Origin of the sequence: Dyadobacter alkalitolerans DSM 23607 (genome assembly GCF_000428845.1) — a bacterium.
Classification (GTDB): domain Bacteria; phylum Bacteroidota; class Bacteroidia; order Cytophagales; family Spirosomataceae; genus Dyadobacter; species Dyadobacter alkalitolerans.
Genome location: NZ_AUAS01000015.1, coordinates 1 through 57671 on the forward strand (window position 1 = coordinate 1; position 57671 = coordinate 57671).

The following is a 57671-nucleotide window of genomic DNA, read 5'->3' on the forward strand; positions in this document are numbered from 1 at the left end:
AAGTACCGCCCGGCGGCCCGGCAGCGGTTCAGACAGCGGAGCTGCGTCTGTGAGATATGCAGATGTTTATGGATCTTTTATTTCTTTGTAAGTCGTTAACATTCATGATGTTACTATTTAAGTGTACACTAAAAACAGTAACATATGTTTTGTTGTATAATTTATATTATGTTAAATAGACTTACGTAAATGAAACAAGCGCCTATTCAGCGCTTGTTTCATTTACTATATCGTTAAACTTCTTACTCTTCAACGCAAGCAACTTGTTTTGCAGCGAACTGCTCAAGAACTCCGTTTACAGTGGTTAAGTTATCTTTTGCCTCAGCTTCGTCTTTTGCTTGAATGGCTTTTTCGAAATATGGCTTCGCCTTTTTGAATTTACCGCAAACACGACCTTCGATTTCTTTGCCGCGTTGCTGATATTCCGTCATGTTCATATTATCAACTTCGCCTTTCAATTGTACAGCTTCATTGAAATAGAAAACACCAAGGTTATACAAAGCGTCATAATTTGCGCCGTCGATCTCCAGTGCTTTTTTGTAGTTCGCAATAGCTTTCTCACTCGCGTCTTTCTGTTTCGCTTTCAGGTCTGCCAATTGTTTTTCAGATCCTGACGATGCACTGCTTTGTGCAGCTTCCGTCGCAGATTTCACTTCACCTTCCATTGTTGCAATGGTTGCGATCGTTTCTTTTTTCTTAGCATTCACATCCGCAAGCTGACGTTTCAGATCCGCATTTTTTGGTTGCTTCTTAATCAACGCGCTGATACGTTTCACCTCACCGTCATAAACTTCAATCTTGCCTTTTTCTGCTTCCAGGTTTTTAGTCAGACTTGACGCTGATTTACTTCCTGAACCCATTTTAGCACTCAACTGCTTTACGCTGTCAGCAGCAGTACGCTGCATGTTATCGTAAAGAATTGCAAGGTTAACGACGTTCTGAATGTTCTTAGGATCAGCCTGTGCCAATGCTTCCAGCTCGCTGATCGCTTTGGACTCATTACCTGATGCCAAAAGAATGTTAACAACTTCCGCTTTCAAGTCTTTGTTATTAGGCGACTGAGCCAATCCTTTGTTCAAAGCTTCAATTGCTTTGTCGAAGTTTTTCTCTTCACGATATAACTGAGCCAATCCGTAGAATACGCTTGGATCTTTACCGCCATTTGCAGCATATTTCTCGAACTGCTCTCTCGCAACGTCTTTCTTATCAAGTTGTTGCGCAGCAATTCCGCCGTAAAGCGAAGCCAGCGTATCTTTTTTATTGATTTCCTGAGCAGCCGTGAACATTTCAAGAGCGCCACTCAGGTTTTTCGCCTGGTATTTTTCAGCACCCTGCTTTACGAAAGCATTGAAAAGCTGAGACCCCTCTCCGCCTGCAAGCACATTTTCAGCTTCCTTCGCAGATTTACCAGGTTCGCCTTTTTTCGTTTTGTCAAGCTCCACAACCTTTTTGTAAGCTTCCAAAGACGTTTTGGCCGCACTTGAATCTACTTCTGATCCTTGCAAAGCAATGTTTTCATACAATTTTGCTCTTTCCATCCAGAATGAAGCCTTTGCACTAGCCTTTGCATCAGTCAGGTCTTTATCGCTTTTCTCTTTATCCTTACGAAACTGGTCTACAACAGCCTTGTTTACAGCATCGTCCTGCGCAAACGCTGACATACTGAAAAGGCTAAGTGCAGACACAAAAAACAATTTTTTCATAAATATTAAACTTTGGTTGTGATTGATTGTTCGAATTCTAAATATAGATCAATTAAAATAATTTTTACAAAAATCATGCCTCTGGCTCGTCAGAAGGATCATTTTCATCTTCTTCGTCGTCTTCATCTTCAATCACATCTTCTTCATCATCCAGCTCTTCTGCCTGCTCATCCGCCGAAACGATGATCATATCCGAAGTTCCTTCTATCGCTGCCGACGGGATTACGTTTCCGTTTTCATCCAGTTCTTCCGCTTTTTCGTCCGGATCCTTCAGGATTCGTGTAACCGAAGTAATTTCATCCGAATTGTTCAAACGGATCAACTTAACCCCCTGCGTGTTACGGCCGGCCAGACGAATGTCCAGTACGCTCATTCTGATCGCGATTCCATTTCGGGTAATGATCATCAGGTCATCCTGCTCAGTAACTTCACGGATTGCTACCAATTTACCCACTTTGTCGGTGGCATTCATGGTCGAAACCCCTTTTCCACCACGCTTGGTAATCCGGTAACTGTCTATTGCAGAACGTTTTCCAAAACCATTTTCTGAAACCACGAGCAATTGGGCATCTTCGCGGTTGATACAAACCATTCCGATTACTTTATTATCCGCATCATTCAGATTGATACCACGGACACCTGCGGCAGTTCTGCCCATCGGTCGAACTCCTTTTTCATTGAAACGAACAGCACGTCCTGCACTCGATGCGATAACGATGTCATTGTCGCCATTGGTAAGCGCAACATTCAACAGTCTGTCGCCTTCGTTAATTGAGATTGCAATAATTCCGTTTGTTCTCGGACGAGAGTATGCTTCCAGCAAAGTTTTCTTGATTGTGCCCTGCTGCGTACACATAATGAGGTAATTATTGTTGATATAATCCGCATCCGACAATGTGCGAACGTTGATCACTGAACGAATGGAATCTCCATTTTCCAGGCTGATCAAATTCTGGATCGGACGGCCCTTGGATTGCTTGCTTCCCTCGGGAACTTCGTAAACCTTCATCCAGAACAATTTACCATATTCGGTAAAGATCAGCAGGTAATTCAGCATGGTTGCTGAGAACAAATGCTCGGTAAAGTCCGTATCCTTGGTTTTCACACCGCGGGACCCTACTCCACCCCTTGTCTGCGTACGATATTCTGCTAATGGTGTTCTCTTGATATAACCTTCATTCGAGATCGTGATCAGCATTTCATCATCCGGGATCATATCCTCGTCGCTGAATTCTTCCGCTGAAAACTCGATCTTAGTACGGCGTTCGTCGCCGTAACGGTCTTTAATCTCTCCTAATTCCGTTCTGATAATGTCATACTTGCGTGATTCGTTTGCAAGAATGTCTTTCAAATCCGTAATCAAAACCATGATCTCCTCGTATTCCTTCACGATTTTGTCTCTTTCAAGACCTGTTAACCGTTGCAGACGAAGTTCAAGAATCGCTTTGGCCTGAATCTCGCTCAGTTCAAACGACTCCATCAAACCTGTTTTCGCTATTTCCGGATCACGTGCGTTACGGATCAATGTGATAACGGCATCCAGGTTATCCAGCGCGATCAGCAAACCTTGCAAAATATGCGCTCTCTTTTCTGCCTCGCGAAGTTCGTACTCGGTACGACGTGTGATAACCACAATCCGGTGATCAACATAATGTTTGATCAGATCTTTAAGATTGAGCGTTACCGGACGTCCTTTTACCAACGCCACATTATTCACCCCGAAACTCGATTGCAGCGGCGTGTATTTGAACAAGTGGTTCAATACAATGTTAGGAACTGCATCTTTTTTCAAATCAAAAACGATGCGCATTCCGTCCCGGTCAGATTCATCGCGGATGTCCGAAATGCCGTCCAGTTTTTTATCATTAATAAGGCCTGCAATCCGTTCGATCATCGCGGCTTTATTGGTCATGTAAGGAATCTCCGTAATGATGATTTGCTCCCTACCCGTCTTTGAAACCTCAAACTGCGCTTTGGAACGCATGATAATGCTTCCTCGGCCGGTTTCAAAAGCAGACCTTACGCCCTGGTAACCGTATATAATCCCTCCCGTTGGAAAATCAGGCGCCTTCACGTGCTCCATCAGTTCCGGGATCGTGATATCGCTGTTATCAATGTAAGCCAGGACTCCGTCGATAACTTCCGATAAGTTATGAGGCGCCATGTTGGTGGCCATACCCACGGCGATACCGGAGGAACCATTGACCAATAAATTTGGAAACTTAGCGGGAAGAACCGACGGCTCGGATAAGGAATCGTCAAAGTTGGGCTGAAAATCAACCGTGTCTTTTCCCAGGTCATTCAGAAGCTCGTCAGCAAGTCGTTTCAATCTTGCTTCGGTGTAACGCATTGCCGCCGGATTATCTCCATCCACCGAACCGAAGTTACCCTGGCCGTCAACCAGCGGGTAACGCAGCGACCACGGCTGGGCCATACGCACCATTGTATTATAAACAGACGAGTCACCATGCGGGTGATACTTACCCAAAACCTCCCCTACTATACGAGCCGACTTTTTATGCGAGCGATTGTAATTCACACCCAAATCCGACATCCCGTATAACACACGCCTGTGAACCGGTTTCAAACCATCGCGAACGTCGGGCAAAGCGCGGGAAATAATAACTGACATCGAGTAATCGATGTATGCTCCACGCATTTCATCCTCAATATTAATGGGGATAATGTTTTCACCAGAAGATTCTGCCATAAAGAATTAGAAAAGAATCGAAAATTTAAACGAGCAGCTGAAAAGTCCAACTACCCAATGAATTAATACTATAATGTAAGTTCTAAAAAGTCAAATTTCGCTATTTTAAAGCATTCTAACAAACTATCTTTTGTGCTATTTCAGCATTCCTTTCGTATATCGGTGATCCTTCGGAATTTAAGGAAAGAACGTGCTTTCAAAACTTAATTGGCTTCTATCATTAAATTTTAGTTTCTTCCAGCTTATTATCTAAAAGCTTACTTTTCTCCCAATTCCATTATGCCTTTATTACTGACATTTATTGCCATACTCGCCCTCATTGCCCTCATTGCCTGGCTCAAAATCGACACTTTCATCTCCTTCCTGCTCGTTTCCATCGGACTTGGCCTGGCTAGCGGGCTGGATGTGGAGACGGTTAGCAAAGCCATCCAAAAAGGCGTTGGCGGAACGCTGGGCGACCTCGTTCTGATTGTCGGTTTCGGTGCAATGTTAGGGAAAATGGTTGCTGACAGCGGAGCAGCGCAAAGGATCACAGACGCATTAATAGGACTTTTTGGAAAGAAATACATTCAATGGGGAATGGCTTTGGCCGGTTTTGTGATCGGTATTCCCTTGTTCTACAATGCTGGTTTTGTGATCGTCATTCCTTTGATATTCATGATCAGCGCCACTGCGCGACTTCCTTTATTATATGTCGGTGTTCCGATGCTTTCCGCCCTATCGGTTGCGCACGGCTATCTTCCGCCCCACCCCTCGCCTGCCGCCATTGCCAGCCAGCTTAATGCGGATCTTGGACAAACATTATTATACGGGATCATGGTCTCCATTCCTGCAATCGCCGTAGCCGGGCCGCTCTTCGGCAGCACGCTGAAACGCTTCCAGCCAAAACCAGACGAAGATCTTTTCAATGTAAAACCGCGGCCAACGGCCGAACTGCCTGGTTTGGGAATCAGCGTGGTAACCGCTCTGTTACCTGTATTTTTACTGACGAGTATGTCGGGCGTAAAACGCATTTATCCTGACAATAAGATCATTGGCCTGCTTGCCGAACCCTATTTCGGAATGTTGATTTCCGTATTGTTCGCTGCCTATGTGCTCGGAATCCGTCGCGGAATGAATATGAAGAACGTGAGTAAATCCATGGAAGAAGCATTCAAGGGCGTATCCGTGATTCTGCTGATCATTGCGGGAGCCGGAGTTTTTAAAGAAATCATGACAGCGAGCGGCGTAAGCACTTATATAGCCGAAAGTTTGAAAGGTGTCGACATTTCGCCCTTGATATTAAGCTGGGGAATTGCTGCGATCATCCGCATTTGCGTAGGATCGGCAACCGTTGCCGGACTCACCACGGTGGGCATACTTTCACCGTTGCTGGTAACCTCAGATGTTTCCCCCGAACTGCTCGTATTGTCCATTGGTTCAGGCAGTTTAATGTTCTCACATTTAAATGACGGTGGTTTCTGGCTCTTCAAGGAATACTTCAATCTAAGCATCAAAGACACGTTGCTCACTTGGTCGGTTATGGAAACAATTGTGTCTGTAATGGGATTGCTGGGGGTTTTAGTGCTAAATTTGTTTGTCTAGGAGTTAATTTTGAATGACTGAATGAGTGAATGTTTTTAATGTTGAGTGAATGATCATACGCATAAAAACATTGTCACAATCATTTCCTAAGCTTACCAAACATTCAATCATATCACCAATTACGCATTCAATCATTCAAAATTCACCCATTCACCCATTCACCCATTCACTCATTCACTCATAAAAAAATGAACAACACCCCTGAATCCAACTTCGCTGCCCTTGGCCTTAACCTTCCTCCAGCTCCAAAGCCACTTGGCGTTTATAAGCCGCTCCTGATCGTGGATAAACGCTGGGTGTATGTCTCAGGACACGGAACGGTGCAGGATGACGGAACATTAATCAAAGGTCGGATCGGTAAGGACATGGACGCGGACGCAGGAAAGCTGGCAGCGCGCCAGGTTGGATTGACGATCCTGTCGACATTGAAAGCTAACCTGGGGAGCCTGAACCGGATCAAGCGGGTAATCAAAGTTTTAGGCATGGTCAATTGCACACCTGATTTTGAAAAGCACCCCTTCATCATCAACGGATGCAGTGAGCTTTTTGCTAAAATCTGGGGCGAAGAAAACGGAATCGGCGTAAGAAGCGCAGTAGGAATGGGAAGCCTTCCTGATAACATTCCGGTGGAGATTGAGGTGATGTTTGAGCTTGAAGAAAAGTAATATGTGGTTCAAACTTAACAACCCCGACGAAGTCATTTCCCCTTCCCTGCTATTTTATAAGGATCGGATCGAAAACAATATCCGTGGCATGGTAAGCATTGCCGGCGATGCCGACAGGCTTATTCCCCACGTAAAGACGCATAAATCCGGCGAAATCGTAAAAATGCAGCTGGAACAGGGCATCAATAAGTTCAAATGCGCCACGATTGCAGAAGCCGAAATGCTTGCCAATGCCGGTGCAAAATGGATTTTGCTTGCTTACCAGATGGTTGGCCCGAACATTACCCGACTGTCGGCTCTGCGCGAGAAATTCCAGGATGTGAGTTTCGCTTCTCTTGTCGATAACGAGAAGTCGGCGGACGACCTCAATGACGTGGGCATTGCCAATGATGTTTTCAATGTCTTTATTGATGTAAATAATGGCATGAACCGCTCGGGACACGTTACCGACGTTACATTGCTTTCCTTATATCGTTACATTTCCGGACTGTCCAACGTTTCCTTCGGCGGCGTTCATGTGTATGATGGTCATCTGCGTGATCCGGAGTTTTCCGATCGTAAACTGGCTGTGGATGAAGCATTCGAAACAGTTCTCCCACTCTTTGACCTGATCAAAAACCATACGGGCAATGCGCCCATGATCATCGCCGGCGGCTCTCCTTCATTTACTGTACACGCCATGCGCCCGGATGTGTATCTGAGCCCGGGCACAAATGTGCTTTGGGACTGGGGTTATGGCGACCGGTTTGATGGTCAGCCATTCCAGCACGCAGCACTGGTCCTGACCCGCGTTGTGTCCAAACCTACGGCTGGCATTGTCACCATTGATCTGGGTCATAAAGCCATTGCGCCAGAAAGCCCGATTGAAAACAGGTTTAGACTGCTCAATCTGCCGAGCTATACATTGATCGGACAGAGCGAGGAACATGGCGTGTTGCAGGTTACGCAAGACGTTTGGGATGCTACGGAGATCGGCGATGTGCTCTATGCCCTGCCCTACCACGTCTGCCCGACGGTTGCATTGCATGACTTTGCCTCCATCATTGAAAACGGAGCAGTAACCGACGAGTGGAAAATCGTGGCCCGGAACCGTCGCCTTACCATTTAATTCAATTCCTAAACAAAATAAAATGTTTCTTTTCGATGCCCATCTCGACCTTTCCATGAATGCTGTGGAATGGAACCGGGACCTTACCCAGGATTTAAATGCGATCCGACAACGTGAAGCAAACCTGAACGATAAACCAGACCGCGGCAAAGGCGTTGTCAGTTTTCCGGAAATGCGTAAAGGCAACATTGGCATGTGCGTAGCAACACAGATCGCCCGTTTTGTGAAACCCGACAGCAAAATCCCGGGCTGGCATTCGCAGCCACAGGCATGGGCGCAAACGCAGGCGCAAATCGCCTGGTACAAAGCAATGGAAGACGCCGGTGAAATGGTTCAGATTGTCGATCTTGCTGGTTTGCATCAACATTTAGATCTCTGGAAAAATGCAGCATCTACCGAAAACCTGCCGATTGGCTATATCCTGAGTCTCGAAGGGGCCGATTCCTTTATCAGCCTCAAAAATTTGGAAATCGCCTATCAATACGGTTTGCGCGCGATCGGACCGGCACATTATGGCCCGGGCGTGTATGCTTACGGGACAGATTCCGACCAGCCATTATCCCAGAAAGGGAAAGATCTGCTGCGCGAAATGGAAAAGCTGAATATAATTTTGGACGCGACACACTTGTGCGATACGGCGTTTTGGGAGGCGCTGGATATTTTCAAGGGTCCTGTGTGGGCAAGTCATAACCTGGTCCGAAAGATTACGCCGCATAACAGGCAGTTTTCCGACGAAATGATCAAGGAGCTGCTCGAAAGGAAAGCAGTTATCGGCATGGCGTTTGATGCGTGGATGATGATCCCGGGCTGGGTCCGCGGGAAATCAACCCCGGAAAATATGGGCTTGAAGATCGAGCATGTCGCGGAACATATCGACCATATCTGCCAGCTTGCCGGAAATGCATTGCACGTCGGGATCGGCTCCGATCTGGACGGCGCCTATGGAAAAGAACAGTCGCCTATGGACCTGGATTCCATTGCCGACCTGCAATCGATAACCGGGATTTTGTCTGCAAGAGGTTACTCGGCCGCGGATATTGAACAAATCATGTGGCGCAACTGGGTTGATTTCCTGGATCGTAGCTGGAAATGATCTACTTCGGAAAAATCTAATAAAATCTTAATATTCCAATAATATTATTTAGGGAAAAGCTTTGCAACTTGCATAAGAGTTGTGAAGCTTTTTTTTGTGATGCATTTTAAGATAAATTAACATTTACTTATTTGTAATTATTATAAATAAGCGCCATCTTTGATAAACGTTAGTAGGCCAATATTCCAATGCTTGACCAGGTTTCATTCCGGACTATCCCTTCATAAATTTCGAGTACCATGCGTAATACATATAAAATATCATTTCGAACCAAAATAAAGAACAACAAATCCTTCCAGCGATTGCACGACTGCCTTAAACAACTGAATGTGAAGCACTGGGCTTACGATTTTCAGGATTTGTTATTAACCCTAACCTCGGAATTGTCTGATTTTTCAAAGATCCAGGCTGTTTTACGTTCAGCGGGATACGTTTGTCATTTTGTAAAGCTGGAAAACCTGAGCGAACCGAAAGGCCTGTCGCTTACCTAGCCATTTTTAGTCGCTTTTGCGCCCATCAAATTCCGTTTTGCCTGTTGCATATGCCGCTCATTGTGAGCAATCAGGAACTGAAACACATCTCCAAGCCGAAGTTTGATCAGCTTGGAGATGGATATGGGGATTTTAATTTTACCAAGATCCTTGTTACGGGCTTTCCGGATAAAATCCATTAATGCTTCCTGCTGCCGCAGAAACTCTCCAACCACTTTCGCGCCGTCCAGATTTGAGGCCGGAATATGACCTTTCATCGCCTTATATTTCTTTTTGCCTGTTTCCGGGTCCATCATTCTGGTAAAATACGCGCCAAACCAGGAGCTTTTAAACTCGGGAGTAAGTGCATCTGGTGCCTGCAGTAAACTTTTTTCAATGTGTGGTAAATAAAAGTCTCCGTAACTATTAAGATGGTCCAGACATTGTGCAATGCTCCAGCCACCCGTGGGGGACGGCTTGTTCAGATCGGCGTTGCTGAGGTTCTGAAAGAGGGCAATGGCTTCGGAAATGTGCTCCTCTATCCTATCTTCCAGTTTTCGGAGCAGTTCGGCTTTGTTTACAGGTTTCATTTTGCTATTGTTTTATAATGCAAAATTGAAAACTGCGAAGCGATAAATTTTTGGTAAAAACCAACATTTCAAATCTTGACCTTATTTATCAACTTACTAAAATTTGTTGCGTCTATGCCCAGGTAATTGGCCAGATACTTGTGTGGCACGAGCTGTAATATGTGCGGGCTGCGGCGAAGCAAGTTCCGGAATTTATCTTCCGAAGAAAAGCACTGCACTTCCACAAGCCTTTCCAGGATGCCGGAAAGCGTCTGGGTTATGCCAAGCCTAACCATATCGGCAATTGCCGGATGCTTAGCCATCATTGCTTGCAAGTCGTTGAAGGGAGCTCGCAGAAATTCGGATGGGGTAAGTGTTTCATAATAATACCGCGAAGGCTGGCCCAGGAGCAGGGAATCCACAACGCCACCGAACGAAGGCGGATACATAAAAGCCAGCGTCGCCTCGCGGTTCTGATCGTCCAGATAATAAACCCGCTGAATGCCTTTGACAACGAAATACAAATAAGTTTCGGTTTGGCCAGCCGTCGTCACCACTTCCTTACGACCGGCTGTATACGGTTTCCATATTCCCGAAAATGCATCCCAGTCTTCGTCATTCAGCGGCCTGACTGATTCTATAAGTTTTCGCAGCAGCCGAAGCTCTTCTTGCATGTCTTTTTATTCCGCGATGGATGAAACCATAAAGTTAAGGAAATGAAAAACTTCTTCCTGGCTTTTAATGTGGTTTCTGGCTGCGGACAAATCGTCGCCGATCTTGATCGTGAAAGCAGTTTCCGGAAGTGCTTCGAACATATCTTCGTCCGTAGTGTCATCACCGATGGCCAGTACAAAGTCATAGTTGCCATTTTCAACAAAAGCCCGGGATGCGGTTCCTTTGTTAAACGCGGTCTTTTTAACTTCGACAACTTTACTACCATCGATAACCTGCAAATTCAGTTCCGGTTGAATGTAGTTTTTGAGTTGCCAAAGCAGCTCCTGTGCACGTCGCTGGGCATATTCTTTATCATCGGCTGTCCTATAATGCCATGCTAGCGAAGTTTCTTTTTCCTCAACAAATGCACCCGGGCACCGTTTGGCATAAATATCCATGATCGGACGGATGCTCTCTTTCCAGTTTTCTTCATAGCTCTCGTTCAAATCCCACTGGTCGCTCCCCTTGGTGCGTATTAGCGCCCCATGTTCGGCAATGATATGAACAGGAAGGTCTTTAAAGAGATTATCCAGAAAATGACGGTCACGTCCGCTGATGATAATGACCGTATCCCTTTTCGCAATTTCCAGGATCAATTTCTTAACATCCTCCGATACAATGGCTTTGGAAGGATCCGGCACGATGGGCGCCAAGGTGCCGTCGTAGTCAAAGAAAAGGATACGATTGGTAGCAGATGTATAAGCATGACGAATGGCGTCGATGCCTTTATTGGTAAGAAAAACCTGTCTCAGGCGCTCGTGTTCTTGTTCTAACATGGTCATTTGGGTAAAAAAGTCTTCTGTCCAGGCAAATACGTCGTACGCTTTGATACGCCCACGCATGGCATCCATCCGCTTTGTCTGCTCCTCTTCGGGCATTTCAAAAGCTATTTTAATGGCGTCCGCAATGTCCTGCACATCAAGTGGATTAATAATTAACGCCTCTCCGAGTTCCGCAGCCGCGCCGGCCATTTCACTCAGGATAAGCACACCTTTCCGGTCCTTGCGGCTTGCCACATATTCCTTGCAAACAAGGTTCATTCCGTCGCGGACAGGTGTGATTAACGCGACATCGCTTGCCGTGTACATGCCTACCAGTTCATGGTAAGGCATTGAGCGATACTGATAAATTATCGGCTGCCAGTAAATGTTTCCATAATCCGCATTAATGCGGCCCACCGTCTGGTCGATCTCCGATTTCATCTGCTGATACTGCTCAATGGTGTCCCTCGAAGGAACCACGACCATAACGAACGAAACTTTTTCATGCCACTGCGGATATCTTTCCAAAAAACGCTGAAAACCGCGCAGCCGGTGAATTATGCCTTTGGAATAATCCAGCCTGTCCACCGAAAATATGATCTTCTGATTCAGAGATTGCCTTGCTTCGTTGCGCGCCTCTGCAACCATAGGTTCGTCGTACGCATCATTGAATTTATCAAAATCTACGCTGATAGGGAACGAATCCACTTTCACGATCCGGTTGCTCATGTTAATGTAATGCAGCTTATTGCCATAGCCCGACACAAGCCGCGCTGCTTTCAGGAAATATTCAACATAGTCATTTGTATGAAAACCAACCACGTCTGCTCCTAAAATTCCATTCACAATGGCCTTACGCCAGGCGACGGGCAGCAAGCGGAACAGTTCGAATGATGGGAAAGGAATATGAAAGAAGAATCCGATTTTATTATCAGGGAATTTACTGCGGATCATTTCGGGCAGCAACATCAGCTGATAATCCTGCACCCAAACTACATCACCCGGCTGGATGATTTCCTGAATTTTATCAAAAAACAGCTTATTGGCGATTTGATACGCTTCAAAGTATTCGTCATTGAACCGCGCAAGGGAAGGAAAATAATGGCATAGCGGCCAGATCAGATTGTTGCAGAATCCTTCGTAGTAATTTTCATTCACATCATCCGGAATAAAAACCGGGTGCGCCTGAAAGTCATCATTAGTAAGCGATTGGCCTTCCAGTTCTTCCCTGGTGTTCTCCGAGAAACCAACCCACTGTATCTTTTCACCCTCGTTGAATACAGGCCCATTTTTGTCTTTGACCAAGGAGAGTACAGCCGAAACAAGGCCTCCTGAATTTTGGAATAATTGCACCTGATCGTTTTCCTTAACGATTTTAAATGGCAATCGATAGGCTACAATGATTAATCTTCCTTCGTTTTTCTGTTGTTTTAAATTTTCCATAGAACTCTAATAAAATTATAAAACTTATGCCAAGTCTCATTTTAGCACCTGAAATGAAAAATTTGATGTGGTCGGGATTTGTATTAGCTTAGCACCTGCAACCTCTTTCATCATTTTATCGGAACCGATTTATCGTGGCACCAGCTGTTTACGGTTGAGTTGCAAGCAATTAATTTTGCTGTTTTCCATAAATTAAAGTGATGGCTGAACACAAATACAGGTTTCAAAACCTAAGATTAGTCAAGGACTACAATTGTGTAACCGCAGATTAATACTGTGCCACTCTTTTGTTGTGGGTTGCGGGCGGTCAGAAATGGCCGCCATTTTTTAACACATTTGCCTTCGGTGGCAATCAGGCTCAACAACCCAAACCTAACCCTCCCGAACATTAATGAGATGCATTTTTAGTAAATGTTTCATTTTAATATGCCTTCTATTTTCAGCATTTGTTGCTGATGCTCAATTCGATAACATTGTAAATAAGCCCCCCATCGAGCGCTACACGGCCCTCCGGCGATTTATTGACCTTCATATCAATAGCGGTGACAGAGCAGCCGGTTACAAATCACTGGAAACGCTCAAACAAGTCGCTACGAAGAACAACGATGAAGATTTAGTCCTAGAAGCAGAATTTATGAAGATCATGCTGAATCGGGAAGTCGATAAAAAAGCTTCCAAGCGGCATATCCTAGATCTTAAAGCCTTAATAGCAAAATCTTACGATGTGGGGAACATGCAGATCCATCTCCGGGCGAGAAGGTTCCTGGCGCATTTGTATTGGTATGATACAAAAAATTATGAACGCGCATTTGAGGAATATTTGACCATACACCCGCTGTTAACAAAGATCTCAGACAAGAATTTTCCAGAAAAAGCATACTTCCTTACCCAGATCGGCGAAGCTTACTATTATTTCGGCGATTACAAAAATGCCATCAGTTTCTCACGGGAAGCATTGACTGCCAACGTGATCCAGGAACATCGCGGCGTGCACAACACCGCATTGAACACCATCGGCCTGAGCTACATTAAAACCGGATTTCTGGAATCTGCTGATTATTATTTCAAACGGATCCTGCAAAATGTGGGCATTGACGACTACAATGTCTGGAAAGGCATCGCGCTGGGAGACCTTGGCCATACAGCTTATCTGCGTGGAAAATACGATGAAGCGATCCCGCTTCTGGAAGCAAATGTCGATCAGGCTGTGCTTATTTCGGATTATAGTCAGGTTGCCAGATCACGCACAATGCTTGCCGACATTCACTTTCGGCAGAACAATATCGCGAAAGCTGAAAAAGAGATGCGCCTGGCGCGGGAAGCTGTGGCACGTTGCGGGAATGACAAGCCGCTCGAACAGCTTTACCAGGTTTTCGGCAAAGTCCACGCCGCAAGAGGCCATTTCGGCTTAACGAATGTTTATCTCGACTCGGCGACGCGAATCAGGAACATTTTTGAACAGGATTTCAATTCGATTCAAATGCTTCGGGCGGGTGAAAAGGCGCAAATACAGGCACACCGGTCCGCTATGGAGCGAATCGCCACCGAAAAGCAGATCAAAACATTGGAGCGGAATATCCTGCTCATTCTGGTGCTGCTGCTGGTTGTAGTCGCATTGTATTTTTATAAAACCCATAATTACAAAAACCGTGAAAAACAGCGTGCTATCAACGATCAGCTCGCCAAAGCGGAACAGGAACTAAACTTTGCTTCTATCCAGCTCGAAGAGTTTACGCGGAGCATTTCGGAAAAAACCCAGCTCGTGGAAGAGCTCAGCGCGCGGTACGGCATGAACGAGAGCGAGGAAACGGTTCAGGAATTGCAGAACATTACAATCCTGACCGACGAACAATGGGAGTATTTCAGAAGTCTGTTTGAAAAAATACACGTGGGTTACCTTTCGCGGCTAAGGGAAAAACTTCCCGGTCTTACGCCTGCCGAAACCCGGTTTATGGCGCTTGCCAAACTGAATCTTACCTATAAAGAAATGGCCAGCACGCTCGGAATTTCCGTGCAAAGTGTGCGCGTGATCCGCCACAGGATCCGCAAAAAACTGAACCTCCCGGAAGAATCGGATTTGAGGGATGTGGTTACTACAATCTGAGGGAGTAACTGAAAACTGAATCGAAAAGATAACCCGCAAGCTATCAGTGCATTTCAAATTGGAATGTTTTTGGAATGCCCCAATTTCGGGTCCGCTAGGTGGTTATTCCTACATTTGAGGTGTTAGACATCTTCTCAGTGAAATCCATGCGACTGGTCAAGTACAAGTATTTCTTTCTGCAATCCTTCCTGCTTATTCTCTTATTAATTCTCTCGGTCTGCCGATGGCACAGCGGACAAGTGGGGAACGCACAAAAGAAGACTCGGATGCACCAGGAAATGTCTGACCAACTTAGTGCACGTTAATCCTCCTCGTGATATGTTTTTATCGGCACCAGCAATAGAACCGCGTTACTCTTGCTGGTGCCGTTTTTTTGTTTCTTACCAATGACCTGGGCCGACAGTTTTAAAACTGAGGTTCCAAGATCGCTTCTTCCTTATCCACATGCTCGATCGACGGCGGCAGAAGTTTGTACATCACCGGCGTAACGAGCCTCGAAAGCAATGTAGAACTGATCAATCCGCCGATTAGCACCAGCGCCAGCGGCGAATAAAGCGCGCTGTATTCGAACACGAGCGGCAGCAAACCGCCAATCGCGGTCATCGAAGTTAGCAGGATCGGCACAAACCGGATTTCCCCAGCTTCAATAATGGCTTCTTCAATCCCTATTCCTTGTGCACGTAGCTGATTGGTAAAGTCCACGACCAGCAGTGAATTTTTCACCTCAATTCCTACTAATGCTATAAAACCGATCGTTGCCGTGAAAGAAAGCGTCTCACCGGTCAGGAAAAGCATTGCCAGGCCGCCTACTATGCCCAAAGGAATCACGGAAAGCACGATCAGAATGCTCTTGAATGTCTTGAATTCCAAAATTAGAACGCCCAGGAACCCGAATATAGTAACGAGAATGATCAACCCTAAACCGCCGAAGCTTTCTTGCTGGCTTTCTTTTTCACCTGCCACTGTAAAGGTCTGGCCATCGGCAAACTTGAACTGCCCGAGCTTGGCTGTAATGTCCTCGTTGATGCGCTGCACATTGTAACCAGGCTTCACAAAGGACGAAACCGTCACATAGCGGTCCTTATCATAATGCCGGATCTGGTTCGGTGAGCTTTCGAATCCAATGTTGGCCACATTCTTTAAGGGAATGTTCGCGCCGGATGCGGAAGTGACATATAATTTGTCAAAAACACTATAATCCTGGATGGTTGCATTCCGGGAAACAGACACATTCACATTATAATTATCTGCTTTGCCGACATCCTCGCGATACGTGGCTACATTCAGTCCCGCCGTGCCGAGCCGCACGGTACGGTCAATGTCGGCCGATGAAATGCCCAGCGTTCCTGCTTTCTGTTTATTAATGTTCACTTTCAAATCTGTCGGCTGCACTTGCAGGGGATTGTTTACATAGATCGTCCCTTCCACCTTGCTCAGCATATCAGCTACGCGGAATGCGGTTTTACGCAGGTCGTCAAGGTTCTCGCCATAAATGCGGTAAGCAAGCGGCGCCTCGATCAGCGGGCCTTGTTCAAAATCCTTCACTTTGATTTCCGCCCCGGGGTAACGTTCCAGCTTTTTCCTTAACCGCTCGATAATTTCTACTTTTTCCTCCGTTTCGAGCCCTTCCACCTGCACAAAAATCTCGGCAAAGTTCTCACTTTCGTTCCGCTGGATAACATTGTAATAGACCCTTGGATTTCCTTTTCCCACATTGGTCGCAAACGAAGTGATCTGGGGCTCCTGTTTTAAAATCCCTTCGACATAGCGTGTCACCTGATTCGTCTTTTTCAAATTGATGCCCTGCGGCGTTTCAATGTCGATGAGGAACATCGGTTTTTCCGATTTTGGAAACAAACTATTCCCGATTAGCGGGACCAGCGCGAGTGAACCTGCGAAGATCAACCCGGCCAGCACCAATGTAACAGCAGGCCATTTCAATGCTTTGTCCAAAAGACTTCCGTATGTTTTATGAATGCCTTTCTTCATGCCACGCAGCAAAAAGTTACCTTCCGCGCTCGCATGCTTTTTTAATATAATGCTGGACAAAAACGGAACGATCGTAAGCGACACCAGCATGGATGCGAAAACCGTGGTAATTACAGAAAGCGGCAGACTTCTGATAAAATCGCCCGCGCCTTCCGGCAGGAAAACAAGCGGTAAGAAGGCAAAAATCAATAAAATCGTACAACCCACAACCGCCATACCGATCTGCGAGGATGCTTTCACGGCGGCCTCGACGCGGCCATAACCCATCCGCAAATAACGCTCAATGTTCTCGACCACCACAATGCTGTCGTCCACGAGGATCCCTAAAGCCACAATCATCCCTACAATGCTCAGCTGGTTGATATTGTAACCCAGCAAGTTCATCATTGTAAGCCCGATGCTGAGTGAAAGCGGAATGGAGATCATCACCACCACCGAAGCCCGAGAGCCCAGCGGCAGCAAAGTCAGCAACACAAGCAGGATGGCAATGCCAAAATCCCTTGCGAAATGAGATAAACGAATGTCAACGCTTTTGGCCTGATCAAAAACCTTAACCAGCTCAATGTTCGACGGGAGCTCCTTTTCAAAGCTCACAACAATAGGTGCAACCTGGTCCTGAACCGCTATGATGTTCTCGCCTTCTTTCTGGCTTACATTCACGAAGCTGCACCGGAAACCGTTCAAGCGCGTAATGTGCGTTTCGTCTTCATAACCCAGCTTCACATCCGCAACGTCTTTCAGGTAAACGATCTTCCCGCCGGACGTAGATACAACTGTATTTGCGACCTCTTCCAGCGTCCGGTAATTTCCGCTGGTCTTAATGTTCAGCTTTTTGGTTGCCATACTGATGCTGCCCCCCGGAATGTTCACATTCTCGCTTTGTAAGGCACCGATAATCTGGTTCTGCGTAAGCTTTTGCTGGGCGATTTTTTCCAGGTTCAGGCTTACTTTCACCTGGCGTTCGGGAAAGCCGGCATACTCGACCTTTTTCAGCGATTTGACCTTTTCAAGTCGCTCCTTAAATTCTTTGGAAAACCTTTTCAGCTGCGCATAGGAAGCATTTTCGCTGATCAGTGCATACTGGTAAATGCTCACGTCCGACGGGATCTGCTTGTTGATCCGAATGTCATTAATGTCCGCAGGTAAGCTGTTTCTCAGACTATTGATCTCGCGCACCAGTTCCTGGTATTTATCATCCGGATCGGAACTGTATTTATACTGCACCTGCATTACGGCCAGCCCGTCGTTGATGTCGGTGATCACGTGCTTCATATCGTCCAGCTCATTGATCTTCTTCTCCATCGGGTCCACCACCAGCTGTTCCATATCCTTTGGACTGGCGCCGGGGTAAACGATGACGACGGTGAACTGAGGCGGATGAATGTCGGGATCTTCGCTGCGCGGCATCGTGAAGAGCGAATAAACGCCCAGCGCCAGCACGGCCAGGAAAATTACCAATGTAAACTGGTAATTCTTAACGGCAAATTCAGGTAATTTCATGACGTAGGGGTTTGATGTTACTGTACTATTTTGATTGCCGAGCCATCTGCCAGATAAGCCGAACCTTCCCGGATGATCTGCGCACCGGCATCAATCCCCGAAAGAATAAAAGCCTTCTCCCCTTGCAGAAACGCTACTTTAACCGGCTTTTTCAATGCTTTCCCATCCGCTGCCACAAACACAAAAGCGCTGTCGCTTTCGCCCTCTATCAAAGCATCCACCGGGACGGATATCATCTCGGTATTTTGTTTCGGATAAATGCTAACCTTTGCAAAAAGACCGTTTGCGAGCTTGGCGGGCTGCTTATCCAGCCGGATTTCGGCCTGATATAGGCCTGAACCCGCATCGCTGCCTTGCGAAAGTGTTGCTATGCTTCCTGAAAAAGTCTGCGGATAAGCGTCAAAAACGATTTCTGCTTTTTCGCCGCCTTTCAAGCGCGTCCAATCCTTGTCTGTCAGGCCGCATTTGATCACCCAATCCTTGTTATTTGTGCTGCTGATATACAACACCGGCACACCGCCCGCCACTTGCTCGCCGGGATTCTTTAACTTTTGGATTACCACGCCGTCCGTTGTTGCGTAAATCTTAGCCTGCGAAAGGTTGAAACGGACAATGTCCAGTTGCTTTTCGGCCACATGCAATGTGGTAAGGCTGTTTTCCAGCTGTTCTTTTGTATTCACACTGTCACGAAACAAGTTTTGAGTGCGTTGGGCGTCGCGCTTGGCTTTCATAAAATTTTCCTCTGCCTGTGCCATTTGCGCTGCGAATTCTGTGGCATTAAGTGTCGCCAAAAGTTGTCCTTTATGCACTTTGTCGCCTTCTTTTACCAGGATAGTATTAATTATCCCGCCTACTTTAAAGGAGAGGTTCGCCTCATTCTCAGTCCCGAGCAACCCCGAAGTCTGCACGGGCTGCGATTGGGTTAATGCTGCCGAACTGATGATTTTTACGGGAATAGTCGGGTCCGTTTCTTCCACTTTCTTTTCTTCCTTGCACGCAAGCAGCGCGGCCGAAAGGATGAGCATCATCGTGCCCGTTTTGATCATATTTTTCATGGCATATTTTAAGTTTAGAATGAATAACTGGCTTGCGCACGCTCCAACTCTGCGAACGTGTCTGCATGATCATATAGGAAATACTTTGTTGCAACTGGTCGCTAATGAGCCGGTTTTGCGCATCAAGTAGCTCTATGTAAAGCAGTTGTCCTTCGCGGTAAAGCTTCTGCTGATCCTGGTAATATTGCTGGGAAAGTGCCGTTTGGCTTTTGGATGCCTGGTATATTTTTATAGCTGCATTCAGTTTGTTAGCAGCCGTCTGCGATTCCAGTTCCAGCTGCTGCTCGGCCTGACTGATGCGCTCGCCCGTCACTTTACCATCCAGTAGTGCCTGCCTGGTTCGGTACTGCGTGCGATTACCCGCAAAAACGCGCCAGTCGAGCGTAAGCCCGAACAGATAATAACGCGTGTCATTATTGAAATTAAGGAAATCACCTTGCGAACCCAGGTCTATAAACGTTGCTAACCTTGGCAGAGCAGACGCTTTTTCCAGCTGGGCAGAAAGCGTGTTGATTTTAGCAAGTGATTCCAGTTTCAACAGTTCCTCGCGTTTGGCAAATGTGCCTGGTCCCGCCGCCAGCTCGGTCTGAATGTTGTCGCCGGTTTCTATTTTAGAGTCCAGCGGCGTGTTAAGCAGGAAGTTGAAATAAGCCGCTGCGCTTTTGGATTGATACCGGGCCTCTTCCAATTTTGCCTCTAAACCGATCAGCTCATTCTCCGAGCGGCTCACAACTGTTCTTATTGCTTTATCATTACTCACGAGCACGCGATTGAAGCGCAAGTTTTCCCGGGCCAGTGTTACGGCGCTTTCCAGGATGAGGATTGCTTCTTCGGATTGCAGGTAAGCATAGTAACCAAGCTTCACTTCCTTGACCAGTTCGCGCTTATAGACATCATAATCAGCCTGTTGGAAATGGATCTGTTCCTTTCGGATTTTGGTATTAACCCCTATTTCCGGATTGTAGAGCGGCAGCGAGGTGCGGAATTTGGCGTCATAATAGTTATTGGGATTAAATGTCTGGTTTACATTCTCAACCTGCGGAAATGCCGACGAGCTCGTGAGCTGGTTTAGAGATGTATAAACCGGATTCAGCAGATCACCGATCGGAATGCTGATCTTCCTTCCTCCGCGTGAGTCCAGATATGATGTGTTGAAATTGACTTCCGGCAGGAAATAACTTTTGGCTTCTTTCAATGCATACAGGCTCTTTTGCAGCAAAAAGTCCTGTTGTTTCAGTCCCTGGTTATTCTTCAATCCCTGGCTTATGTAAACATCCAGCACGCGGTTTTGTGCAAAAAGCGTTTGGGAAATCATGGTTATTACTGCGAAAAGAAGCAATTTTTGACGTAGACGGTCAGGCCATTTACTGGGACGTAAATGACGTTTATTTAGTGAACACTGTTTACTCACGGCTAAATTTTTTTTACACTCTCAGGTTTTCTAAAAAAAAGTTGACGGAACTTTCCATCATGTGAAGCATTACGTCGTCAGGCATATCCATAATGGACAATCTTTCACGCACATACAGGGAGACCAATCCGTGCCCAAAGGACCACACGGATATCGCTAGGACATACTTGTCCATCGGTTTGATAAGATTCGCTTCCAGGCAGGCGGCGATCGTATCCACCACATACTCAAATGCACATTCACCGGCATCCCATTTTTCTTCTGATTTGATCTGCGAGAGCGGTGCGCGCATGATAAACATCAGATCGTAGTAGTCGGGGTTGTCCATCGCGAACTTGACATAAGTCTTGCAAACAGCGATCAATCGGTCGAACGGGTTTTCGATTGCATCGTGCTTGCGGAACTGCTTGTCCAGTAATGCGAATGCATTTTCGTGGATGACATAAAAAATTTCATCCTTGTCTTTGAAATACAAATAAATAGTAGCCGGGCTGTATTCAATGTCCTCCGCAATGGTCCGGATGGAGGTTTTGTCATAACCTTGCTTTAAAAACAGCTGTGTGGCCGAATCAATGATCAGATTGCGCATATCCTGCCTCTCCCGCTCTTTTCTCTCTTTGATCGCCATGTTTCAGTGTTTTCGTCGTAAATATAATAAACAGTGTTTAGTAAAATCATTTTATGTAGAAAAAATATTTTTCAAACTCCAAAACCTGCTGACATACGGCTGTCATAAGGCCATGTTTCCTTTGTATTGTTCAAACAAAAAATCACTAAAAACCTTTGACAATGGAAACCAACAACACATTCACCAATGAAACCGCTGTGTCACCAGCACTATTAACAACCGAAGCATTGCTCACTCACTGGCAGGGACACCGCGCCCTGACGCGCAAGGTGATCGAAGCATTTCCTGAGGATGCATTTTACAATTTCTCCATTGGCGGCATGCGTACATTCTCTTTGCTGACGATGGAAATGATTGGCCTGGCAGCACCCGGAATTCGCGGCATCGCATTCGGTGACTGGACTTTCGGTGATCCCGTGCTGGATCACTCAACGCCTCCGCCGTCGACAAAACAGGAAGTGCTGAACCTCTGGGACCTGGTAACTGAATACATTAACACGCTCTGGCCACAGATCCGTCCTGAGCGATTTGAGGAAAGTGAAGCTGCGTTCGGAATGTATGAGAACACGATCCTGAACACAATCATTTATCTGATCGATAACGAGATCCATCACCGCGGACAGGGATATGTGTATCTGCGTGCGCTGGGTGTTGAGCCGCCTGCTTTCTGGGATCGGTAGAACAACATTCAGCCATATCATCAGCATCTATTAGCCATCAATTGAACCGGAACAGCCTGCGTTTTGATAGCGCAGCGCTGTTTTCGTTGGAATGGTTTTGGTAAGATTGTGAATAGGATTACATTTATCATTCAATCTATCCAACACTATATGAAGATTCTGACCGTAACATTATTTTCTGCAATGGTTTTAGCAGAAGCATTTTTTGTTGAGTCACACGCACAAAAAATCGGGTCCCGGCCCGCTCCTACCGGCAAAATTCCAAGCTCAGGCCCGGGACAGCCCGCCAGGCCATACAGCGAATATCAGCCAAAACCGACCGGACAAATTCAGGGCGCAACGCAGGCTGCCGATCCCAGTGTCGTTTCAGATCCGGTGCCTGTGGTGCAGCAAGGGCAGGTTCCTAAGGTAAACACATCTCAGGATCCGGCCACGATGCCTGAGAGATACATGCCTGCAACGACGCAGCCCGTTGAGCAGGTAACTGAGGTCGAGCAAACGACCACTGCAACACCACAAACGGGATCGAATGGGCAGACACAGACAAATGTGCAGACACAGAATGGCAGCACAACCACGCAAACAACACAAGGTGTAACGCAACCCGCGACATCGACAACCACAACGACGACCAACAGAACAACGACCGTTCCGGCAACCAGACAGAATGTTCAGCAGACGCAGCCCGCCCGGCAGTCACAGCCGGTGCAGCAAACCCAACCTGTACAGCAAACGCAGCCTGTGCAGCAGACGGTGCCCGTTCGCAGCGCTCCCTGATGAAAGTTACCACAAACGGCATGCAGAAAATGGCACAATTCCACCCTGAAATTGTCTTATAACACCTCTCTGCATGATGGCTTGATGTAGTAATTTTGTAATGTCGGAATTGGATCCATTTCAGCATGACATATCTACTTACTATTAGCCATGAAAACGTTTTATTCCATTTTAGCTAATTCCCTGGCCGCGACCCTGACGAACACCTTCGTCTGGTTCGCGGTTACTTTTTGGGTATATCTGGAAACCAAATCCGTCATTGCCACCTCGGTCATGGCTGGGATTTACTTTGCAACCGTTGCGTTATCCGGCTTTTTCCTGGGCTCCATTGTGGACCGTTATAAGAAAAAGACCTCAATGACCATTTCCGGGATCGCTACATTGATCTTGTATGTGCTGGCGTTGCTTACATATGTTTTAACTCCCGAAGCCGACTTCAAAAATCCTGGCAGTATCGGACTCTGGGTTTTGATTGTCCTTTGCCTTCTGGGTGCGTTGGTCGGCAATATCCGGGCCATCGCCATTTCAACGGTTGTAACAATCCTGATCGAGGAAGACAAGCGGGATAAGGCAAACGGGCTTGTGGGAACCGTTAATGGCGTTTCTTTTTTGGTTGCGTCGATTTTCAGCGGGCTGGTGATCGGCTTCCTAGGCATGACCTGGATGCTTGCCTTAGCCGTCGGCCTGACCATTGCGGTGCTGCTGCATTTGTTTACCATCCATATTCCCGAAAAGGAAATTGTACAAACAGGCACGCACATGGAAAACATTGACATTAAGGGCACGATTGCCGTTGTAGGACTTGTACCAGGACTTTTCGGACTTATTTTTTTCAATACATTTAACAATTTTCTGGGCGGCGTTTTTATGTCGCTCATGGATGCTTACGGCCTTTCACTGGTTACAGTGCAGGTGTGGGGCATTTTGTGGGGTGTATTGAGCCTCGGATTTATTGTTGGCGGGCTTGTTGTTGCAAAGAAAGGACTTGGCAAAAAGCCTTTGCGCACTTTGTTTGTTGCCAACATTATCATGTGGACGATCTGCATTTTCTTCACAATTCAGGCATCTATCCTATTGCTGGCTGTTGGGATGTTCATTTATCTGTGCCTGATCCCGGTCGTGGAAGCAACCGAGCAAACGATCCTGCAAAAAGTGATTCCACACGAAAGACAAGGCCGGGTTTTTGGTTTTGCCCAAAGCATTGAGCAGGCCGCGTCGCCCATCACTGCCTTTATGATAGGACCTATTGCCAAATTTATCTTCATTCCGTTCATGACAACCGGCGCCGGCGTTGATCTTATCGGCTCTTGGTTTGGAACAGGGACTGCACGCGGGCTGGCACTTTTATTCACCGTCACCGGAGTCCTAGGGCTCATCGTAACATTAATTGCAATGCGCTCAAAAGCATATCACAAGCTATCCCAGATCTATAAGAGACCGGAACCCGCCTTTACAGAAGCTGACGCGATCGAAGCGAAGGGGGAAATTTAATCTTCAACAAAACCTAGAAATCATGTTTAGAGAAACAAAAGCATTCAGTGGATTTTCCGTGGACGATCTGCAAAAAGCTAAGGCTTTTTATGGAAATGTCCTGAGCATTGACCTCTCCGAAGTGGAAGAAATGGGACTGCTGCAACTCCACATTGCGGGCAGCAACGACGTGATCTTGTATGAAAAACCAAATCACACGCCTGCTACATTCACCGTCCTCAACTTCCCGGTTAACGACATTGACAAAGCCGTAAGTGACCTGAAAGCACTGGGTGTAACATTTGAAAGCTACGATTTTCCCGGGCTGAAAACCGATGAAAACAACATTAGCCGCGGGAAGCCTTCCGTAGCCTGGTTCACGGATCCTGCCGGAAATATCCTGTCGGTTTTACAAGGGTAACATTCGGAACGCGTGCTAGCGCCTGTGATGGATGGCTTCGCGGCTTCCGTGACGGTTGGTAAACAGCCGGCTTGTCTCACCAAGGCATATACCTTTGGAAAAGCGGTCGTTGCGAAATCCAATGGCACATTTGACACGATGGAAGTTACTGGTAAAACCAATGTGGTCAGCGCCGAATTGCAATAAGCGATCAGGCGCTGATCTGGCTTTTGTTGTATTTGTTGCGATATTCAACCGGGGATAAGCCGGTGATTTTCTTGAATGTGCTGCGGAAGGCTTTGGTGTCCGTATAACCCACTTCGTACATGAGTTCAGTCACATTTTTCCGGCTCACTTCGAAGCTTTTCTTAGCCGCTTCGATCTTCACGCGCTGAATGTATTCCACAATCGAATTGGAAGTGGCTTTCTTGAATCTGCGTTCAAAACTCCGGCGACCGATCGCGAACATCTCGGAAAGCTGATCGACCGTGATTTTATCCTGAAAACTCCTTTCTATAAATTCCTGCGCTTTCCTTACTTCGACATCTTCATGCTCTTTCTGGCCCGTGAACATAATGAAAGACGACTGCGTATTGCGGTCAATTTCGATCATGAAAAATTTGGTCGTGTAAATCGCCATCTGCCGGTCCACATATTTCTCGACGAGATAAACCAGCAGATTCCAGAACGTATTTGCGCCGCCGCTGGTATACACGCCGTTTTCGTCGGTGATAATGCGGTTATCCATCAGGTTCACTTCGGGAAACATATTTTTAAAATCCGAAGCTGACATCCAGTGCGTTGTGCAGCTTTTGCCGTTCAACATGCCGGTGGCGGCGAGCAGAAACGCGCCTACACAAAGGCTTGCCACTTCCGCACCGTTCTCATGCTGCTCAATGATCCACGGAAAAAAAGCCTTATTCATATCAATCACACTTTCACGATCACCATTAACAGCAGGAATGATGACCAGATCGGTTTTTTTCAGATCATGAATCGTCACATCCGGGACCACTGTAAAAACGCCGCTATACTTCCGGGGATCAGCGGTCATGCCCACCAGCTGAACATCAAAGGCCGGCCAGCGGCCCATAGCCGCCAGGAAGTCGTTCACGAAATTAAAAAACTTGAAAGGCCCCTCAATGGTCCCGAGCGCAGCATCGCCCTGTGGAACAAGAACTGATATATGCTTCATATTTTCAAAAATAACAAAATACGTTGTCGCATTCAATAGGTATGCGGCTTCCCGTCAGTAGTCTAAGGATGAAAGCAACTTATGGTGATAACTTAACCATTCAATCCAATCTCCATGCCGACTATTATTTACGACGAAAAACAAAAAAAAGCGATCAACCTCGATAATGTTGACACCCTCAAGCTAGACGGCAGCGGCGCCGAGTTCCACATTGTATTCCAAAAACAAATCACGGTAAAAGACAGCTACATGTCCACCACCCTCGACAGATGGGTCTACACCACCGAGCACGAGCGGGATAGTGTGTTCAGGTCGATAGTGGATAGCTATGGGTATCGGGTTTGAGGAAGCCATTCAATCGGATTCCTTCATTAGCAATATGAAATTGTAGTTATACTGGATATTAAACAGTGCCTTGTAATTTCCAACAATTACGAGGCATAATCTTTGTCGCGTTCGGCCCCTGCATTTGACATATTCACCCCCCGGGGGATTGGGAAAAGACTTGTAGGTTTGTTACATCTTATTGCTGACCGGAACCTTAACCTCTGACCCGATGAAAATTATCCTAACAATTCTTGCAGTGGTGGTTGGCCTCGTTGTCTTGCTGCTGGTCGTAGCGCTATTTGTCAAAAATGAATACGAGGTGCGCCGGGAGATAACGATTAACAGACCGAAAGGACGGGTTTATGATTATATCAAATTTCTGAAAAACCAGGACAATTACAGCAAGTGGGTGATGGCCGATCCGGGTATGAAGAAGATTTACGCCGGCGTCGACGGGACGGTCGGTTTTAAATATGCGTGGGACAGTAAGGATAAGAATGTCGGTGCCGGTGAACAGGAAATTATGAAGCTTGCGGAAGGCGAGCTTGTAAATATTGAAGTCCGTTTTGTACGGCCATTTGAAGGAGTCGGGCTGGCAACGATGACGACCACGCCGGTTGCTGATGATCAAACCAGAGTAAGCTGGGGCATGACCGGGAAAAGTAAATATCCCATGAACATTACCAACCTTTTTATCGATGGAATCCTTGGTAAAGACCTGGAATCCAGTTTGAAAAACCTGAAAACTATCCTTGAAAAATAGTCTGCAAAGCAAACATCATTCAACAAATAAATTCAGGAACCATGGAAATTATGCTCATTAAGAGGTCGATTGAAGTGAATGCGCCTAAGGAAAGCGTTTGGGAAACCATTATTTCAAACAATAAAAACAAGATCTGGTTCAACGCATTCAGCGATGGAACGCAGGCCCAAACGGATTGGCAGACTGGCAGTAAAGCCATTTTTGCAGATGCGTCTAAAAATGGAATTATTGGCGTGATTAAGGTGAATAAGCCTGCCGAAGAGCTGGTTATAGAATACAATGGCGTCCTCAATGACGGCGTGGAAAATTATGAGACCGAAGAGGCACAAGGCATGAACGGCTTTCAGGAAATTTACCGTCTTAAAGAAGAAAATGGCCTTACACGCATGGATATGCAATGTGATATGGGCGCCGATTATTTTGAAATGATGTCCGATGCCTGGGACCATGCACTGGTCATTATCAAAGAATTAGCAGAAACGGACACAAGTGCGACTGCGCTGCTGGATCAGTTGGATAACACAACTAAGAATTTCCGCGAAGCGATTGAATCATTTGAGGAAGATGAAATCAATGAAGTGCCATTTGAAGGAAGCTGGACGGCGGGGCAGGTTGTAGAGCACATTCTGAAATCGGAAAGCGGTTTGCCGCAGGTGCTATTAGGTGACATTGCCGAAACCAAAAGATCTGTGGACGCTAACATTCCCGAAATTGAAAACATCTTTCTGGACTTTTCAACGAAGCTGAAAGCGCCGGAATTCAATGTTCCCTCCGACGGACCGCATAACAAAACTGAACTGCTAGAAGCATTTACAAAAGAGCGAGAAGATATCCGGAAAGTGGCGGCGGAACAGGATCTTCGGCTTACAGCAAATGCCTTTGAATTTCCGGGAGTCGGCACATTAACCCGCTGGGAATGGCTGAACTTTGTGGTTTGTCATTCGAAAAGACACATTCATCAACTGACAAATATTCGCAAAAAACTTAGCGAAAAGGTAGCGGGATAAAACAGCAAACATTAATAACTTGCGGATTCTTCATTCAAAAAGAATTCAGTTTTATGTTCCGGAAAATAATTCCCGTCATTCTCTTCGTTTTTGCGAGCAGTTTCGCCTTTTCACAGTCTGTCCTGGCCGATAAGAAGATCGCGCCTTTTCAGATAAAATTAACCAACGGGCAGCAGTATACTGCATCGCAGCTTGCGGCTGGCCCGGTGGTTTTGATCTACTTTTCACCCGATTGCGAACATTGCCAGGATTTTACGAAAGACATGCTCAAAAATTACAGCGTCTTTGCCAACAAGCAGGTTGTGATGGTCACTTTCCAGTCAATGGAAATGCTGAAACCTTTTGTTGCACAGCATAAGCTGAGCACTTATCCTAACATTAAGGTCGGCACGGAGGGATATTCGTACACGGTTCAGCGCTATTACCAGATCAAGTCGTTCCCTTACATTGCAATTTATAACAAAGCAGGTAAGCTGGTACAGACATTTGAAGGCGAGCAGCCGCATCAGAACATCTTTAATGCAGTAAAAAAAATCTGATTTCATTGCAGTGACCGGGTAATCTTGCAGAATCGCCGTCTTTATTCAGGATAGCAGCATAATGTTGCAGGCGAAACACTTTCAGCATGACACAAGATTACCTAAAATACTGGCCCGGTGCTTGTTACCGGGCCGCGATAATGCTCCTGCTCGCAGCCCCGGGCACATTTGCACAGCAGGCTAATGTGAACCTGGACTGGAATCCCCAAAAGAACACCCAGCAACTTAACCCTTACGGCGGAAATGTGATTTCGCCCGATGTTGCAGACGATCACACCATTACATTCCGGATAAAAGCGCCTAATGCGCATAAGGTTGAACTGACAGGCGGCCCTATTCTCCTGGCGCTGAAAGCGAAGGGCCCTGTGCCGCTCATAAAAGGCAGCGACAGCACCTGGACACTGAAAGTCGGGCCGGTTAAGCCTAATATTTATGTTTACAGGTTACTTATCGATGGCGTTCCCGTTGCTGATCCGAACAATACATTCACAGGAACTTCCAACCAGCCCGGTTACAGCAATGTGATCGTTCACGACAACAAGCCCTCCTATTACGATGCCAAAAACGTCCCGCATAGCAACATTACACGGCATATCTACCATTCCGATGTACTAAACGGCGAACGTGAAATGTATGTGTACACGCCGCCGGGATACGATTCCAGAAAGAAATACCCGGTGCTTTATCTCATGGGCGGCAGCGGCGAGCTGGCATCCGGCTGGATGTTGGACGGACGTGCCAATTTCATCGCGGACAACCTGCTGGCGGAAGGCAAAATTGTGCCGATGATCATTGCCATGCCCAACAACCAGGTCCTTCATCGGAGCGACCCAAAGCATCTTGAAAAAACTTATGTCCTGTTTGAAGAAGAATTAAGGAAGCATATCGTTCCGTATGTGGACAAAGCATACAGCACTATTGCCGATCGGAAATCACGTGCAATCTCGGGCTTGTCCATGGGTGGGCGTCACACGCAGGCAGTGGGTTTCAAGGCGTTGGACTTGTTCAGTTCATTTGGGATTATGAGCGCGGGCGATTTGGATCCGGAGAAGTTGAACCCGGCATTTTTCAGTGATACTAAAATAAAGGATAAAGTGGATTACTTGCTGGTAGGCCTGGGAAGCGGTGAGTTGGATTTTGTAGGAAAGCGCTCGGAAGCAACGCATAGGGCTCTGGAAAAAGCAAGCATTCAGCACGATTATTACATTGGCGGCGAGGGCGCGCACGACTGGGGAACCTGGCGAATGTTGTTGAATGACAAATTACTGCCCAATCTTTGGCGAAAATCCTCGCCTAAGACCAAATAAAAAGCATTCAGATATTTTACGATTATGTCAAATTTCAATATCGATTCGGTTAAGCAGCGGACCTTCGATGCCATTGTGGTGGGAACGGGGATTAGTGGTGGATGGGCAGCCAAGGAGCTTACGGAAAAGGGCTTAAAGACATTGATCCTCGATCGTGGGAAAGATGTAAAACACATTGTGGACTACCCTACTGCCAACATGCAGCCCTGGGAATTCGAGCACCGCGGTCAGCCTTCCCTCGCGATCAGGCAGGCAAACCCGATGGCCAGCAAGCATTATATTTTCAAGGAAGACGCCATGCATTTCGTGGTGAAAGACGCGGAACATCCTTACGTGCAGGACAAACCTTTCGACTGGATGCGCGGATATCAAGTGGGCGGCAGGTCACTTTTGTGGGCGAGGCAAACGCAGCGCTGGTCTGACTTTGATTTTGAAGGACCAGCAAGGGACGGTTTCGGCGTCGACTGGCCCATCCGCTATGCGGACATTGCACCCTGGTATAGTTACGTTGAGAAATTTGCAGGGATTTCCGGCAACAAAGATAATTTACCGCAATTACCTGACGGTGAATTTCTTAAACCCCATGAAATGTCTTGTGTAGAGAAACATTTCAGCGATCAGACAGCCAAAAATTACAACAATACGCGTCCCATCATCATCGGCCGCGTGGCGCATATCAGCGATCCGCAGCCCATTCATACCGAGCAGGGCCGTGCCAAATGTCAGCATAGGACAATGTGCCAGCGCGGATGTCCGTTTGGCGGGTATTTCAGTTCTAATTCGTCCACATTGCCATGGGCTGAAAAGACGGGAAACCTAACATTGCAACCGCATTCCGTGGTGCACTCCATTATCTATGATGAAAAGAAGAAGCGGGCGACAGGCGTGCGTGTGGTGGATGCATTGACCAAAGAAATGACGGAATATTATGCCAAAATCATTTTCGTAAATGCATCAGCCATCAACTCGAACCTGATCCTGCTTAATTCTATCTCCAATCGTTTCCCTACTGGATTTGGCAATGACAATGGTCTGCTGGGGAAATTCATCGGTTTCCACAATTACAGAGGCCGCGTGAGCGCAGAATTTGACGGTTACCACGACCGGACAGTCGAAGGACGGCGCCCTAATGGTGCTTACATCCCGCGTTTCAGGAATGTTTTCAAACAGGAAACGGATTTCCTTCGTGGTTATGCCACATCTTTTTCGGCTTCCAAAATGGGCGCAAAATCCGATGAACTGGGTGAATCATTGAAAGAAAGCCTCTTCAAGCCAGACGACAGCGGATGGAGCCTGGGCGCGCAAATGATGGGTGAAACGCTGCCTAAGGAGACGAATTTTGTAAGTCTTCACAAAACTTTGAAGGACGACTGGGGCATTCCACAGCTAAGAATGCACGTGGAATTCGACGATAATGATATGAAAATGGTTAAAGATTTTTACAACGAGCTCAGCGAAATGCTTGAAAAATCTGGTTTTTCAAATATTAAAACTTCCGATACAAACCGCAACCCAGGCAGTGAAAACCACGAAATGGGTGGCGTAAGGATGGGTAATGATCCAAAAACTTCCATGCTTAATAAATGGAACCAGATGCACGCATGCCCTAATGTGATCGTCACCGACGGCGCGTGTATGACGTCCACATCCACACAAAATCCGTCACTGACCTATATGGCATTAACGGCAAGGGCCGTAGACCACGCGGTGAGCGAAATGAAAAAAGGGAACATTTGATACATTATATTTGCCCCTTGAACATAAAGTAAACGATGGCGGTACAAAAATTTTTTGATGGCACACGTGTCAAAATCAAGGGCAGTAAGGACATTTGGGTGATCATCAACCACGAGTCGATACAGAAGGGTGCTACGGTGAAAATAACCGGTAAAGTGAAGTGCAGAAATGAAAAAACGGGAGAGGTGAAGTTTTGCAACGAGAAGAATTGCGAGATCCCGTGACATTGTCAGACTGAGTAATCGTTAATTATCAGTCATTTACCTTTTCAAATTCATAATTGTTTTTGATATGATTATTTAAAAATGTCCCTTTGGATCCTGAGTTCTTCATGGCCTGGTACACTTCCAAAGGAACATTTTTATAATTATATACCATCCCAGAAACATACACAATCCGCAACGTTTCGGTATCTCCGTCGTATATCATTTTTGCGACAACAGAAGATGGCATGGCAAATCAATGTTAGTTTAAATCATCAAGCTTGTCTTTCAGATCTGAAACCGGTTTTGAAGAGATCCTGGATGACGTGAAAATCGTGTTGGCGCTGTCCGTATTTCCGTAAAAAGCAGTGTTTGCCTTGGCATCCACAGACAGTGCAGCACCATTGATCGTCACACCTGCGAACAATCCTTTGCTTCTCGAATAAGAATAAACTTCCGCTTCCAGCTTATAATCCGTGCTCGCCGAAGAACTTCTTCCCATCGGACCAGCGGCAACAGAAAGGTCCCCGCCTAATGTGAAGCTTCCTTTTCCGATCTCAGTTAATGTTTTGCTGTTCTTGAAAATCAGAACAAGATCAACAGCCTGAACACCGATCTGCGCGCCTACACTGCCGCCTGTAATGGTAACAAACACCGGGTCACTCCATTCGCCTTTCGCATTTTTTACCATCGCTATGCCCTTACCATGCTTTCCGCCCACCATCAGGCCAGCATTGATTAGTTTCGGGACGATAATGATCCCTTTTGAAATGTCCAGCAATTGCGCCGGAATGCTTTCCTCCATGCTGCTGAAATCATCCAGCACAGTAACTGCCGCCCTGATCTTGTCCTCTTCCTTTCCCTGTGCCCGAAGGCTTGTGACACTTCCTGACAATGTAAAAACCAGGGCCAGAACGCTGAGCAATTTGAAATTTTTCGTAATCATATTTGTAATTAAATTGTGGACTATAAACGGAGATGCCCGTCTGACGCGTATTGAACGAGCAACTTTCAACTATCGTGCCTGCAAGTGAAAAAAACACCGAAATTGGCCACCCTTCCCCATTTTTTAAACATAAACCGTCTTTTACGTATATATGTGAAACTAAATGATGGTGGTATGGTTTTGTTATAAATCAGAATCAACATTAATCCAAAAAAATCATGAATGCCGAAGCGATAAGCCTGAATGAGAAAGAAGTAAAACCTGTGGTAGACCTTCTGAACGATTACCTGGCCAATTACCACATTCACTATCAGAAATTAAGAGGGTGCCACTGGAATATCAAAGGCCAGAACTTCTTCACCCTTCACGTAAAATTCGAAGAACTTTATACCAACGCACAGCTGACCATCGACGAGATTGCAGAACGCGTATTGACATTAGGCAAGCCGCCACACAGCCGTTTTGCAGATTATATCAAAGAATCTTCAATTCAGGAGATCGACACCATCGGCATGTCTGACCTGGATATGGTGGAAGCATTGCTGGATGATATGGCAAAGCTGATCGAATTGGAGCGCTACTTGCTGATTGCCAGCGATGAAGCGGGCGACGACGGGACCAATGATATGGTGAATCGCTTTATGCAGTTCAAGGAAAAAAACACCTGGATGCTGCGCTCTTTCGCGGGTAAAAAGTAAGCAGAACCAGCTGTTCAAGCGAATGTTACGAAACCATCCTTGATAAGGATGGTTTTTTTATGCCTTAATGACTTATTTGCATAAATTCTCTGTTGATTCCAGCCATGCGTAACATTCCCGTTTACAAGCTTGGAAGGCTGGGCATTATGGCCCCTTTCAAATTTGCCAAAAACCCTTTGCATTTCCTCCACCAGGGATTCGACGCCTGTGGCGATACATTTAAGATGAAGCTGTTCCGTGAATTTGTCGTGACCCGTGACCCAGGCTTTTTCAGGCACGTTTTGCAGCAGCATAACCGTAACTTCAAAAAGGGAAGTTCTTCAAAAATGTTACGTCCGGTGCTGGGGAACGGGCTGGTTACGAGTGATGGTGATTTTTGGTTAAGACAAAGAAGGCTGGTGCAACCCGCATTCCATCGCGAAAGATTGCAGGAGTTATTCCTTGCTATGGGCGTTCTGACAGCTTCTTTTCTGGATGAAATGGAAGTTGTTCGCGGGAAAGATGCCGTAGACATTGATGCCAAAATGATGGGCATAACGTCCGATATCGCGCTCAAAACGCTTTTTGGAAATATGACCACGGAGGACAAAGCGCGGATTTACCAGCAGGTAAACCGGACGCAGAAATATCTGGTAACAAGGGTCCGCAAGCCATACCGCGTTCCCATCATGGCCATTAATGGTGAAAACCGTCGTTTTGAAACCGATCTGTCTTATTTCAACAAACTGGTTTTTGAATTCATACACCAACGGCGCATTTCGGGCGAAAGGCCGAATGACCTGCTCCAACTTTTATTGGACAGCATTGACGAAGAAACCGGCGAGCAGATGAATGATCAGCAGATCCGGGACGAGGCGATTACCATGTTTGCAGCCGGCCATGAAACGTCCGCAACGGGGTTAAGCTGGCTGCTACTCGAACTAGCTAAGCAACCCGAAATTGTGGCGAAGATCAGGCAGGAAAGTGTCATTTTTGATAATGTGCCCACTTTTAACCAGCTCATGCAAATGCCTTATACCAGGCAGGTTGTGGAGGAAGGCCTGAGACTTTACCCGCCCGCGTGGACCATGACGCGTGAAGCAACGGTGGATCAGGTAATAGAAGGTTTTGATGTAAAATCCGGGACTTCCGTTTTCCTGTCGGTTTTCGAGCTCCACCGGAATCCGAACCTCTGGAAAGATCCGTTGACATTCGACCCTGAAAATTTTAATGCCGACAATGTGAAGGAAAGGCCGAAATTCAATTACCTGCCTTTCGGAGCGGGACCAAGGATTTGTATCGGGCAGCAGTTTGCCATGATGGAAATGCAGCTTATCCTTGCCGCCTTGCTCAAACGATTTGATTTTGAGGCTGATCCGTCCCACCCGGTTGGTATGCATCCGCAGATTGTTTTGAAGTCCACAAACGGAATCAAACTATTCGTAAGATAAAAGGACTGATCATCTCACTGGTGGTGATCCTGACCCGACTTCATATGCAATAAATGTGCGGCTGCCTACACAAGTCCATGCCCATGCACCGGATAAACGGCCGAAACCATTTTCTTACTTTTCGATTCCCTGTCAAAATAATAATCCAGGCGCCCGAGGTTAATACCCGCAAAGCCGACCTGATTAATGGTCGTAACCTTGCCGTCCAGGTTCATTACATCTTCGGGAAGTTTCATGAATGTATGCGTGTGTCCGCCAACGATGAGGTCAATGTTCCGGGTGGACTTGGCCAGGATCTGGTCGGAAACTTTGTTGTCCTTGTATTTATAACCCAGGTGCGAAAGGCATATGACCAGGTCGCAATCCTTGTCATTTTTCAGCAATGATGCCGTTTCATTGGCTTTGCTGATTGGATCCAGATATTCAGTGTCGCCGTAGTTCTTCTTATTTACCAAACCATTTAACTCAATCCCTAACCCGAAAACCCCGATTTGCAAACCTTGTTTTACAAATATTTTGTAAGGCTGCGTTTTGCCTTGGAGCTCTGTATTGTCAAAATTATAATTGCTGACCAGGATAGGGAATTTGGCATGCGGAAGTTGTTTTACAAAGCCGGCAATGCCATTGTCGAAATCGTGGTTTCCCATGGTGGCGGCATCATAACCCATGTCGCTCATGATCTGCAATTCCAGCTCGCCTCCATACAGATTGAAATAAGGCGTGCCCTGAAAAATGTCGCCTGCATCGAGTAAAAGGACATTTCGCTGCTCCTGCCGGATCTTCTTCACCAAAGCAGCCCGGCGCGCAACGCCTCCTAACCCCTGGTTCCGCGAGCCATCCATTGGAAACGGTTCTATGCGGCTATGCACATCGTTGGTATGCAAAATAGTAAGTCGCACCGCAGCATCGCGGGCGAAAGATTCAAACGGATTTCCCAGCGCGAATAGAGCCGCTGTGCCTGCACTTTTTTTCAGGAAATCCCTTCGGCTATTCTTTGATAATGACAATTCTTCCATCGAGCTGAGCGGTTATTTTCTTCCCCTGACGGGTCAGGTCATTGATGTTATCCAAAAGCGCTTCACGCACTTTTTTGTTAATTTCTTTTCTTTCAATCGGGTTACGCAGACATTCCAGGTCATCGCCGCCGTCTGCCAGATAATCGTAGGTGAGCAGGTTATAGGTTTTAGTTATATCAAAAGGCTCTCCACCAATGGTCACGTCGTAAGCCACGCCGTTCCTGATCTTCATCCGCATTCCGGAAATCGGCTCGCCCTCCTTTTTTACAATAAAATCAATGACTTGCTGCACATTTTCTCCGGATAATTTCAGGGTAACCATTTCATTTTCAAACGGCATCAGTTCAAATACATTCGAAACCGTAATATCGCCTTCCGGAAAAGTGGTTCGTAATCCGCCCTTAGTAGATAATGTGAATTGAATGGTCGGATCTTTTTTTAATCCCTCGGTAAGCATTGCATCGGCAAAATAGTTGCCCATGAGAGTTTCCGGATCAGCAGGTTTGGTCAGCGCCTGAGCTGTCTGGCCGATGACTTTGCTCATTTCCGCCTGCATTTTAGCCTTATAAGGAAGATAATATTTTACAACGGAAGAGTCCTCAGCTGTCTGATTATCAACCGCGTATTGCTTGTATTCATTTTTGGTAACAGCTAAATGTTGCTGGCAGGATGATAGGAAGGCAAAGGCAATGGTCCAGGCCAGGGATGTAATTTGTAGCGGAGACAGGGTCATAATGCTATTTGTTGCGTTTACAAAAATAGCGAGGAATTTATGAAAAGAGACTTCCCGGCGAACCAGAAAGTCTCTTTAAATTAGTTGGTTTTGTGAAATCTTACCAGCCGTCGTTCTGTCTCAGGTTTGGATTCGCATCAATTTGCGACTGCGGGATCGGATATAATTCCAGCCTGGGAGAATATGGGATCAGTATATTGTCCACGATCTGATCTTCGGACATGGCGGCGATTTCCTGCTGCAATGTCCCCCACCTGCGAATGTCAAAAACGGTTGTCATTTCGCCAGTAAGCTCCAACCGCCGTTCGGTCCGGATAGCAGTGCGAAGAGCCGCAGCCGCCGTTGCTTTTGAAGGCGTAGCCTTTGCGCGGGCGCGAACCCGGTTCAGGATCGGCAATGCCTGCGCCGTTTTGCCTGTTTCGAGCAATGCTTCTGCATAGCACAGCAACACATCCGAAAAACGCAATTCAATAAGGTCAGCGCTGTATCCCTGCACCGCGGCGCCGGCAGGCCGTGCCACCCTTGCCAGCTTACCATAGGCAATGCCGTATTTGAAGTCGTCATGCGCCAGGGAAGCTTTGGTGCGCTTGATCACGTAGTTGCCGATCTCATGATTATAAATAATGCTATCCCCCTCTTCCGCCCCTGCCCTGGCGCCGCCTTTGAAAACGTATCTGTCCACAAGCGTGAATGGCCTGCGCGTATCTGTTTTTTCAAACAATTGATAAAAATCATAAGTCAAACCGTAATTCGTCTGCTCATCGCCATTGACCAGCCCTGAGGGGAAAAGATTGAAAGGAAGAATGTTCCCGTTCGGGTTCGACGAATTGACAAAATAGCCAAAGGAAAGCACGATCTCCCGGTTGCGTTCATTGTCCAGCGAAAACACCTCAGCAAAATCCGGAATGAGTTCAAAATCAAACTTCTCCTCGTTCGCCGGACCTACTATCTCGCTGAACTTGTCAACCGCCTTCTGGTAATTTTCCGTCCTGTTCAGCGGTTTCCCCGCCATAGTCAGATAAACTTTACCTAACATTGCCTTAGCAGTTCCCGCAGACACGCGTCCGAGCTCGGCACCGCCGCGTGAATCTGGTAAATTGGCTTCTGCAAAGGTCAGATCAGCGATAATTGCCTCATAAACAGCCACATCTGTTTCTTTCGGTGCAAAAATCAAATTTTCATCAGATAAAGAATTAATTTCTTTCAAAAGCAAAGGCACACCGCCAAACAGCCTTACAAGGTTAAAATAAGCATAAGCCCTCAGGAAGCGCGCCTCGGCAATGTACGGATCGGCTTCCTCTTCTTCGCCCGGAACAGCCCTGGCCGCATTGTCGATAACCGTATTTGCCCTGAAAATAATCTTATAAAACCGTGACCAAACCGCCTCGAAAGCACCGGAAGTAGAAACATGCCCGAACCGATAATAAGGGTCCGAACCAGAGCCCAAAATGCCGGCAGTGGCATAGCGATGTCCCGATTCTGTGAGGATAAACCGGCTCGAAATATCTGAAAAATCGGGCGCCGTCCAGGCCTGGTAAACGCCTATGGTTGCCTGATTGAGGCCATCTTCGTCTTTAAATACAACCTCTTTACTCAACGATGAATATGGAGATTCCTCCAAGTTGTCTTTGCAGGAAACAATGCCCAGTGCAAGGACAAGCATTGCCGTAACTTTTATATGGTATTTCATATTGATAATGCTTTGATCTGAATTAGAAATTGCAGGAAATGCCAATGGTGTACGAACGTTGAGACGGATAAGCGCCGTAATCAATGCCCTGTTGCAGCAGCGACTGTGCATAGGAACTCACCTCAGGATCAAAACCGGTATATTTTGTTGCCGTCCAGATATTGGTCCCAGTCACGAACAAGCGCGGATTTTGCACCGGCCCTAACCTTGGGAAAGTGTACGAAAGGCTGAGCATTTTTAATCTGATAAAACTGCCATCTTCCAGCATTGTGGAGTTAATGTCCCCCGAAGCAATCCCGCGCTGAATACCCGGATATTTTACATTATTATGCGGGTTTGATTCGGTATAGCGGTTGTTGTACCAATCCTCAGATTGATTGAATCCTACGCCACCGTAATCAACCACACCATTATTAATGTAAAAATTGGTAAGATTCAGGACATCATTCCCAACAGACCCCGTAAAGAGTGCATTCACTGAGAAGTTGCGCCAGGTCAGATCATTGCTCCAACCGAACGTAAAGTCGGGCGTTGATTTACCCAACACGATCCGGTCATCGGCAGTGATAATGTTATCGCCGTTTATATCTTCGTAAATCCAGGCACCGTAAAGCGGTGTGCCTTTTGAACCCGGAGGACGCGGTCCTTCAAATGTCGGGAAAGTAGGATTTCCGTTGCTATCGAAGGAGGAAGTCTGCGTCAAACCCGACACGCGGAAGCCGAAAAAGCGCCCTACTTCCTCACCCGGCGTAAGTATACCCGAAACGCCTCCAAGCAAGTTTCCATTGATGCTCACATAATCAGGCTGTGTACGATCTCCCAGATCAACCAATGTGTTTATATTGCGCGAAAGATTCAAACGGGAAGAGAATGTTATATTTTTCTTCTGGATAATGTTTGCTTGAATGCTAAGCTCCACCCCGCGATTACGCATAGTCCCGTAGTTATCGATGATTGTCCCCACACCCGATTGCGTAGGCACTTTCCTGGGTTGCAGCAGATCTGACGTTACTTTATTGTAATAATCAAAACTGAAAACCAATCTGTCGCGCGCTGCATTAAAATCAGCTCCGATGTTAAACTGGCGCGTGCGTTCCCAGGTTAGGTTTGGATTAGCGATGGAGTTCGGATAAATGCCCGTATTGATTACGCTGCCGTCGCCGCCCGGTCCCATTTCATAAAATCCGCTCGTGTATTGGGATAATGAAGAATAAGGGCCGATGGCCTGGCTTCCCGTTTCACCGAATGAAGCCCGAAGCTTTGTGTTGGACACAAATGTTACGCCCTTCATAAACTCCTCCTGTTCCAGGTTCCACGCGAGCGCTACGGATGGAAACACGCCATATTTATTGTTGGCAGCGAAAGCCGAAGCACCATCGATCCTTACGGAAGTGTTTAACACATATTTTCCTTTATAAGTATAATTGGCGCGAAGAAAACCTGACTGTAATATCCGCTGCTCTTTAAAGGAACCGATGCCCTGCGATTGCGCACTTCCAATGTTGTCGACACCGAAAAACGGAACATCAAAACCGGAATAGTTAGTGCTGACGAATTCAACAGTCTGGTCGTTATATTCCACACCCAATGTCGAATTCAGGTAGTGATCTTTCTTGAATGTCTTTTCATACTGAAAGTAACCATTGACATTATAGCTGTATGTGTTGGATGTGTTGTTGCTACCACGACCTTTGACCTGATTTCCATCGGCTGTGCTGGGTGGTAGAAATACATTTCTGCGCGTCAGATTCTGGTTACCGCCCAGGCTGACCACAAGCTGCAAACCATCCGCGAGCTTGAAGTAATTTTCAATGTTAAGAACCGAATAATCGTTCTGCGTAACATCGTGCTTGGCCATTAGCTCATTCACTGGATTGGCAAAATAGTAACCCTGATAGTTCGGAATCCCCAGGCTGTTGTTGCCCAGATAATCCACTGCAAGCGTTGGAGCAGCACGGAGGCCGTCCATAAGCCCACCCGAGTTGGGCCAAGCGCGCGAGGCGGTCACGGCGCGGTTCGACTTCTGCCTGGTGAAAGCAACCTGGCCTTTTACATTATACCAATCGTTGATCTCATTATTGAGGTTCACCCTCAAGCTGGCCCTGTTGTTATTGGAATTGATGATCGTTCCTTTTTCTCTCAGAAAGTTTCCGGATATGTAATAGGAAGATTTCGGGCTGCCGCCGGAAAGGCTTAGCGTAATGTCTTCACGGAAGCTGGGCTGCGTTACTGCCTCTACCCAATCGGTGTTTGTAAGTGCGCTATCCAGATTTTCAAATGGTGCCTGGCGGCCGGAAATGATATAACTCTCATTGATGGTTTCCGCATATTGCCGCGAATTCATCATTTTGATCGGATTGGCAATCGTTCCGAAAGAGGTTTTATTCACCAGTTCTACACGGCCTTCGCCACGCTTACCTGATTTTGTAGTGATCAAGACAACCCCGTTAGCGCCCCTGGAACCGTAAATGGCCGTTGCCGATGCATCTTTCAGGATTTCCATGCTTTCAATGTCATTGGGGTTAATGCCGTACAGACCATTTTGAGAATAAGCGCCCGTAAAGTTTGCGCCTGCTTCGCGGTAAGGAGGCATAGGAAAGCCATCGATCACATATAAAGGTTCGTTATTGCCGCTCAATGAGTTATTTCCCCGTATCCTCACCACAGTGGACGCTCCCGGTTCACCAGATGACTCCACCACCGAAACACCCGTGGTGCGACCTTGCAATGCCTGATCCACTGTATTCACAACAGCCGATTTATATTCCTGGGACGAAACCCTGGAAGTCGAGCTTGCCAGATCGCGCTTGCTTTGGGCTCCATAGCCTACCACAACCACTTCATTCAGGGCTTTGGCTTCGGGAACCAGCTGCACATTAAACTTCGCCTGGTTTCCTACCGGGACTTCTTTCGTTGCAAAACCGATAAAAGTGAAGACAAGAATGGCTCCCTTAGCAGGCACCTTCATCTCAAATGTCCCTTCCGGACTTGTTTCGGAAACGATTTCGGTTCCTTTCACGAGGACCCTGACACCGGGCAATCCAAGGCCTTTCTCATCAACAACTTTCCCTGAAACGGGCTTGGCGTCGGCACCTAACTGCGGTCCAGCCTGTGGATTAGGATTCAGGTTCAGCGAATCCGGCTGAGTTGAGACTGGTTGTCCGGCGGCGGGTTGTACGGCGGTTGGCTGCGCAGCTGCGGGTTGTGCGGCAGCGGGTTGTGCTGGCTGGGTCGCGGGTTGCTGCGCGGGAACATTGCCAACCGGGGTCTGCTGTTTTGTGCTGTCGGGTTTCGCGGCTCCCGTCGCCGGAGTAGATTGTGGCTGGGCCGCACTCGGCTGGGCCGCATTAGGCTGGGCCGCACCCGGCTGGGCCGTAGAATCAGGCTTCGCTGCTGGTTTAACTAGCGGGTCAAAATTTTGAGTAGGCTTTACCAGCGGGGCTGCGGAATTAGTATCAGTAGATGTTTTTGTCTTTGGGAGAGTATCGGTTGCGGGTTTTGTCGGCGCTGCTTGTGCTGGTGCCGCGGGAGTGGCGGGTGGCGATTGTGCCGGAATGGGTTGTGCTGCGGGCTTGGGCAGGGAATCTTTTTTAGCGGAATCGGGCGTCACCTGCTGCGCATAGGTGCTTGTAATTGCGAGCAGGCAAAACAAAAGCAAGACCCGACCCCTCTGAAAAATGAGATTGCCCGTGCCAGGCTCCACCTCACCTAATCGTTGAGTTGTTTGCATAAATTTATCGTTTGGCTAAGTGATAGGACAGAGTCCTGAAATGAAATACGTATAGTGCACGACAAAAATCATACCGCTATGTTTCCAGCGGTGATAACGGCGATTGACACGTGCTAACCTTCACAAGTATATGTAAGCAGGGGTTACAAAAAAATGGCGCAGATTTCCGGCTAGAATATTTTTTTTATTTCCAAATTAATTCGCGATCGGAAGCGATTATTTTTGGAAACATGCACGTTAAGATTACATTTGTCAAAATGCCCATAACTCCTGGGATTGAGATTTGCTTTATAAAAAGGAGTGCAAGAAACTAAATACAACCATGAGCCAGGAACAACTGCTGACCGCCGATTATATTGATTCTCAGATAGGAAATGTAATCGAATATTATATCCGCTGGGATTTTGAAGAAGATCCCTTTTTCGGAAAAGCAAGGATAAAAGGCTTGGTAGATGATGACTTTGGCAAGTTGAAAATAATCTGTGACGTGATTGAAGGAAGCGATCTGGAACTGGCCTACGAAGAAGAAGAAGTGTTCATGTTTTCCGACAACCACCCGATCTATGCCGGAACATTGCCCGAAATATATTCTGCCAACTGGGTAAGCACCGATGGCAAGAAGAAAAAACAGATCTTCATTTCCCCGCCCAACGAGAATGCAAAAGAGTTTGCGATCGCGCAGACAAACAGCAAAGTTGTTGTAAAAAGGATTTATTAATTATTTAAAATCAAAATCGGCTTAACCTTTCTGTAACAAGCGGTTAAGCCGATTTTTTTATGTCATTGAATGTGAAATTCAATGACCCGTTTCTAGTTTTTGACAATCTTCTTCGTGAGCACGCGATCTGTAAATTCTGCTTTAACAATGTACAACCCGCTCGCATAATTCGTTAGGTCGAAGTCGTACACATTGCTGCTTACTTCCCCGGTTATCTGCTGCTCCGCGATTTTATGTCCTGAAACATTATAGATGGATACAGACCTTAATCCTTCGGGCTGCGGATAAAACTGTACTGAGACTTTTCCACTCGTCGGGTTTGGCGTTACCAGGAACCCGGCTTCTTTCAGATTCGGATTAATGGTTACCGTCCGGATATTGATATCATCCAGGAATATATCATTTTCGTTTCCGTTTGAGTTAACAAATGCGATGAGCACTTCGCCCTGGTTGATGAAACTGGTAATGTTGATCTCTTCACTGCGCCATTCATTGGCGGTAGGCCTGAATGCAGTCCGCGTGGCGGCGGTCCGGGTTACCAGCGAAGGTCCCCATTTCTTATATAGGCTGGTGTAAGTCTGCCCGCAATCGGTGCTGACCATTACTTGCAATGTATCCCAGACATTGCCTTCAACCGTTGAATTGGTATAGGTCGCCGCCGCCAGCTGAAATGATACATAAGCCGAATCTGTGCCCGCAATGTTGACGGCTGGAGATCTCAGGTAATCGCGCTCGCCAATAGCCTCGTTGCCAAAGTTGGAGATCTTTACAGATGCAGCGCCGGTTTTGGCCGCGGTTGTCGTTTTCTCCCAGGTCGTGCCTGCGTCTTCATTCACAATATCCCAGCCTTGTGGCGGGAATAAGCTTTCGAAGCCTTCCACAACCGGTGCAGCGAACGGTTCATAATATATAAACGCTAAACTTTGCTCGTCATTGGCCGTATTCTCATCCGTAGCTCCGTTCGGGTTGGAAGTGGTGATGGAAAGGATATGGTTTCCTTCCACGGTAGACAGTGCACCCAGATTTACAGTAGTTTCTTCAAATGTTGCCAATGAACCCGTCCACCTGAAAGTCTGCACGGTGCCGTTGTCAATCACTGCATTAATGTTCACCGAAGTAAGCGTTTCATTTCCCCGGTTTTCCAGCACGACCTGAGGTGTTAATGAATTGGCGCAAATCCGCTGGTCAGGCCGGGTGATGGCTTTCAGGGAAGCGTCTTTGTTTTTCAGGTTCAACGGCGTGCACGCATCCGAGCTTGCCAGGGATAACCGGGACAGGTTAAATGATTCATCCATCCTCACCACTTGCCCTTTGGTAAACATAATCAGGCAGTTGTCGGCAGTATAATCCATGTAATTCTTATACATGATGCCCGGCGCGGTCTGGGTACAATTGTCTGTCCGGATGCCTGATGGACATGCGCCTGTGCTGTTGCCCTGGTTTGGCGTATCGTCCACCTCGTCTGTCCCGTTGCAGCCGCCATTGTCGTCGCCCCATATGTGATATAGATTGAAAAAATGTCCCAGCTCGTGTGTCAGGGTTTTTCCGGCATTATAACCGGCTACATTTCCACCTGGTAAGCTGCCAAAGTCAATCACCACGCCTTGTTCATCGGGCACGCCGTCATCCGGGAATGTGGCATATCCCAATGTTCCGCCCGAGAGGTCGCAGATCCAGATATTCAAGTAACGATCTGTGTCCCAAGCCGTAGCGCCACCTGTTTCAGCATGTTTTACCAAATTCGTGGTATAGTCAAAATTCGCACGGGAAGTCGGGTAACGCTCGATCCCGGTTGTAGGTGTTTCATTGGGTGTACGCTGCGCCAGACAGAACTGGATTCCCGACTGCCCGAACAGCGCCCTGAAATGAGACGGAACCCGGCTTGCGCTTCCGTTAATACCTGCATAATCTGCATTAATCGTGTCAAGCTGCGCCAGGATCTGTTCATCGGTGATGAGTGACTGCCTGTTTGATACTACATGAAAAACCACAGGAATAGTAACATTCGCTGTGGTTTTTAAAGACTTTCCTGTCACATTCCGCTGCCGGATCGCTTGTTTGAGGCGCAGCTCCCGCTGGTCAAACATGATTTTGAGTGCCGGCTGCCGGGTGAAGCGCATATTGAGTAAATCCATGGTGCTGCATCTATCCTGCGCGCGTACGTAAACGCTCTGGGTAAGTAAAAATGCAATCAGCAGGCTGGTAACAATGTATTTTAATCGCAGTAAAAAGTATCGCATCGGGGAAATTCCGGAAATCAGATTGAAATGAAAAAACTGGTTTGTAATAAAAGCAACACCGGTTCATGAATACTTACGTAAAAAAACCAGCAAGTGATGCGAATTCTTAGTTATTTAATTTGTTTTACCTAAAATCATACCCGCCAATCTGATCATGTCAGAACCTGCTATTTCACCGGTGCGCAAGATAATCCATATTGATATGGATGCCTTTTACGCGTCCGTTGAGCAGCGCGACTTTCCGGAATACCGGGGTAAGCCGCTGGCTGTCGGGGGCTCGCCTACGGGCCGCGGTGTGGTGGCCACAGCCAGTTATGAGGCCCGGAAATTCGGAGTAAGGTCGGCTATGTCCTCGCGCAAGGCCATCCAGCTGTGTCCCGGCATCATCTTCGTTCGGCCGCGTTTTGAGGTTTACAAAGCCGTTTCGACGCATATCAGGGAGATTTTCTCACGCTACACCGATCTGATCGAGCCACTTTCGCTGGATGAAGCATTTTTGGATGTTACAGAGGACAAGCTGGGCATCGGCTCGGCCCTGGATATTGCGGAACAGATCAAAACAGCAATTAAAACGGAGCTCAACCTGACCGCCTCTGCCGGGATCTCGGTCAATAAATTCGTGGCAAAAATCGCGTCGGACATTAATAAACCCGACGGTCTGACATTCATAGGGCCTTCCAAAGTGGAAGCATTTATCAATGCATTACCGGTGGAAAAATTCTTCGGAGTAGGCAAAGTCACAGCCGATAAGATGAAGCGGATGCAGCTTTTTACAGGTGCTGATCTCAAAAAATTACCTGAAAACGAGCTGGTCCGGCATTTCGGAAAAACAGGACATTTCTTTTACAAGATCGTAAGGGGAATTGATAACCGCGAAGTGCAAACAGAACGGGAAACCAAGTCGCTGGGTGCGGAAGATACATTCATGTACGACCTCTCCACCATTGACGAAATGCATAAGGAGCTGGATAAGATCGGCGTTACGGTTTTCAACCGGTTGCAGAAAAAACAGCTCAAAGGCCGCACCATCACATTGAAAATAAAGTACAGCGACTTCACCCAGATCACCCGGAACCATTCATTCGGCTCGCCCGTGGACGATCTGGACATTATCCTTGAAACGGCAAAAGATCTGCTGGCGAAAGTAGACCTGGAAGAAAAATCAGTGCGCCTGCTGGGCATTTCGCTGTCCAACTTCGGGGAGCTGGAAGTCCGGTCGAGAAGAGCAAAAGACTCAGGCCAGCTCGAATTATTCGGCTGACCTGAATCGTATTATAGCAGCAATGCGTCGACCCGGTGGGCCTGCACTTTTCCTTCACAAGGAGCCCAGGAAAAAATCGTAAAGCGTCCATCCTGCGACGCAACAAGCGCAATAGCATCCCGCTGATCGTACACGAATTGTGCTGCCGACAAGTGCCTTGTGCCTCCATGCTGCACCGGGTGCATCACCTGGCCCACGTTCCCTATAACGGGCTCCGTCACCAGCATTTCCTCCACCGGCCGACCTTCCGCAGTCCGCCCGATCTTGGCTCCGAAAGCCAGCAATTCATATTTATCGTTAATGATCGTCGCGCCGTCCACGGCGGTCAACCCGGCCAGGCCGTTAATAGCCGAGCTCAATTGCGACTGCCAACCGATCGGGTTGGGATCTTCAATGTATTTTCTGTTCAGTTCGGCTAGTTCGGAAAATGACGGTTGAACGTGATAGGTAATCGGGTGAATGATGGATTTTCTCCAATCGTCCTTTCCGTTGGGCACCACCAGTAAAATGCCTCCCCGCTCATGGGCGCGCATGGAAACCGCCAGCTGCACCAGCAGGTTAAGCGAATCGCTCCACAATGTCGAAGACGTAAATCCGATCATGGAATTAATAACCGAAGGACAATCACGCGCCCTGCCGCTATTCTCGTCCACAATTTTCACCTGATCGCCCTTCAAAACCGCAACATTGACAAACTTGCCAAAGCCATCTACCCGCCTGTGCTTGATCACGAGCATCCCCGGCTCCACCACTTCGAGCACAAAACACAGCCCAGGGATGACCCTTGTGGTTCCCCAGATGCACAGCTCATTGCCCTCCATCCAAACACCCAGATGGATCCCCGAGCGTTCCACCGCGGGAGCAAGCTTGGTAAGCGTGTTGGCTGATAATGTGAGCCTTTCGCTGAAAATCAGGGGGCTTTCGGCATCTTCGGGCGGCAGGAATGCTATGGAAACTTTGGGGGAACGCCCCTCTTCCCTCCGCAGGCTCGCCCAGAAAGTTGTATCAATAATGGTTTCAATGGTCCGGGCGTCGGGCTTAGGCGCCAGTTCCTGATCGTAATGGCTCCGTACGGATTCGTGGTGGCGCTCGAAATGGCTTTCGACCAGACTGGCCACACCCCGTGCCGGCTTATACGTTGTGGCGGGAACAGGATCGCCGACAATCATGTTAGTTCCAAGGTTATTCATCTTCATGCACGGTCACTTAAAATTTTTTGCTGCTGCCAGCGTTCTCATGGGAGTTGCTTCCTGGCAACAGAACGCAGAGTTAAGATAGCAACAAAGAGAAGTGATAAAAAGTTGGATGCTCAATAAGTGCGTATTTTTTTTCACATACTAAGAATTTTTTTTAGCCAAAATGCGGCATAGTTAAAGGCGAGTATGAGGCTCTTTCAGCCGCTTAATAATTGGCGATTATGTTTTTTTGACAAATTCTTGCAATTCGATTCCAACCATTTTTAAACTTCTTACGTCGTATAAAACGAAGCTTGAAAGGTAGAAAACGATATTTCGGCTATGAAAATAAAAACAATGGAATCGATGAATGATCTTGGAAAAAACATATCTTGCCTGCATCAAATTAACCAAAATACGTGTATAGATACACGAAATGATAATATTCACATTAACTCTAAGCAAAATGCCTGGAAAAGCTAAGTAAAAAACATTTATTTCCACCAGCATCTGCATTTACTATTCCCTCTTCACCCTTATAAAATTCGGAAACAAAGAACACAGGACCCGGAGTCCTCTAATGACTCTGTGCGCTTGCAAAAATAAGCCGGATCGTTTTCCGGCGGGCAATGCAGGTTCTGAAAGTAAGTAAGTGGTTCAATAATTGATGATTGATGCCAGTAAATCTGAAACTAAGGATTTTAATTAAACAGACAACTATCGGGTAAACCATATACTCTACACTTAAATTGTAAGATTGATGAAAAGCATCTCGGTAGTAATTCCGAATTACAACGGAAAGCATTTATTCGAAAAATATTTCGAGAATAATTACAAAATTCTCAACACCCTAGGCACAAAGGTCCAAATTATAATCGTTGATGACGCTTCCAGTGACGATTCAGTAGCATATCTGGAAGAACATTACGGGAACGACATTACCATTATCCGGAAGGAAAAGAACTCAGGATTTTCTCACACCTGCAACCTGGGCATTCAAAAGGCCACCAACGATCTCATTTTCCTGCTTAATACAGACGTTACGCTCGAAGAAGGTTATTTTGAAAAACTTTATAAATACTTCGAACTGGAAGACACTTTCGGTGTAATGGGACGCATTATCGGTATGGAAGACGACAACATCCTGGATGCTGCACGTTCGCCGAAGATCCTGGGAAGGAAGATCAAACCAAGCAACTTCTTTTATCTGAAAGATTCCGATACGCTGACACCGACATTCTATCTCTCCGGCGCCATTGCTTTAATGGACACCAGGAAGCTGAAAGCGATCAATGGTTTCAATGAAATGTTCAATCCTTATTACGGCGAAGACCAGGAAATGTCGATCCGTGCGTGGAGACTGGGTTGGAAATGCTATTATGAGCACAATGCAGTTTGCCGCCACGAGGTTTCTGCGAGCACCAAGGGCCATAAGGACAATTATTCTGTCAAAAGGATCTATTTCAGGAACCGTTACTACATGCATCACCTGCATTTGCACGGCATCGACCTGAACCTGTATCATATGCAGGTCATTCTGAGCGACGTGCTCCCCAGCATCATTACACTTCAATTCTATAAAGCACAGGCCTATCTTGACTTCCTGCGTAATATGAACGAACTTTCAGTGAAGAAAACCGCGTTCAAAACCCAGATGAAACATCATAAATCCAACATCGGGATCAATGACGTCATTGAAAACATTAAAATGATGCTCAAATACAAGCAGGTCGTAAAATTATAGTTATTGTCAGCGATTTAAAGCGATAAGCATTAATTTGCACCCTCAACCGGAAATTTTAGGATTTTCGGCTGTTTTACTTTCAGGCGTATGCTAAATATGCCATTTCCACATAATGAAAACATACTTCCGATTACTATCATTTGCCCAGCCCATTGCCAAATTTGCAGTCCCCTATATCTTTTTCACAGTCCTCGGGGTCATTTTCAATACGCTTAACCTTGCACTGCTTGCTCCATTGATGAGCACCCTGTTCAACAACAATAAGGACGGGGCCGAAGTTATACCAAAACCCGATGCCTGGGATGTTACGGGCATGCTAAACTATTACGCACAACAAGCCAACGACGCTTACGGTCCGCATGGCGCATTGCAGCTGGTCTGCGCAGTGATCGTTACATCAATCTTACTTTCCAATATTTTCAAATATTTCTCGCAGCGGGTCATGGAAAATCTCCGGATCCACACATTGCTTAATTTGCGGAAAACCGTTTTTAATAATGTAATGAACCTGCACGCGGGCTATTTCAGCAATCAGCGTAAAGGGGACATCATTTCAAAGATCGCGTCCGATGTGCAGGTTGTCCAGTTTTCGGTGACGGGAACATTGCAGGTTGTTTTCAAAGAGCCCTTGCAGTTGCTGGCTTACATATTCATGCTTTTTGCAACTTCTGCCAAGCTTACATTCTTCGCCATTCTCGTTATCCCGATCTCCGCTTTTATCATTTCAAAAATTGTAAAAAGGCTGAAAGAGCAGGCAAAGGAAGCACAGCACTTGTTCGGTTTAATGATCAGCTATCTGGACGAAGCGCTTTCAGGGATCAAGATCATCAAAGCATTCAATGCGACGGAGGACATTAAGGATAAATTTCACAAAGAAAACATCCGCTATTCCGACCTGGGACGCAAGATGGCGCGCCGGCAGCAGTTGAGCGGGCCCGTCTCTGAATTTTTGGGTGTAACCATGGTGGCGATCATCGTGCTTTATGGCGGCTCGCTGATTCTGGATAACCAGTCTGACCTGAGCGTGTCCAAATTCGTTGCCTATATCGCATTGTTTTCGCAGGTAATGCGTCCTGCCAAGGCGTTAACGGATTCTTTCAGCACCATTCATGCGGGTATAGCAGCCGGCGAAAGGGTTTTGGATCTGATCGATGAAAAGCCTGAAATCCAGGACGCGCCTGACGCCGTCGACCTGAAAGAATTTAATCATGCACTCACATTAAAGAACGTTTCCTTTGCTTATCAGGCAAAACCGGTCCTCAAATCGGTTAACCTGACCATTCCGAAAGGAAAAACCATTGCACTAGTAGGGCCATCCGGCGGCGGCAAATCCACGCTCATGGACCTCCTCCCGCGCTTTATCGACGCGCAGGAAGGCAGCGTTTCCATCGACGACTGGAATGTAAAACAAGTAAAAATGGAATCGCTATGGGCACTTTTCGGGGTTGTAAACCAAGAATCGATGCTTTTTAATGATACGATTTACAATAACATTGCCTTTGGAAATCCCAATGCGACGCCTGAAAAAGTGGCCGCTGCGGCGAAGGTGGCCAATGCACACGATTTCATCATGGAGACGGAAGATGGTTATGATAGCAACATCGGCGATCGCGGAATGAAGTTGTCGGGCGGACAGAAACAACGTATCTGCATTGCCCGGGCTGTTCTGAAAAACCCGCCGATCATGTTGCTGGATGAAGCAACTTCTGCGCTGGATACGGAATCGGAAAAACTCGTGCAGCAAGCATTGAACAATCTGATGCAAAACAGGACTTCCCTGGTGATTGCGCACAGGCTGAGCACCATTCAGAAAGCAGATTCGATCGTGGTTTTGGAGGATGGTCAGATTGTAGAGCAGGGCAATCATTCGGAGCTCATCGCACGCGACGGGCTTTACAAGCGACTGATTGATATGCAGCAATTCAGCGATATTTGATGGAAAACAAGCCGCTCATTTCGATAGCATTGTGCACCTACAATGGCAGTGATTTCCTGTCAGAACAGTTGGACTCCATCCTTTCCCAAAGCCTTCAAGACTGGGAGCTGGTAATCGTAGACGACTTTTCGCAAGACGAAACATTGACTATACTAAGCAGCTATGCAGCGCGCGACAACCGTTTTAAGATCCATCGCAATCACCAGAACCTGGGATACAACAAGAACTTCGAAAAGGCGCTGCAACTTTGTGAAGGCGACTTTATCGCCATCTGCGACCAGGACGATATCTGGCATCCGGATAAGCTGAAATTACAACTCGAAGCGATCCAGAACAATCTGCTGGTTTATCACGATTCGGAATTTATCGACGAATCCGGAAAGTCGATGGACGCCAAGATATCCGACAAATTTGCCTTTTACCGCGGCGACCGGCCCGAGGTTTTTTTGTATTTCAATTGCGTTTCCGGCCACAGTATCTTCATGAAAAGATCGCTGCTTGCCTATGCGCTTCCTTTTCCTGAGGGCTTCCATTATGATCAATGGCTTGCATACATTGCCACCAGCAACGGGTCTATTGATTTTGTAGATCAATGTTTGGTCCGTTACCGGCAGCATAAGAAAAATAATACAGACATACTTGCCTTGCGCACGACTTCAAGGTCCACCGGGCAAAAGATTACTGAACTCAAAAGAGAAAGTGAGTGGCTTAAAATTTGCGCAGCGAAAGCTGCCGACAAGTCTGCTCACCTGATTACCAGATTATACAAGCTAAGTCTTGACCGGAATGCTTCCTTTATGAGCATTGCTTACGGCCAGGCTATATGGAAAGACAGGACTTATTTACTGAGGCTTTTGAAAAAAAACAGTTCGAGTAAATTTTTCTTTACCCTAAGAAAAATCTGGGGGCCATTGGCAAAAACGTTCCTTTAATGCATATGACATTCAATTCACCTCCTCACCAGGACAGTAGATCTCCACTCGTATCCATCGCGCTTTGCGTTTATAATGGGGAGAAGTTCTTGAAGGAGCAACTCGATACCCTTGTTAATCAGCGATATCCTAACCTGGAAATCATTGCAGTAGACGATTGCAGCAGCGATGCTTCCCGGGCGATTTTAAAGGATTACCAGCAGCGATATCCGTTTTTAAAGGTTTATGAAAATGAGGTGAATCTGGGATATGTAAAGAATTTCGAGAAAGCCATCACACTATGCAATGGAGAATTTATTGCGTTATCGGATCAGGACGACACCTGGAATCTCGACAAGATCCAGATCATGCTGGACAATATAGGAACGCATAAGCTGGTTTACCACGATTCCCGGTTTATGGAAGATGGCGGAAAGCTGCTGGACCTGAAAATGTCGAGCATTATCAATTTGTATAGCGGCGATCAACCCGAAGTTTTCTATTTTTTTAACTGCGTTTCCGGTCACAGCTTATTTTTTAAGCGCGAGCTCGTCGCTGATATTCTTCCCTTCGACGCGGATCACTTTCATGACCATTGGATCGCCTATGTCGCTGTTAATCTGGGTACAATCCAGTATGTCGACATTCCGCTTGTAAATTACCGGCAGCACCCGAAAACTTCAACTGATATTCTGAACAAGCGGAAAAAGATCAGAAAGAAATACCACGAAAACCGCGACATTAAGAAGCTGAGGAGGGATTTGAAATGGATCAAATACTGCGCGACCTTTAAAAAGAACAGAAATCCCGAATTCCTCAACCGACTGGTCGAATTGTTTGAAAGGCGGCTTGACACCTGGATATCATTCGGTTACGCGCGACTCATTGGCAGGCATTTCGACATTTTATACTACATTCAAAAATACCGCAAAGCCAGCAAGCGCGCATTTGTTTACCGCCAGATCTGGGGATTGAAAGCGAAATTGTTCTGGGCCAGATATTTCAGCTTTTTTGGGACAGAGGACGAAGACCCAGCTTCAACCTGAGCAAATGCTGATAGGATTTAAAAAAAAGCTTTTTCCGGATACGCGACTTCCTCATATTCATCAGCATTTTATGAATCTGATAGAAAGAATAGTCCCAGTGGATCATCTTTTCAATCACCGTTTCAAAGCACCGTCTCTCCGTGAGATAAAGCTCCCTGTCGCTAATGTTAGCCGTGGTGAGCGGCAGGATTTTTGACCATTTCCGGTGTAATTTCAAGATTTGATCAAACCATTTTTTATCAAAATTCCCCTCAGAAGCGTGTTTCATTAAGATTTCAAACGTGACCAGGATTTTGTATTCGGGATACACGCTGAGACAAAAATCCAGATCATATCCATGAAACCCTGGCAAAAGCTTAGCGTCGAAGGGAAAGCGCAATGCAATGTCTTTACGCGTGCAAAACCACAAACCATCCACACAAACGACCTCGCTCAATTTCTCCTCCCTTGGATTGTGATATGCATGAATTTCTTCTTTGCTGTTGAATTTAAATCCCTGCAAAACATTCTGAAATGCGCGCTCCTCATAGTGAAAATCCACCTGATACCAGCCCGAAGGAGCCAGTGACTTATAGCCGCCACCAGCCACACCAAGAACGCCTGCCTCAGGATCTTTTGAAAAAATATCGATCACCGTTTGCCCCCACCCGTGCGTCCTGATCTCCACATCTTCATGCATATAGCAAACAATGTCATATCTGGCCTGCTGTGTGCCCCAATTGTAAACTTCACAAATGCCCTTTTTCTCAAAACGATTATCAAAAGCAATGATCTCATGCGCAATGCCGACTGTTTGCGCGATGTTTTCTTTCACAATGGACAGATCCTCCGCGTTGGCTGAACAGATAACGATGGATAACATGTATTAGATTCTAAATAAGTTATGGCTAACATCCATGCAATGCAGGAACAATGCATCTGTAAAGTTAGGGCTTTAAGTAGAAAGTGCACCCCGGAGGTGTTTTAAAGGGGTTACAAACTTTTTCGAACATTAATGAAACACATTTTCCTTTTTCTTTTCCTGCTGCTGAACACATCCGTTTCTGCGCAGGTAAAACTCGCCCGCCTGTTTTCTGATCACGTTGTTTTACAAAGACAAAAGCCCATTCCGGTCTGGGGCTGGGCGAAGCCGGAAGAAAAGGTAAAAGTGACGCTTGCGCAGCAGACATTGCAAGGCAAAGCGGACGCATCCGGCAAATGGATGGTAAAATTTAATCCTATGGAAGCAGGCGGCCCGCATACCCTCAATGTGTTAGCAAAATCGGGTCAAGCTACTGTTAATGATATACTTATCGGCGAAGTCTGGCTTTTGTCCGGGCAATCCAATATAGAATGGCCTGTGTCTGCTGCAAAGGATTTTGAGATTGAAAAACAGAATGCCAATTTCCCGCAGATCCGTCATTTCCGGGTCGAACACAACGTAACATTGCAACCTGAAACCGATCTGACTTCCGGTGAATGGAAGATCTCATCTTCTGAAACCGTCGGTGGATTTTCGGCGATCGGATTTTTCTTTGCCAGGGAAATCTTTCAAAAACTCAACATTCCGATTGGTCTCCTGCATTCTTCCTGGGGCGGCTCGCAAGTGGAGGGCTGGATCAGTAAGGAAGGCATGCTCGGCGACGATGAGCTGAAAACCTACGCGCAGAATCTGCCTAAAACATGGCAGGAAGCCGACCTGATGATGGATGCCAAACTCAGAAGAACGCTTTTCAAAAGTGACTCATTTAGGCCGAGTGCAGCAGATGAGCAGAAATACACCAACGGAAATGCAGACTTTTCAGTTTGGATGAAAACGGCCGATCCGGTGGGACAATGGGACTGGAAAGGCGTGATGGGATATCGGGGGAAAGGCTATATGGGTAAAGAAGTAATAATGACCGCTGATATGATTGGGAAAGAAACCACATTATCCCTGGCGGAGAACGACAGCCCGAACAAGATCTATATCAATGGAAAATTGATAGGCGAAACCGACTCCAAAGGTGTACGCAAGGTCAGGATCCCTGCCAATACATGGAAAGAAGGCAAAAATCAGCTTGTTGTTGCCCATGGAAGCATGGTTGGCACGCCCTGGTTCGGGCCGGGTATGATGGGCAAAGCGACGGATATTTTTGTGGAAGAAGGAACGAACAAGATTTCGCTCGCCAAAGACTGGTTCTTAATGCCTTCTTTCGCTGAAAAACACGAGTATGCACATTTGATGAACAATGTCGGCACGAGCATTTACAATGCAATGATCGTCCCGCTGATCCCTTTTGCGATCCGCGGCTCGCTTTGGTATCAGGGGGAGGCAAACACAATGCGCGCTTACCAGTATCGTAAATCGTTCCCATTGCTAATCAACGACTGGCGCAAACTCTGGAATGATAATTTTTCTTTTTACTGGGTGCAGCTTTCAAGTTTTGGAAAGGACGAAGACAGCAATAAAGGAAGTTACTGGGCCGAGTTGCGCGAGGCACAAAATATGACATTAAGCTTGCCGAAAACAGGAATGGCCGTGAGCACGGACGTTGGAAATCCTGCCGACATTCACCCTATCAACAAGCAGGATGTTGCACACAGGCTTGCAACACAAGCATTGAAAAATGATTACGGACAAAACATCCCCTACGCTTCCCCGCTTTACGACAAAGTGCAATTCATTGATGGCAAAGCAGTTGTAACCTTCAAGCATGCGGAAAACGGCCTGATGGTGAAAGACCGGTATGGTTATCTCAAAGGATTTGAAATCGCAGGAGACGACCAGGTTTTCTATTATGCCAAAGCGGAGATTAAAGGAAATGCAGTGGAAATTTTCCATCCAAAAGTGCCCCGGCCGGCTTCTGTGAGATATGCCTGGTCGGACGCCCCGGAAGAGGCCAACTTATTCAGCACCGATGGATTTCCTGCCAGCAGTTTCCGGACAGATGACTGGACGGGCCGTTCGGTAAATGGCAAATTTCAATAAGCAGCACTTCATTAAACCCCTTATATGTTAAAGCCACTTTCAATTTGCATCGCTGCGTCGGCACTGTTCCTGGTTGCCACGCAGCAGCAAAAATTTGAAACAACACCCGCACAAAGCACCGAATGGCCTGAATACCTGGGCGGCCCGGACCGTAACCATTACTCGCCACTCACGCAGATCAACCGCCAGAATGTTTCAAAATTGAAAGTGGCCTGGACTTACGCCATGCCCGATTCAGGCCAAACGCAGGTGAATCCGATCGTTGTCGATGGCGTTTTGTACGGGGTTACCAATATGGTCCAGGCTTTTGCACTGGACGCAGCCACCGGGAAGCAGATCTGGATTTTTGGGGATAAATCAAAAAATGGCTCCAATACAAGCCGCGGCCTTACCTATTGGAGCGACGGCGAGGACAAGCGCATTATGCACGCTATGGGTCCGTTCCTGTACGCGCTGGATGCGAGAACGGGAAAGCCGATTGAAAGTTTTGGCGACAAAGGAAAAATAGACCTGCGCGCAGGCTTACCCGACATTGCAAAAGATAAATACATGGTTTCCAACACTCCGGGGACCATTTTTGAAGATCTGATCGTCATGCCGGTCCGTCTTTCCGAGGATTCGGATGCAGCGCCCGGTGACTTGCGTGCATTTAATGTGCGGACCGGCAAGCTAGCGTGGACCTTTCACACGATCCCTTACCCGGGAGAATTCGGCTACGAAACATTCCCGCCGGATGCTTATAAAAATACATTCACAGGAGCTGCCAATAACTGGGCGGGAACGGCCATCGACCGGGAACGCGGGATCCTGTATGTGCCCACGGGTTCAGCGGGATATGATTTTTATGGTGGTAAAAGAAAAGGTGCAAACCTCTTCGCAAACTGCCTTATCGCGCTCGATGCGAGAACCGGGAAGCGCTTGTGGCACTACCAAACCATGCACCACGATATTTGGGACCGCGACCTGCCTGCGCCTCCTAACCTGATCACCGTCACAAAGAAAGGCCCGGACGGGCAGCCCATGAAAGTCGACGCCGTGGCACAAGTCAGCAAGCAGGGATATGTTTTCATTTTTGACCGGGTTACAGGAAAACCATTGTTTCCGATACGTGAAGTAACCGCGCCAAAAGACGCATTACCAGGCGAATTCCCATGGCCGACCCAGCCCGTTCCTACCAAACCAGCCTCCTATGCAAGGCAAGCTTATACATTGACAGAGAAGGACATAAGCCGTTACGCGCCGGACAGGGATTCTTTGATTATCAAATTTAAAAGTTACAAAAAAGCATTGTTCGCAGCGCCCAGCAAGGAAGGGACCATCATTCTGCCAGGCTTTGACGGCGGCGCGGAATGGGGCGGTGCCGCAGCTGATCCCGAAGATGGCATTATGTATGTCAACAGCAACGAAATGGCCTGGATACTCACCATGAAAGACACGCCGAAAGCAAGCGAAATGACCAGTCTGAGTCCAGGAGAGAAAGTTTACACCACCAACTGCGTAACCTGCCATGGGCCTCAGCGCAAGGGCAATGCCAA

The 57671-nt window shown here is 46.9% G+C and carries 46 protein-coding genes and 1 pseudogene (1 of these 47 running past the window's edge); 28 read left to right on the forward strand and 19 right to left on the reverse strand.

Translation table 11 applies throughout. From position 1 onward, the window contains the following. Nucleotides 1–242 precede the first annotated feature (242 nt). Both G395_RS0122025 and gyrA read right to left on the reverse strand, forming a co-directional pair. Nucleotides 243–1703, reverse strand: a complete 1461-nt coding sequence (locus G395_RS0122025) for a tetratricopeptide repeat protein (protein WP_026632060.1) — start codon at nucleotides 1701–1703, stop codon at nucleotides 243–245. A 73-nt stretch (nucleotides 1704–1776) separates the two neighbouring features. After that, nucleotides 1777–4413: a DNA gyrase subunit A gene (gene gyrA / locus G395_RS0122030; RefSeq protein WP_026632061.1), complete on the reverse strand. Its 2637-nt coding sequence runs from the start codon at nucleotides 4411–4413 to the stop codon at nucleotides 1777–1779. A gap of 279 nt (nucleotides 4414–4692) precedes the next feature. On the opposite strand from gyrA, the gene G395_RS0122035 reads away from it, so the two are divergent. The 5 genes from G395_RS0122035 (at nucleotide 4693) to G395_RS0122055 (ending at nucleotide 9354) form a co-directional block, all read left to right on the forward strand. After that, nucleotides 4693–5997, forward strand: coding sequence for a gluconate:H+ symporter (locus tag G395_RS0122035; RefSeq protein ID WP_026632062.1), 1305 nt, complete (start codon nucleotides 4693–4695; stop codon nucleotides 5995–5997). Between the two features lie 188 nt (nucleotides 5998–6185). Continuing rightward, nucleotides 6186–6662 carry a RidA family protein gene (locus tag G395_RS0122040; RefSeq protein ID WP_026632063.1) on the forward strand — a complete coding sequence of 159 codons (477 nt, stop codon included), beginning with the start codon at nucleotides 6186–6188 and terminating at the stop codon, nucleotides 6660–6662. A gap of 1 nt (nucleotide 6663) precedes the next feature. Beyond that, the gene (locus G395_RS0122045; RefSeq protein ID WP_026632064.1) at nucleotides 6664–7770 is read left to right on the forward strand and encodes a D-TA family PLP-dependent enzyme; all 1107 of its coding nucleotides are present in this window, start codon (nucleotides 6664–6666) and stop codon (nucleotides 7768–7770) included. Between the two features lie 22 nt (nucleotides 7771–7792). Next, the gene (locus G395_RS0122050; protein WP_026632065.1) at nucleotides 7793–8863 is read left to right on the forward strand and encodes a dipeptidase; all 1071 of its coding nucleotides are present in this window, start codon (nucleotides 7793–7795) and stop codon (nucleotides 8861–8863) included. Between the two features lie 239 nt (nucleotides 8864–9102). Further along, nucleotides 9103–9354, forward strand: a complete 252-nt coding sequence (locus G395_RS0122055; protein ID WP_026632066.1) for a hypothetical protein — start codon at nucleotides 9103–9105, stop codon at nucleotides 9352–9354. On the opposite strand, the gene G395_RS0122060 is transcribed toward G395_RS0122055, so the two are convergent. The 3 genes from G395_RS0122060 to G395_RS0122070 all read right to left on the reverse strand — a co-directional run bounded on the left by G395_RS0122060 (nucleotide 9351) and on the right by G395_RS0122070 (nucleotide 12820). Continuing rightward, the gene (locus G395_RS0122060; RefSeq protein ID WP_026632067.1) at nucleotides 9351–9923 is read right to left on the reverse strand and encodes a DinB family protein; all 573 of its coding nucleotides are present in this window, start codon (nucleotides 9921–9923) and stop codon (nucleotides 9351–9353) included. The two genes, G395_RS0122055 and G395_RS0122060, sit on opposite strands and share 4 nt — an antisense overlap. A gap of 68 nt (nucleotides 9924–9991) precedes the next feature. Beyond that, nucleotides 9992–10576, reverse strand: coding sequence for a Crp/Fnr family transcriptional regulator (locus tag G395_RS0122065; RefSeq protein ID WP_026632068.1), 585 nt, complete (start codon nucleotides 10574–10576; stop codon nucleotides 9992–9994). 6 nt (nucleotides 10577–10582) lie between these two features. Next, nucleotides 10583–12820: a bifunctional alpha,alpha-trehalose-phosphate synthase (UDP-forming)/trehalose-phosphatase gene (locus tag G395_RS0122070; protein ID WP_026632069.1), complete on the reverse strand. Its 2238-nt coding sequence runs from the start codon at nucleotides 12818–12820 to the stop codon at nucleotides 10583–10585. 391 nt (nucleotides 12821–13211) lie between these two features. Between G395_RS0122070 and G395_RS0122080 the strand changes: the two genes are divergently transcribed. Continuing rightward, nucleotides 13212–14924 carry a tetratricopeptide repeat protein gene (locus G395_RS0122080; protein ID WP_157486772.1) on the forward strand — a complete coding sequence of 571 codons (1713 nt, stop codon included), beginning with the start codon at nucleotides 13212–13214 and terminating at the stop codon, nucleotides 14922–14924. A gap of 405 nt (nucleotides 14925–15329) precedes the next feature. Here the strand turns inward: G395_RS0122080 and G395_RS0122085 are convergent, their stop codons facing one another. The 4 genes and pseudogenes from G395_RS0122085 to G395_RS0122100 form a co-directional block, all read right to left on the reverse strand. Then, nucleotides 15330–18413 (reverse strand): efflux RND transporter permease subunit, encoded by a 3084-nt coding sequence (locus tag G395_RS0122085; RefSeq protein ID WP_026632071.1) that lies wholly within the window; start codon nucleotides 18411–18413, stop codon nucleotides 15330–15332. 17 nt (nucleotides 18414–18430) lie between these two features. Beyond that, nucleotides 18431–19468, reverse strand: a complete 1038-nt coding sequence (locus G395_RS0122090) for an efflux RND transporter periplasmic adaptor subunit (RefSeq protein WP_026632072.1) — start codon at nucleotides 19466–19468, stop codon at nucleotides 18431–18433. A gap of 145 nt (nucleotides 19469–19613) precedes the next feature. Then, nucleotides 19614–20783: pseudogene (locus tag G395_RS29945) on the reverse strand (TolC family protein); the annotation flags it as partial. A gap of 109 nt (nucleotides 20784–20892) precedes the next feature. Next, nucleotides 20893–21507, reverse strand: coding sequence for a TetR/AcrR family transcriptional regulator (locus G395_RS0122100; protein ID WP_026632073.1), 615 nt, complete (start codon nucleotides 21505–21507; stop codon nucleotides 20893–20895). Nucleotides 21508–21668: 161 nt separating this feature from the next. On the opposite strand from G395_RS0122100, the gene G395_RS0122105 reads away from it, so the two are divergent. The 5 genes from G395_RS0122105 to G395_RS32205 all read left to right on the forward strand — a co-directional run bounded on the left by G395_RS0122105 (nucleotide 21669) and on the right by G395_RS32205 (nucleotide 25041). Further along, a complete protein-coding gene (locus tag G395_RS0122105; RefSeq protein ID WP_026632074.1) occupies nucleotides 21669–22187 on the forward strand; it encodes a DinB family protein in 519 nt (172 codons plus the stop codon). A gap of 150 nt (nucleotides 22188–22337) precedes the next feature. Continuing rightward, nucleotides 22338–22964, forward strand: a complete 627-nt coding sequence (locus G395_RS0122110) for a hypothetical protein (RefSeq protein WP_026632075.1) — start codon at nucleotides 22338–22340, stop codon at nucleotides 22962–22964. A gap of 150 nt (nucleotides 22965–23114) precedes the next feature. Then, nucleotides 23115–24455 carry an MFS transporter gene (locus G395_RS0122115; protein WP_026632076.1) on the forward strand — a complete coding sequence of 447 codons (1341 nt, stop codon included), beginning with the start codon at nucleotides 23115–23117 and terminating at the stop codon, nucleotides 24453–24455. A gap of 22 nt (nucleotides 24456–24477) precedes the next feature. Next, nucleotides 24478–24855, forward strand: a complete 378-nt coding sequence (locus G395_RS0122120; protein WP_026632077.1) for a VOC family protein — start codon at nucleotides 24478–24480, stop codon at nucleotides 24853–24855. Nucleotides 24856–24867: 12 nt separating this feature from the next. Then, a complete protein-coding gene (locus G395_RS32205; RefSeq protein WP_157486773.1) occupies nucleotides 24868–25041 on the forward strand; it encodes a hypothetical protein in 174 nt (57 codons plus the stop codon). 4 nt (nucleotides 25042–25045) lie between these two features. Here G395_RS32205 and G395_RS0122130 read toward each other — a convergent pair whose 3' ends face one another. Beyond that, nucleotides 25046–26029 carry a GlxA family transcriptional regulator gene (locus G395_RS0122130; protein WP_026632078.1) on the reverse strand — a complete coding sequence of 328 codons (984 nt, stop codon included), beginning with the start codon at nucleotides 26027–26029 and terminating at the stop codon, nucleotides 25046–25048. Nucleotides 26030–26143: 114 nt separating this feature from the next. On the opposite strand from G395_RS0122130, the gene G395_RS0122135 reads away from it, so the two are divergent. From G395_RS0122135 to G395_RS0122175, 7 genes are all read left to right on the forward strand, one after another. Then, a complete protein-coding gene (locus G395_RS0122135) occupies nucleotides 26144–26374 on the forward strand; it encodes a hypothetical protein (RefSeq protein WP_026632079.1) in 231 nt (76 codons plus the stop codon). Between the two features lie 211 nt (nucleotides 26375–26585). Further along, the gene (locus tag G395_RS0122140) at nucleotides 26586–27119 is read left to right on the forward strand and encodes an SRPBCC family protein (RefSeq protein ID WP_026632080.1); all 534 of its coding nucleotides are present in this window, start codon (nucleotides 26586–26588) and stop codon (nucleotides 27117–27119) included. Nucleotides 27120–27160: 41 nt separating this feature from the next. Then, nucleotides 27161–28126, forward strand: coding sequence for a DinB family protein (locus tag G395_RS32790; protein ID WP_229204254.1), 966 nt, complete (start codon nucleotides 27161–27163; stop codon nucleotides 28124–28126). Nucleotides 28127–28179: 53 nt separating this feature from the next. Continuing rightward, nucleotides 28180–28665, forward strand: coding sequence for a peroxiredoxin family protein (locus G395_RS0122155; protein WP_026632081.1), 486 nt, complete (start codon nucleotides 28180–28182; stop codon nucleotides 28663–28665). Nucleotides 28666–28751: 86 nt separating this feature from the next. Next, a complete protein-coding gene (locus G395_RS0122165; protein WP_026632082.1) occupies nucleotides 28752–29972 on the forward strand; it encodes an esterase in 1221 nt (406 codons plus the stop codon). A 24-nt stretch (nucleotides 29973–29996) separates the two neighbouring features. Beyond that, nucleotides 29997–31709 carry a GMC oxidoreductase gene (locus G395_RS0122170; protein ID WP_026632083.1) on the forward strand — a complete coding sequence of 571 codons (1713 nt, stop codon included), beginning with the start codon at nucleotides 29997–29999 and terminating at the stop codon, nucleotides 31707–31709. Nucleotides 31710–31744: 35 nt separating this feature from the next. Next, nucleotides 31745–31933, forward strand: a complete 189-nt coding sequence (locus G395_RS0122175) for a hypothetical protein (RefSeq protein ID WP_026632084.1) — start codon at nucleotides 31745–31747, stop codon at nucleotides 31931–31933. Between the two features lie 28 nt (nucleotides 31934–31961). Here G395_RS0122175 and G395_RS0122180 read toward each other — a convergent pair whose 3' ends face one another. Continuing rightward, nucleotides 31962–32162 carry a KTSC domain-containing protein gene (locus tag G395_RS0122180; protein ID WP_026632085.1) on the reverse strand — a complete coding sequence of 67 codons (201 nt, stop codon included), beginning with the start codon at nucleotides 32160–32162 and terminating at the stop codon, nucleotides 31962–31964. Between the two features lie 12 nt (nucleotides 32163–32174). After that, nucleotides 32175–32858, reverse strand: a complete 684-nt coding sequence (locus G395_RS0122185; RefSeq protein ID WP_026632086.1) for a lipid-binding SYLF domain-containing protein — start codon at nucleotides 32856–32858, stop codon at nucleotides 32175–32177. A gap of 218 nt (nucleotides 32859–33076) precedes the next feature. On the opposite strand from G395_RS0122185, the gene G395_RS0122190 reads away from it, so the two are divergent. Beyond that, nucleotides 33077–33556, forward strand: coding sequence for a Dps family protein (locus tag G395_RS0122190; RefSeq protein WP_026632087.1), 480 nt, complete (start codon nucleotides 33077–33079; stop codon nucleotides 33554–33556). A 104-nt stretch (nucleotides 33557–33660) separates the two neighbouring features. Next, complete coding sequence (locus G395_RS0122195; protein ID WP_026632088.1) at nucleotides 33661–34986, forward strand: cytochrome P450; 1326 nt, start codon at nucleotides 33661–33663, stop codon at nucleotides 34984–34986. A 65-nt stretch (nucleotides 34987–35051) separates the two neighbouring features. On the opposite strand, the gene G395_RS0122200 is transcribed toward G395_RS0122195, so the two are convergent. The 4 genes from G395_RS0122200 to G395_RS0122215 all read right to left on the reverse strand — a co-directional run bounded on the left by G395_RS0122200 (nucleotide 35052) and on the right by G395_RS0122215 (nucleotide 42155). Further along, complete coding sequence (locus G395_RS0122200) at nucleotides 35052–36002, reverse strand: metallophosphoesterase (RefSeq protein ID WP_026632089.1); 951 nt, start codon at nucleotides 36000–36002, stop codon at nucleotides 35052–35054. Beyond that, entirely contained in the window at nucleotides 35974–36735 is a 762-nt protein-coding gene (locus G395_RS0122205; protein WP_051350297.1) for a 5'-nucleotidase C-terminal domain-containing protein, read from the reverse strand. Before G395_RS0122205 ends, G395_RS0122200 begins: the two co-directional genes overlap by 29 nt. Before the next feature lie 100 nt (nucleotides 36736–36835). Next, the gene (locus G395_RS0122210) at nucleotides 36836–38425 is read right to left on the reverse strand and encodes a RagB/SusD family nutrient uptake outer membrane protein (RefSeq protein ID WP_026632091.1); all 1590 of its coding nucleotides are present in this window, start codon (nucleotides 38423–38425) and stop codon (nucleotides 36836–36838) included. A gap of 22 nt (nucleotides 38426–38447) precedes the next feature. After that, nucleotides 38448–42155: a SusC/RagA family TonB-linked outer membrane protein gene (locus G395_RS0122215; RefSeq protein ID WP_026632092.1), complete on the reverse strand. Its 3708-nt coding sequence runs from the start codon at nucleotides 42153–42155 to the stop codon at nucleotides 38448–38450. Between the two features lie 322 nt (nucleotides 42156–42477). Between G395_RS0122215 and G395_RS0122220 the strand changes: the two genes are divergently transcribed. Further along, entirely contained in the window at nucleotides 42478–42873 is a 396-nt protein-coding gene (locus G395_RS0122220; RefSeq protein ID WP_026632093.1) for a hypothetical protein, read from the forward strand. Nucleotides 42874–42965: 92 nt separating this feature from the next. Here G395_RS0122220 and G395_RS0122225 read toward each other — a convergent pair whose 3' ends face one another. Next, nucleotides 42966–45113, reverse strand: coding sequence for a M43 family zinc metalloprotease (locus G395_RS0122225; protein ID WP_084439770.1), 2148 nt, complete (start codon nucleotides 45111–45113; stop codon nucleotides 42966–42968). 154 nt (nucleotides 45114–45267) lie between these two features. Here G395_RS0122225 and dinB point away from each other — a divergent pair, with 154 nt between their 5' ends. After that, nucleotides 45268–46374 carry a DNA polymerase IV gene (gene dinB, locus G395_RS0122230; RefSeq protein ID WP_026632095.1) on the forward strand — a complete coding sequence of 369 codons (1107 nt, stop codon included), beginning with the start codon at nucleotides 45268–45270 and terminating at the stop codon, nucleotides 46372–46374. Between the two features lie 11 nt (nucleotides 46375–46385). On the opposite strand, the gene G395_RS0122235 is transcribed toward dinB, so the two are convergent. Next, nucleotides 46386–47570, reverse strand: coding sequence for a putative sensor domain DACNV-containing protein (locus tag G395_RS0122235; RefSeq protein ID WP_211237795.1), 1185 nt, complete (start codon nucleotides 47568–47570; stop codon nucleotides 46386–46388). 739 nt (nucleotides 47571–48309) lie between these two features. On the opposite strand from G395_RS0122235, the gene G395_RS0122245 reads away from it, so the two are divergent. The 4 genes from G395_RS0122245 (at nucleotide 48310) to G395_RS31235 (ending at nucleotide 53186) form a co-directional block, all read left to right on the forward strand. Further along, complete coding sequence (locus G395_RS0122245; protein WP_026632098.1) at nucleotides 48310–49293, forward strand: glycosyltransferase family 2 protein; 984 nt, start codon at nucleotides 48310–48312, stop codon at nucleotides 49291–49293. 112 nt (nucleotides 49294–49405) lie between these two features. After that, nucleotides 49406–51229, forward strand: a complete 1824-nt coding sequence (locus tag G395_RS0122250; protein WP_026632099.1) for an ABC transporter ATP-binding protein — start codon at nucleotides 49406–49408, stop codon at nucleotides 51227–51229. After that, entirely contained in the window at nucleotides 51229–52161 is a 933-nt protein-coding gene (locus tag G395_RS0122255; RefSeq protein WP_035361884.1) for a glycosyltransferase family 2 protein, read from the forward strand. Before G395_RS0122250 ends, G395_RS0122255 begins: the two co-directional genes overlap by 1 nt. Next, complete coding sequence (locus tag G395_RS31235; protein ID WP_229204255.1) at nucleotides 52161–53186, forward strand: glycosyltransferase; 1026 nt, start codon at nucleotides 52161–52163, stop codon at nucleotides 53184–53186. The genes G395_RS0122255 and G395_RS31235 overlap by 1 nt, the downstream gene beginning before the upstream one ends. Here G395_RS31235 and G395_RS0122265 read toward each other — a convergent pair. Continuing rightward, on the reverse strand, nucleotides 53143–54048 hold the full coding sequence (locus G395_RS0122265) for a glycosyltransferase (RefSeq protein WP_026632101.1): 906 nt from the start codon (nucleotides 54046–54048) through the stop codon (nucleotides 53143–53145). The genes G395_RS31235 and G395_RS0122265 overlap by 44 nt on opposite strands. 132 nt (nucleotides 54049–54180) lie before the next feature. Between G395_RS0122265 and G395_RS0122270 the strand changes: the two genes are divergently transcribed. Beyond that, entirely contained in the window at nucleotides 54181–56136 is a 1956-nt protein-coding gene (locus G395_RS0122270; RefSeq protein ID WP_026632102.1) for a sialate O-acetylesterase, read from the forward strand. Nucleotides 56137–56160: 24 nt separating this feature from the next. Beyond that, nucleotides 56161–57671, forward strand: partial view of an outer membrane protein assembly factor BamB family protein gene (locus G395_RS0122275; protein WP_026632103.1) — the 5' portion only. It continues 625 nt past the right edge of the window; 1511 of the gene's 2136 nt are visible here — the first part of the coding sequence; its start codon is at nucleotides 56161–56163; its stop codon lies beyond the right edge, outside the window.

Coding starts and splice junctions, on each gene's coding strand:
- G395_RS0122115 (WP_026632076.1), top strand. CDS start 23,115: ATGAAAACGTTTTATTCCATTTTAGCTAATTCCCTGGCCGCGACCCTG.
- G395_RS0122135 (WP_026632079.1), top strand. CDS start 26,144: ATGCCGACTATTATTTACGACGAAAAACAAAAAAAAGCGATCAACCTC.
- G395_RS0122100 (WP_026632073.1), bottom strand. CDS start 21,507: ATGGCGATCAAAGAGAGAAAAGAGCGGGAGAGGCAGGATATGCGCAAT.
- G395_RS0122265 (WP_026632101.1), bottom strand. CDS start 54,048: ATGTTATCCATCGTTATCTGTTCAGCCAACGCGGAGGATCTGTCCATT.
- G395_RS0122110 (WP_026632075.1), top strand. CDS start 22,338: ATGAAGATTCTGACCGTAACATTATTTTCTGCAATGGTTTTAGCAGAA.
- G395_RS31235 (WP_229204255.1), top strand. CDS start 52,161: ATGCATATGACATTCAATTCACCTCCTCACCAGGACAGTAGATCTCCA.
- G395_RS0122035 (WP_026632062.1), top strand. CDS start 4,693: ATGCCTTTATTACTGACATTTATTGCCATACTCGCCCTCATTGCCCTC.
- G395_RS0122105 (WP_026632074.1), top strand. CDS start 21,669: ATGGAAACCAACAACACATTCACCAATGAAACCGCTGTGTCACCAGCA.
- G395_RS0122175 (WP_026632084.1), top strand. CDS start 31,745: ATGGCGGTACAAAAATTTTTTGATGGCACACGTGTCAAAATCAAGGGC.
- G395_RS0122040 (WP_026632063.1), top strand. CDS start 6,186: ATGAACAACACCCCTGAATCCAACTTCGCTGCCCTTGGCCTTAACCTT.
- G395_RS0122250 (WP_026632099.1), top strand. CDS start 49,406: ATGAAAACATACTTCCGATTACTATCATTTGCCCAGCCCATTGCCAAA.
- dinB (WP_026632095.1), top strand. CDS start 45,268: ATGTCAGAACCTGCTATTTCACCGGTGCGCAAGATAATCCATATTGAT.
- G395_RS0122090 (WP_026632072.1), bottom strand. CDS start 19,468: ATGAAAAATATGATCAAAACGGGCACGATGATGCTCATCCTTTCGGCC.
- G395_RS0122085 (WP_026632071.1), bottom strand. CDS start 18,413: ATGAAATTACCTGAATTTGCCGTTAAGAATTACCAGTTTACATTGGTA.
- G395_RS0122190 (WP_026632087.1), top strand. CDS start 33,077: ATGAATGCCGAAGCGATAAGCCTGAATGAGAAAGAAGTAAAACCTGTG.
- G395_RS0122050 (WP_026632065.1), top strand. CDS start 7,793: ATGTTTCTTTTCGATGCCCATCTCGACCTTTCCATGAATGCTGTGGAA.
- G395_RS0122140 (WP_026632080.1), top strand. CDS start 26,586: ATGAAAATTATCCTAACAATTCTTGCAGTGGTGGTTGGCCTCGTTGTC.
- G395_RS0122080 (WP_157486772.1), top strand. CDS start 13,212: ATGAGATGCATTTTTAGTAAATGTTTCATTTTAATATGCCTTCTATTT.
- gyrA (WP_026632061.1), bottom strand. CDS start 4,413: ATGGCAGAATCTTCTGGTGAAAACATTATCCCCATTAATATTGAGGAT.
- G395_RS0122025 (WP_026632060.1), bottom strand. CDS start 1,703: ATGAAAAAATTGTTTTTTGTGTCTGCACTTAGCCTTTTCAGTATGTCA.
- G395_RS0122055 (WP_026632066.1), top strand. CDS start 9,103: ATGCGTAATACATATAAAATATCATTTCGAACCAAAATAAAGAACAAC.
- G395_RS32790 (WP_229204254.1), top strand. CDS start 27,161: ATGGAAATTATGCTCATTAAGAGGTCGATTGAAGTGAATGCGCCTAAG.
- G395_RS0122065 (WP_026632068.1), bottom strand. CDS start 10,576: ATGCAAGAAGAGCTTCGGCTGCTGCGAAAACTTATAGAATCAGTCAGG.
- G395_RS0122245 (WP_026632098.1), top strand. CDS start 48,310: ATGAAAAGCATCTCGGTAGTAATTCCGAATTACAACGGAAAGCATTTA.
- G395_RS0122200 (WP_026632089.1), bottom strand. CDS start 36,002: ATGGAAGAATTGTCATTATCAAAGAATAGCCGAAGGGATTTCCTGAAA.
- G395_RS0122195 (WP_026632088.1), top strand. CDS start 33,661: ATGCGTAACATTCCCGTTTACAAGCTTGGAAGGCTGGGCATTATGGCC.
- G395_RS0122220 (WP_026632093.1), top strand. CDS start 42,478: ATGAGCCAGGAACAACTGCTGACCGCCGATTATATTGATTCTCAGATA.
- G395_RS0122235 (WP_211237795.1), bottom strand. CDS start 47,570: ATGAAGATGAATAACCTTGGAACTAACATGATTGTCGGCGATCCTGTT.
- G395_RS0122045 (WP_026632064.1), top strand. CDS start 6,664: ATGTGGTTCAAACTTAACAACCCCGACGAAGTCATTTCCCCTTCCCTG.
- G395_RS0122165 (WP_026632082.1), top strand. CDS start 28,752: ATGACACAAGATTACCTAAAATACTGGCCCGGTGCTTGTTACCGGGCC.
- G395_RS0122270 (WP_026632102.1), top strand. CDS start 54,181: ATGAAACACATTTTCCTTTTTCTTTTCCTGCTGCTGAACACATCCGTT.
- G395_RS0122120 (WP_026632077.1), top strand. CDS start 24,478: ATGTTTAGAGAAACAAAAGCATTCAGTGGATTTTCCGTGGACGATCTG.
- G395_RS0122215 (WP_026632092.1), bottom strand. CDS start 42,155: ATGCAAACAACTCAACGATTAGGTGAGGTGGAGCCTGGCACGGGCAAT.
- G395_RS0122130 (WP_026632078.1), bottom strand. CDS start 26,029: ATGAAGCATATATCAGTTCTTGTTCCACAGGGCGATGCTGCGCTCGGG.
- G395_RS0122255 (WP_035361884.1), top strand. CDS start 51,229: ATGGAAAACAAGCCGCTCATTTCGATAGCATTGTGCACCTACAATGGC.
- G395_RS0122060 (WP_026632067.1), bottom strand. CDS start 9,923: ATGAAACCTGTAAACAAAGCCGAACTGCTCCGAAAACTGGAAGATAGG.
- G395_RS0122170 (WP_026632083.1), top strand. CDS start 29,997: ATGTCAAATTTCAATATCGATTCGGTTAAGCAGCGGACCTTCGATGCC.
- G395_RS0122210 (WP_026632091.1), bottom strand. CDS start 38,425: ATGAAATACCATATAAAAGTTACGGCAATGCTTGTCCTTGCACTGGGC.
- G395_RS0122070 (WP_026632069.1), bottom strand. CDS start 12,820: ATGGAAAATTTAAAACAACAGAAAAACGAAGGAAGATTAATCATTGTA.
- G395_RS0122205 (WP_051350297.1), bottom strand. CDS start 36,735: ATGACCCTGTCTCCGCTACAAATTACATCCCTGGCCTGGACCATTGCC.
- G395_RS0122225 (WP_084439770.1), bottom strand. CDS start 45,113: ATGCGATACTTTTTACTGCGATTAAAATACATTGTTACCAGCCTGCTG.
- G395_RS0122180 (WP_026632085.1), bottom strand. CDS start 32,162: ATGCCATCTTCTGTTGTCGCAAAAATGATATACGACGGAGATACCGAA.
- G395_RS0122185 (WP_026632086.1), bottom strand. CDS start 32,858: ATGATTACGAAAAATTTCAAATTGCTCAGCGTTCTGGCCCTGGTTTTT.
- G395_RS0122155 (WP_026632081.1), top strand. CDS start 28,180: ATGTTCCGGAAAATAATTCCCGTCATTCTCTTCGTTTTTGCGAGCAGT.